This is a genomic window from Serratia sp. B501 (genome assembly GCF_051172315.1).
In the GTDB taxonomy this organism is placed as follows: domain Bacteria; phylum Pseudomonadota; class Gammaproteobacteria; order Enterobacterales; family Enterobacteriaceae; genus Serratia; species Serratia ureilytica.
In genome coordinates this window covers 1-57671 of the sequence record NZ_JBPIZB010000012.1, presented here as the reverse complement: position 1 = coordinate 57671, position 57671 = coordinate 1, and the positions used below count along the sequence as shown (strand labels likewise).

General features: G+C 61.0%; 51 protein-coding genes (1 of these 51 running past the window's edge). 31 read left to right on the top strand and 20 right to left on the bottom strand.

Going from position 1 to position 57671, the window contains the following annotated elements; all coding sequences use genetic code 11:
- On the bottom strand, positions 1 to 1183 hold the 5' portion of the coding sequence (locus ACSBQV_RS23620) for a cation:proton antiporter (RefSeq protein WP_004936687.1). It extends 626 nt beyond the left edge of the window; 1183 of the gene's 1809 nt are visible here — the first part of the coding sequence; it begins with the start codon at positions 1181 to 1183; the stop codon falls past the left edge of the window.
- A gap of 229 nt (positions 1184 to 1412) precedes the next feature.
- Here ACSBQV_RS23620 and pgi point away from each other — a divergent pair, with 229 nt between their 5' ends.
- Positions 1413 to 3059, top strand: a complete 1647-nt coding sequence (gene pgi, locus ACSBQV_RS23615; protein WP_099784418.1) for a glucose-6-phosphate isomerase — start codon at positions 1413 to 1415, stop codon at positions 3057 to 3059.
- A gap of 61 nt (positions 3060 to 3120) precedes the next feature.
- Here the strand turns inward: pgi and ACSBQV_RS23610 are convergent, their stop codons facing one another.
- A complete protein-coding gene (locus tag ACSBQV_RS23610) occupies positions 3121 to 4554 on the bottom strand; it encodes a capsule assembly Wzi family protein (RefSeq protein WP_099784416.1) in 1434 nt (477 codons plus the stop codon).
- Positions 4555 to 4779: 225 nt separating this feature from the next.
- Between ACSBQV_RS23610 and psiE the strand changes: the two genes are divergently transcribed.
- Positions 4780 to 5187, top strand: coding sequence for a phosphate-starvation-inducible protein PsiE (gene psiE, locus ACSBQV_RS23605; RefSeq protein ID WP_015379238.1), 408 nt, complete (start codon positions 4780 to 4782; stop codon positions 5185 to 5187).
- Between the two features lie 208 nt (positions 5188 to 5395).
- Here psiE and malG read toward each other — a convergent pair whose 3' ends face one another.
- Genes malG through malE form a run of 3 tightly spaced genes read right to left on the bottom strand, consistent with a single transcriptional unit; the run spans position 5396 to position 9126 of the window.
- Entirely contained in the window at positions 5396 to 6286 is an 891-nt protein-coding gene (gene malG, locus ACSBQV_RS23600) for a maltose ABC transporter permease MalG (RefSeq protein ID WP_033651207.1), read from the bottom strand.
- 11 nt (positions 6287 to 6297) lie between these two features.
- The gene (gene malF, locus ACSBQV_RS23595) at positions 6298 to 7875 is read right to left on the bottom strand and encodes a maltose ABC transporter permease MalF (protein WP_047573502.1); all 1578 of its coding nucleotides are present in this window, start codon (positions 7873 to 7875) and stop codon (positions 6298 to 6300) included.
- A 57-nt stretch (positions 7876 to 7932) separates the two neighbouring features.
- Positions 7933 to 9126: a maltose/maltodextrin ABC transporter substrate-binding protein MalE gene (gene malE / locus ACSBQV_RS23590; protein WP_046897185.1), complete on the bottom strand. Its 1194-nt coding sequence runs from the start codon at positions 9124 to 9126 to the stop codon at positions 7933 to 7935.
- 358 nt (positions 9127 to 9484) lie between these two features.
- Between malE and ACSBQV_RS23585 the strand changes: the two genes are divergently transcribed.
- The 4 genes from ACSBQV_RS23585 to malM all read left to right on the top strand — a co-directional run bounded on the left by ACSBQV_RS23585 (position 9485) and on the right by malM (position 13883).
- Positions 9485 to 10456 (top strand): alpha-amylase family glycosyl hydrolase, encoded by a 972-nt coding sequence (locus tag ACSBQV_RS23585; RefSeq protein ID WP_099784431.1) that lies wholly within the window; start codon positions 9485 to 9487, stop codon positions 10454 to 10456.
- The gene (gene malK, locus ACSBQV_RS23580; protein ID WP_016930284.1) at positions 10449 to 11558 is read left to right on the top strand and encodes a maltose/maltodextrin ABC transporter ATP-binding protein MalK; all 1110 of its coding nucleotides are present in this window, start codon (positions 10449 to 10451) and stop codon (positions 11556 to 11558) included. The genes ACSBQV_RS23585 and malK overlap by 8 nt, the downstream gene beginning before the upstream one ends.
- A 32-nt stretch (positions 11559 to 11590) precedes the next feature.
- Positions 11591 to 12880, top strand: a complete 1290-nt coding sequence (locus ACSBQV_RS23575) for a maltoporin (RefSeq protein ID WP_025304461.1) — start codon at positions 11591 to 11593, stop codon at positions 12878 to 12880.
- Between the two features lie 97 nt (positions 12881 to 12977).
- A complete protein-coding gene (gene malM, locus ACSBQV_RS23570) occupies positions 12978 to 13883 on the top strand; it encodes a maltose operon protein MalM (protein ID WP_069100417.1) in 906 nt (301 codons plus the stop codon).
- Positions 13884 to 13938: 55 nt separating this feature from the next.
- Here the strand turns inward: malM and ACSBQV_RS23565 are convergent, their stop codons facing one another.
- Genes ACSBQV_RS23565 through ACSBQV_RS23555 form a run of 3 tightly spaced genes read right to left on the bottom strand, consistent with a single transcriptional unit; the run spans position 13939 to position 17352 of the window.
- Positions 13939 to 14922 (bottom strand): nucleoside hydrolase, encoded by a 984-nt coding sequence (locus tag ACSBQV_RS23565; protein ID WP_033651212.1) that lies wholly within the window; start codon positions 14920 to 14922, stop codon positions 13939 to 13941.
- Positions 14923 to 14943: 21 nt separating this feature from the next.
- Entirely contained in the window at positions 14944 to 15945 is a 1002-nt protein-coding gene (locus ACSBQV_RS23560) for a LacI family DNA-binding transcriptional regulator (protein ID WP_047026580.1), read from the bottom strand.
- A 24-nt stretch (positions 15946 to 15969) separates the two neighbouring features.
- Positions 15970 to 17352, bottom strand: a complete 1383-nt coding sequence (locus ACSBQV_RS23555) for an MFS transporter (RefSeq protein ID WP_099789653.1) — start codon at positions 17350 to 17352, stop codon at positions 15970 to 15972.
- A 392-nt stretch (positions 17353 to 17744) separates the two neighbouring features.
- On the opposite strand from ACSBQV_RS23555, the gene ubiC reads away from it, so the two are divergent.
- A complete protein-coding gene (gene ubiC / locus ACSBQV_RS23550) occupies positions 17745 to 18260 on the top strand; it encodes a chorismate lyase (RefSeq protein WP_033651214.1) in 516 nt (171 codons plus the stop codon).
- Positions 18261 to 18277: 17 nt separating this feature from the next.
- The gene (gene ubiA, locus ACSBQV_RS23545) at positions 18278 to 19150 is read left to right on the top strand and encodes a 4-hydroxybenzoate octaprenyltransferase (protein ID WP_025304455.1); all 873 of its coding nucleotides are present in this window, start codon (positions 18278 to 18280) and stop codon (positions 19148 to 19150) included.
- 66 nt (positions 19151 to 19216) lie between these two features.
- Here the strand turns inward: ubiA and plsB are convergent, their stop codons facing one another.
- On the bottom strand, positions 19217 to 21682 hold the full coding sequence (gene plsB / locus ACSBQV_RS23540; RefSeq protein WP_046897191.1) for a glycerol-3-phosphate 1-O-acyltransferase PlsB: 2466 nt from the start codon (positions 21680 to 21682) through the stop codon (positions 19217 to 19219).
- Positions 21683 to 21830: 148 nt separating this feature from the next.
- On the opposite strand from plsB, the gene ACSBQV_RS23535 reads away from it, so the two are divergent.
- From ACSBQV_RS23535 to ACSBQV_RS23520, 4 genes are all read left to right on the top strand, one after another.
- On the top strand, positions 21831 to 22199 hold the full coding sequence (locus tag ACSBQV_RS23535; RefSeq protein WP_015379225.1) for a diacylglycerol kinase: 369 nt from the start codon (positions 21831 to 21833) through the stop codon (positions 22197 to 22199).
- 102 nt (positions 22200 to 22301) lie between these two features.
- Positions 22302 to 22910, top strand: coding sequence for a transcriptional repressor LexA (gene lexA / locus ACSBQV_RS23530; RefSeq protein ID WP_025160136.1), 609 nt, complete (start codon positions 22302 to 22304; stop codon positions 22908 to 22910).
- A 103-nt stretch (positions 22911 to 23013) separates the two neighbouring features.
- Positions 23014 to 24351, top strand: a complete 1338-nt coding sequence (gene dinF / locus ACSBQV_RS23525) for an MATE family efflux transporter DinF (protein ID WP_033644406.1) — start codon at positions 23014 to 23016, stop codon at positions 24349 to 24351.
- 315 nt (positions 24352 to 24666) lie between these two features.
- Positions 24667 to 24876, top strand: coding sequence for a CsbD family protein (locus ACSBQV_RS23520; protein WP_004936743.1), 210 nt, complete (start codon positions 24667 to 24669; stop codon positions 24874 to 24876).
- Between the two features lie 102 nt (positions 24877 to 24978).
- On the opposite strand, the gene zur is transcribed toward ACSBQV_RS23520, so the two are convergent.
- A complete protein-coding gene (gene zur, locus ACSBQV_RS23515; protein WP_015379223.1) occupies positions 24979 to 25491 on the bottom strand; it encodes a zinc uptake transcriptional repressor Zur in 513 nt (170 codons plus the stop codon).
- A gap of 245 nt (positions 25492 to 25736) precedes the next feature.
- Between zur and ACSBQV_RS23510 the strand changes: the two genes are divergently transcribed.
- Positions 25737 to 26309, top strand: coding sequence for a sugar O-acetyltransferase (locus ACSBQV_RS23510; protein ID WP_042785466.1), 573 nt, complete (start codon positions 25737 to 25739; stop codon positions 26307 to 26309).
- 4 nt (positions 26310 to 26313) lie between these two features.
- On the opposite strand, the gene ACSBQV_RS23505 is transcribed toward ACSBQV_RS23510, so the two are convergent.
- Complete coding sequence (locus ACSBQV_RS23505) at positions 26314 to 26859, bottom strand: RNA polymerase sigma factor (RefSeq protein ID WP_033644408.1); 546 nt, start codon at positions 26857 to 26859, stop codon at positions 26314 to 26316.
- 18 nt (positions 26860 to 26877) lie between these two features.
- A complete protein-coding gene (locus ACSBQV_RS23500; protein WP_099784406.1) occupies positions 26878 to 27411 on the bottom strand; it encodes a tetratricopeptide repeat protein in 534 nt (177 codons plus the stop codon).
- A 202-nt stretch (positions 27412 to 27613) separates the two neighbouring features.
- Here ACSBQV_RS23500 and dusA point away from each other — a divergent pair, with 202 nt between their 5' ends.
- Both dusA and pspG read left to right on the top strand, forming a co-directional pair.
- Entirely contained in the window at positions 27614 to 28624 is a 1011-nt protein-coding gene (dusA, locus tag ACSBQV_RS23495) for a tRNA dihydrouridine(20/20a) synthase DusA (protein ID WP_033644410.1), read from the top strand.
- Between the two features lie 157 nt (positions 28625 to 28781).
- Positions 28782 to 29000 (top strand): envelope stress response protein PspG, encoded by a 219-nt coding sequence (gene pspG / locus ACSBQV_RS23490; RefSeq protein ID WP_099784404.1) that lies wholly within the window; start codon positions 28782 to 28784, stop codon positions 28998 to 29000.
- A 299-nt stretch (positions 29001 to 29299) separates the two neighbouring features.
- Here pspG and ACSBQV_RS23485 read toward each other — a convergent pair whose 3' ends face one another.
- Entirely contained in the window at positions 29300 to 30283 is a 984-nt protein-coding gene (locus ACSBQV_RS23485; RefSeq protein WP_099784402.1) for a quinone oxidoreductase, read from the bottom strand.
- 167 nt (positions 30284 to 30450) lie between these two features.
- On the opposite strand from ACSBQV_RS23485, the gene dnaB reads away from it, so the two are divergent.
- Together dnaB and alr are read left to right on the top strand one after the other, a co-directional pair.
- Positions 30451 to 31875 carry a replicative DNA helicase gene (dnaB, locus tag ACSBQV_RS23480; protein ID WP_025160134.1) on the top strand — a complete coding sequence of 475 codons (1425 nt, stop codon included), beginning with the start codon at positions 30451 to 30453 and terminating at the stop codon, positions 31873 to 31875.
- Positions 31876 to 31892: 17 nt separating this feature from the next.
- Positions 31893 to 32972 carry an alanine racemase gene (gene alr, locus ACSBQV_RS23475; RefSeq protein WP_099784400.1) on the top strand — a complete coding sequence of 360 codons (1080 nt, stop codon included), beginning with the start codon at positions 31893 to 31895 and terminating at the stop codon, positions 32970 to 32972.
- Between the two features lie 44 nt (positions 32973 to 33016).
- Here alr and ACSBQV_RS23470 read toward each other — a convergent pair whose 3' ends face one another.
- Positions 33017 to 33784 carry a transporter substrate-binding domain-containing protein gene (locus ACSBQV_RS23470; RefSeq protein ID WP_033651220.1) on the bottom strand — a complete coding sequence of 256 codons (768 nt, stop codon included), beginning with the start codon at positions 33782 to 33784 and terminating at the stop codon, positions 33017 to 33019.
- 215 nt (positions 33785 to 33999) lie between these two features.
- Between ACSBQV_RS23470 and ACSBQV_RS23465 the strand changes: the two genes are divergently transcribed.
- The 5 genes from ACSBQV_RS23465 (at position 34000) to maa (ending at position 37350) form a co-directional block, all read left to right on the top strand.
- A complete protein-coding gene (locus ACSBQV_RS23465) occupies positions 34000 to 34473 on the top strand; it encodes an Lrp/AsnC family transcriptional regulator (protein WP_025304444.1) in 474 nt (157 codons plus the stop codon).
- Positions 34474 to 34552: 79 nt separating this feature from the next.
- Entirely contained in the window at positions 34553 to 35746 is a 1194-nt protein-coding gene (locus ACSBQV_RS23460) for an amino acid aminotransferase (protein WP_060660197.1), read from the top strand.
- A gap of 125 nt (positions 35747 to 35871) precedes the next feature.
- On the top strand, positions 35872 to 36288 hold the full coding sequence (locus ACSBQV_RS23455; protein WP_016930264.1) for a secondary thiamine-phosphate synthase enzyme YjbQ: 417 nt from the start codon (positions 35872 to 35874) through the stop codon (positions 36286 to 36288).
- A 4-nt stretch (positions 36289 to 36292) separates the two neighbouring features.
- Positions 36293 to 36646 carry an MmcQ/YjbR family DNA-binding protein gene (locus tag ACSBQV_RS23450; RefSeq protein ID WP_019453210.1) on the top strand — a complete coding sequence of 118 codons (354 nt, stop codon included), beginning with the start codon at positions 36293 to 36295 and terminating at the stop codon, positions 36644 to 36646.
- A 146-nt stretch (positions 36647 to 36792) separates the two neighbouring features.
- Entirely contained in the window at positions 36793 to 37350 is a 558-nt protein-coding gene (gene maa / locus ACSBQV_RS23445) for a maltose O-acetyltransferase (RefSeq protein ID WP_042785802.1), read from the top strand.
- 13 nt (positions 37351 to 37363) lie between these two features.
- Here the strand turns inward: maa and ACSBQV_RS23440 are convergent, their stop codons facing one another.
- The 3 genes from ACSBQV_RS23440 to uvrA form a co-directional block, all read right to left on the bottom strand.
- Positions 37364 to 38227, bottom strand: a complete 864-nt coding sequence (locus ACSBQV_RS23440) for a M48 family metallopeptidase (RefSeq protein ID WP_080301905.1) — start codon at positions 38225 to 38227, stop codon at positions 37364 to 37366.
- A 153-nt stretch (positions 38228 to 38380) separates the two neighbouring features.
- A complete protein-coding gene (locus ACSBQV_RS23435) occupies positions 38381 to 39187 on the bottom strand; it encodes a MipA/OmpV family protein (RefSeq protein WP_033651345.1) in 807 nt (268 codons plus the stop codon).
- Between the two features lie 328 nt (positions 39188 to 39515).
- Positions 39516 to 42344, bottom strand: coding sequence for an excinuclease ABC subunit UvrA (gene uvrA / locus ACSBQV_RS23430; protein WP_033644422.1), 2829 nt, complete (start codon positions 42342 to 42344; stop codon positions 39516 to 39518).
- A 277-nt stretch (positions 42345 to 42621) separates the two neighbouring features.
- On the opposite strand from uvrA, the gene ssb1 reads away from it, so the two are divergent.
- Positions 42622 to 43152, top strand: a complete 531-nt coding sequence (gene ssb1 / locus ACSBQV_RS23425) for a single-stranded DNA-binding protein SSB1 (RefSeq protein WP_004936793.1) — start codon at positions 42622 to 42624, stop codon at positions 43150 to 43152.
- Positions 43153 to 43214: 62 nt separating this feature from the next.
- On the opposite strand, the gene ACSBQV_RS23420 is transcribed toward ssb1, so the two are convergent.
- Together ACSBQV_RS23420 and bhsA are read right to left on the bottom strand one after the other, a co-directional pair.
- A complete protein-coding gene (locus ACSBQV_RS23420) occupies positions 43215 to 43964 on the bottom strand; it encodes a 3-oxoacyl-ACP reductase family protein (protein WP_099784396.1) in 750 nt (249 codons plus the stop codon).
- 149 nt (positions 43965 to 44113) lie between these two features.
- Positions 44114 to 44374 carry a multiple stress resistance protein BhsA gene (bhsA, locus tag ACSBQV_RS23415; RefSeq protein WP_042785456.1) on the bottom strand — a complete coding sequence of 87 codons (261 nt, stop codon included), beginning with the start codon at positions 44372 to 44374 and terminating at the stop codon, positions 44114 to 44116.
- Between the two features lie 195 nt (positions 44375 to 44569).
- Between bhsA and ACSBQV_RS23410 the strand changes: the two genes are divergently transcribed.
- The 5 genes from ACSBQV_RS23410 to ACSBQV_RS23390 all read left to right on the top strand — a co-directional run bounded on the left by ACSBQV_RS23410 (position 44570) and on the right by ACSBQV_RS23390 (position 49675).
- The gene (locus ACSBQV_RS23410; protein ID WP_099784394.1) at positions 44570 to 45013 is read left to right on the top strand and encodes a lipocalin-like domain-containing protein; all 444 of its coding nucleotides are present in this window, start codon (positions 44570 to 44572) and stop codon (positions 45011 to 45013) included.
- Complete coding sequence (locus ACSBQV_RS23405; RefSeq protein ID WP_033644433.1) at positions 45010 to 45678, top strand: glutathione S-transferase family protein; 669 nt, start codon at positions 45010 to 45012, stop codon at positions 45676 to 45678. The genes ACSBQV_RS23410 and ACSBQV_RS23405 overlap by 4 nt, the downstream gene beginning before the upstream one ends.
- Before the next feature lie 47 nt (positions 45679 to 45725).
- Positions 45726 to 46133, top strand: coding sequence for a VOC family protein (locus ACSBQV_RS23400; protein WP_015379207.1), 408 nt, complete (start codon positions 45726 to 45728; stop codon positions 46131 to 46133).
- Between the two features lie 333 nt (positions 46134 to 46466).
- Positions 46467 to 47828 (top strand): NCS2 family permease, encoded by a 1362-nt coding sequence (locus ACSBQV_RS23395; protein ID WP_033644434.1) that lies wholly within the window; start codon positions 46467 to 46469, stop codon positions 47826 to 47828.
- Positions 47829 to 48025: 197 nt separating this feature from the next.
- A complete protein-coding gene (locus ACSBQV_RS23390) occupies positions 48026 to 49675 on the top strand; it encodes a Na+/H+ antiporter (RefSeq protein WP_004936822.1) in 1650 nt (549 codons plus the stop codon).
- Positions 49676 to 49751: 76 nt separating this feature from the next.
- On the opposite strand, the gene ACSBQV_RS23385 is transcribed toward ACSBQV_RS23390, so the two are convergent.
- Positions 49752 to 50639, bottom strand: a complete 888-nt coding sequence (locus ACSBQV_RS23385) for a LysR family transcriptional regulator (protein WP_033651228.1) — start codon at positions 50637 to 50639, stop codon at positions 49752 to 49754.
- 139 nt (positions 50640 to 50778) lie between these two features.
- Here ACSBQV_RS23385 and ACSBQV_RS23380 point away from each other — a divergent pair, with 139 nt between their 5' ends.
- The 3 genes from ACSBQV_RS23380 to ACSBQV_RS23370 form a co-directional block, all read left to right on the top strand.
- Positions 50779 to 51201, top strand: a complete 423-nt coding sequence (locus ACSBQV_RS23380) for a CidA/LrgA family protein (RefSeq protein WP_004936830.1) — start codon at positions 50779 to 50781, stop codon at positions 51199 to 51201.
- On the top strand, positions 51194 to 51883 hold the full coding sequence (locus ACSBQV_RS23375; RefSeq protein ID WP_004936833.1) for an LrgB family protein: 690 nt from the start codon (positions 51194 to 51196) through the stop codon (positions 51881 to 51883). Before ACSBQV_RS23380 ends, ACSBQV_RS23375 begins: the two co-directional genes overlap by 8 nt.
- Before the next feature lie 610 nt (positions 51884 to 52493).
- Positions 52494 to 57671 (top strand): amino acid adenylation domain-containing protein (locus tag ACSBQV_RS23370; RefSeq protein ID WP_434991547.1); only part of this gene is annotated, 5178 nt, incomplete at its 3' end.

Sequence of the window (57671 nt, the reverse complement as noted above, 5' to 3'; positions counted from 1 at the left end):
GCACCCGCAGCCAGCGCGCCATCATGCCGCTGGTCAGGCTTTGCAACACCACGGTGCCGATGATGATGGCGAACACCACGGTCACCAGCCGGTCGGCGCCCTGATAGCCGCTGCGCTGCAGCGTCAGCGCGAACAGCGAGCTGACCGCCGCGGCGACGATGCCGCGCGGGGCGATCCAGCACAACAGCAACCGATCGCGCCAGTGCAGGGAAGAGCGCCAGGTCGACACCGCGATGCACAGCGGCCGGGCGATGAACTGCACCGCCAGCAGCAGCAGCAGCAGCGGCCAGCCCATGTTCCACAGCGCCTGGATGTCGAGCCGCGCCGCCAGAATGATGAACAGCGCCGAGATCAGGATCGCCGACAGCTCCTCTTTGAACGCCAGAATATCGCTGGTATCCACGTCGCGCATGTTGGCCAGCCAGATGCCCATGACCGTGACGGTCAGCAAACCGGATTCGTCGGCGATGGCGTTGGAAACGCCGAAGGCGGTCAGCATGATCGCCAGCACCGCCAGGTTCTGCAGGTAGCGCGGCAGCCAGACGCGGCGCAGCGCCAGGCCGAGCAGGTAGCCGAACAGCGCGCCGGCGATCAGGCCGACGGCGGCGGTCACGCCCAGCGTCCAAAACAGGTGGGTATAGGATTCCGCATTCTGCTTCAGCACGATGAACTCGAACACCAGCAGGGTGAAGATGGCGCCGACCGGATCGATGACGATCCCTTCCCAGCGCAGCACCTGGTTGATATTGGCGTTCGGCCGCACGACGCGCATCAGCGGGGCGATCACCGTCGGCCCGGTCACCACCGTCACCGCGCCGATCAACGCCGCCAGCTCCGGCGGGAAATCCAGCAGCCACCAGCTGGCGAGGCTGATGACCAGAAAGGTGACCAGCATGCCGACGGTGACCAGATTGCGCACCACGCCGCCTAGGCCGCGAATTTCCTCGAAACGCAGCGTCAGCGCCCCTTCGAACAGGATGATCGCCACCGACAGCGACACCAGCGGAAACAGCAGATCGCCAAACAGCAGATCCGGCTGCACCAGATGCACCGTCGGGCCGAGCACGATGCCGAACAGCAGCAGCGGCAAGATGGCCGGCAGGCGCAGCAGCCAGGCCAGCCACTGCGCCAGCAGCGACGCCAGGCCGATAAGCACCAACATGAGTGGGGCGGATAATTCCATAAGCGAGATCCCTTTCAAATGACGAAATAAGCGACGATGACACAGCCTGATGACAATTCGGCAACCCCGATAACAGGCCGTTAGCCAAAAGTATAGAGTGAAAGCTGAAACGAGGCGGCAATGCGTTGACAGTTAGCGCCTATCGCAAGAAAAGCGATCATAATCACAGTCGAACAGGCTACAATCGGACAAACGCGTCATTTTTATTCTCAAGCCTAAGAGTGTTGCTATGAAAAATATCAATCCTAGTCAAACCGCTGCTTGGCAAGCCCTGCAGCAACATTATGCACAGATGAAAGACGTACGGATCGCCGACCTGTTCGCCGAGGACAGCGATCGTTTCTCCAGGTTCTCCGCGACCTTCAACGATCAAATGTTGGTGGACTATTCCAAGAACCGCATCACGCAGGAAACCCTGGAGAAGCTGCAGGCGTTGGCGAAAGAAACCGATCTGCAAGGCGCCATCAAATCGATGTTCGCCGGTGAGAAGATCAACCGCACCGAAGATCGCGCGGTGCTGCACATTGCCCTGCGCAACTGCAGCAACAGCCCGATCCTGGTCGACGGCAAAGACGTGATGCCGGAAGTGAACGCGGTGCTGGCCAAGATCAAACAGTTCTGCGCGCGCGTCATCGGCGGCGAGTGGAAAGGCTACACCGGCAAGCCGATCACCGACGTGGTGAACATCGGCATCGGCGGTTCGGATCTCGGCCCTTACATGGTGACCGAAGCGCTGCGTCCTTATAAAAACCACCTGAACATGCACTTCGTCTCCAACGTTGACGGCACCCACATCGCCGAAACGCTGCAGCCGCTGAACCCGGAAACCACGCTGTTCCTGGTGGCGTCCAAAACCTTCACCACTCAGGAAACCATGACCAACGCCCACAGCGCGCGCGACTGGTTCCTGAGCAGCGCCGTCGATCAACAACACGTGGCCAAGCACTTCGCTGCGTTGTCCACCAACGGCAAAGCGGTGGCCGAGTTCGGCATCGATACCGACAACATGTTCGAATTCTGGGACTGGGTCGGCGGCCGTTACTCGCTGTGGTCGGCGATCGGTCTGTCGATCGCGTTGTCCATCGGTTACGACAACTTCGAGCAGCTGCTGAGCGGCGCGCACGCCATGGATAAGCACTTTGCCGAAACGCCGGCGGAGAAAAACCTGCCGGTGCTGCTGGCGCTGATCGGTATTTGGTACAACAACTTCTTCGGCGCCGAAACCGAAGCCATTCTGCCGTACGATCAGTACATGCACCGTTTTGCCGCTTACTTCCAGCAGGGCAACATGGAATCCAACGGCAAGTATGTCGATCGCAACGGCAATCCGGTGGATTACCAGACCGGCCCGATCATCTGGGGCGAGCCGGGCACTAACGGTCAGCACGCGTTCTACCAACTGATCCACCAGGGCACCAAGCTGGTGCCGTGCGATTTCATCGCGCCGGCCATCAGCCATAACCCACTGGGCGATCACCACGCCAAACTGCTGTCCAACTTCTTCGCCCAGACCGAAGCGCTGGCGTTCGGCAAGTCGCTGGAGACGGTGGAAGCCGAGTTCGCGGCGCAGGGTAAAACCCCTGAGCAGGTCAAACACGTGGCGCCGTTCAAAGTGTTTGAAGGCAACCGTCCGACCAACTCGATCCTGCTGCGTGAAATCACCCCGTTCAGCCTGGGCAGCCTGATTGCGTTGTACGAGCACAAGATCTTCACCCAGGGCGCAATCCTGAACATCTTCACCTTCGATCAGTGGGGCGTGGAGTTGGGCAAACAGCTGGCCAACCGCATCCTGCCGGAACTGGCGGGCAGCGAGAAAATCAGCAGCCACGACAGCTCGACCAATGCGCTGATCAACCGCTTCAAGGAATGGCGCTAATCGCCTGATCTGAGCCAATAAAAAAACCCGCCGCGGCGGGTTTTTTTACGTCTGCGAAAAGTTACAGGTTGATCGGCACTTCGAAGCTGACGCCGGCGCCCACGTCATCGGCGGTGCTGTGATCGCTGTCGGTGTACCACAGGCTGGTGTCGAACTTAACCTGTGACGGGAAGGTGTAACCCCAGCCGAGCTGAATGCCTTTCAGCGTATCGGAACGCGGGAATGCCCGGTTGATGGTTTGGTTGTTCGGATTCACCTTGGCGTATACCAAGCGGGTACTCCAACGCTGGCTGTCGTCCAGCACCAGCTCGACGCGACCGGACAGCATCTGGCCGTCGCCGCCCATCGCATGGCCCAGTGGGTAACCTTGCTGGTAGTAACCGCCCCGATAGACGTAGTGGTTGTACATCACGTTGTTGGCGTTGCCGTTAGAACGGGTATCAGAACCTTCGATATGCCAGTTGATGGTGGTCGGGCCCCATTCCGGATGGCCTTCAAGCCCCAACATATAGGCATTATGCGAAGGCAACATGCCAGCTTCATCTTCGCCGGTGATTTGGCCATAAAGGCTGACCGGCATGCCGACTAGCGGCTGCAGCTTGAGTTTGAAGTCAAAACCGCCCAACTGGTTGCCCGGATCGTTTTTCGGATCGCCGGTATTGTCGTTGCCGGTTACGCCATCCCAGAAGGAACGCCAGGAGTGCGGACGGCCATCACCGCCCCACATCATGACGCGTGAAGCGCCCAACTCCAGGAAGTCGGTCGGCATCATGGTCAGGCGACCGCCGAACAGTTTGGTATCCGGCACGGCAGCGTACTGCGACAGCTGACCGGCGGACAACTGGTATTGCCAGCGGCCGATCCACGACAGCCACGGCGTTTCAAACGGCGATTGGTCGGCGCGCTGCAGCATAAAGCCGGCGACCGGGCGCGCGGCGTCGGAGCGGATCAGGCTGCCGTCGTAACCCGGGCCCCACCACTGGGAGACCTCGCCGAAGGAGAGCCATTGGTTCCAGATTTTCACCGCGCCGTAGGAGCCGTTCATATTGAATTTGGAGCCGTCGCTGACGCGCTGGTCGCCTTCCACCGAGCCCTGCAGACGCACGTCCCAGAACTCGCCGTTGGCGCCGGCGCCGATGGTCAGGCGATCGTCGGCGTACTCGTTTTGGCCGAAGCCCTGCGGGGTGCCGGGTTTATCGGTCGAGGCGTAACCGCTGACGCGGATGTTGGCTTTCAGGGCGTCAACGCGGCGTTGCACGCGGTCGATGACGTTTTTCTCGGTATTGGTGACCGGTTTGGCCTGCGCAATAACGGAACTGATCTCTTCCTGACTCAGCGGCCAGGTGGACAGGCTGACGTTGATGACGCCGCGGTCAGACAACCAGGCGAGATCGTTACGCAGATCGTTGTCAGGGGCTACCAGGCCGGCGGCGTGGCCGGACAATGCACAGGTAAACAGGCCCGCAGCGACCAGTCCGTTAAGTTTAGCGCGCATAAAGAATTCCCTTGTTAATTCGAGGTTATTGGTTTTATGTAAAGATCTCTGTGACCCATGATAGTTGACATTTCGATTTGCTACAAATCTATAATTCAGAAACATCTTATTATAACTTTATGAATTAAATGGGGTTTAAAGTGCTTTCGCGAAGGGCGTAATTTTTAGGACAATGCCTATATTGGCAAGCTTGAATCATATAAGCGGTATTCAGAGAGAGGTTTTATGGCAAAAACGTCGCGTTCGATAATGATAGCGAAAGGGCTGCAGCGAGTGCTGAACGTGGGCCTTCTGCTGCTGGCGGCAATTCTGGTGGTGTTTCTGGTCAAGGAAACCATCCATCTGGCGAAGGTGTTATTTATCAACAGCGAAGAGTCGTCCTCTTACCTGTTGATTGAAGGCATCGTGATTTATTTTCTGTACTTTGAATTTATCGCCTTGATCGTCAAGTATTTTGAGTCGGGTTATCATTTCCCGCTACGCTATTTTATTTATATCGGCATTACCGCGATTATTCGTTTGATTATCGTGGATCACAAAAATCCCATCGACACCCTGATCTACGCGGCGGCGATATTGGTGCTGGTGGTGACGCTCTATCTGGCCAACACCGATCGGCTGAAACGGGAGTAGCGATAAAAATGGCGGCCAAAGGCCGCCAAAGACACAGGATATAATTACCCGTCGTCTTTCAAGCGACAGCGTTGTTGACTGCACTCGCTAACCCCAGTTACTTACTGAAGTAAGCGCCTGGGCTTAGCGAGCTGGTCGCCTGGCTGTAACTTGAAATCCATAGGGTAAAAGATAAGGAAAAACATCAAACGCACTGCAGTGGCACAAATTACCCCTTCACGCCGCCGGCCGTCAGGCCGCCCACCAACCAGCGCTGCGCCAGCAGGAACACGGCGGTAATCGGTATCGCCGACAGCACCGCGGCGGCGGCGAAATCGCCCCACAGGTAGTTCTGCGGGTTGAGATATTGCTGCATGCCCACCGCCAGCGTGTAACTGTTCACATCGCGCAGCAGCAGCGACGCCACCGGCACCTCGGTGATGGCGGCGATAAACGACAGAATGAACACCACCGCCAGAATCGGCACCGACAGCGGCAGGAGCACCAGCCGGAACGCCTGCCACGGCGTGGCGCCGTCCAGCGCCGCCGCCTCTTCCAGCGAATTGTCGATGGTTTCGAAATAGCCCTTGATGGTCCAGACATGCAGCGCGATGCCGCCCATATAGGCGAAGATCACGCCGCCGTGGGTGTTCAGGCCGATAAACGGAATGTACTGGCCCAGGCGATCGAACAAGGCGTACAGCGCCACCAGCGACAGCACCGCTGGAAACATCTGGAAGATCAGCATGCTTTTCAGCAGCGTGCTCTTGCCGCGAAAACGCATGCGGGCGAAGGCGTAGGCGCAGGTGGTGGACAGCGTCACGATGCCGATGGCGGTGATCGCCGCGATCTTGACTGAGTTCCACAGCCACAGCAGCACCGGGAACGGCGGCGGCGTCACGCTGCCGTCGGCGTGGGTGACGCTGAAGCCGAGCGCCAGCCGCCAGTGATCCCAGGAGAGGGTTTCCGGTATCAGGCTGCCGGTGGCGAAGTTGCCGGCGCGCAGCGAGATGGCCACCACCATCAGCAGCGGGAACATGATCAGGGCGATAAAGCACAGCATCAAAATGTGGGTCATCCACAGGCGCAGGCGCTGGGATTTGGGTTGAACCATGGCCATCGTTATTCTCCCTAATCGAAGTTCATCTTGCTGGCTTTCAAATTCAGGATCGCCAGCGCGCCCACCAACAGGAAGATCAGCGTGGCGATGGCGGCCGCCAGCCCGAAGTCTTGCCCGCCGCCGCCTTCGAAGGCGATGCGGTAGGTGTAGCTGACCAGCAGATCGGTATAGCCGGCCGGCGTGGTGGTGCCGATCATGTCCGGGCCGCCGTTGGTCAGCAGCTGGATCAGCACGAAGTTGTTAAAGTTGAAGGCGAAGCTGGCGATCATCAGCGGCGTCAGCGGCTTGATCAGCAGCGGGAAGGTGATGCGGAAGAAGTTTTGCCACGGGTTGGCGCCGTCCATCGCCGAGGCCTCGTACAGATCGTCCGGGATGGCCTTCAGCAGCCCCATGCACAGGATCATCATGTACGGGTAGCCGAGCCAGGTGTTGACGATCAGGATCATGCTCTTGGCGGTGAGCGGATCGCTGAACCAGGCCGGTTTGATGCCGAACAGGTGGCTGAGCATCATGTTGATCTCGCCGAAGCTCTGGTTGAACAAGCCTTTGAAGATCAGGATCGAGATGAACGACGGTACCGCATAGGGCAGGATCAGCAGCACGCGGTAGATAGCCTTGCCTTTCAGCGCCTCCCACTGCACCACGCAGGCAAGCACCATGCCGACCGCCACGGTAAGGATCACCGTCATCACCGAGAACACGAGGGTCCAGATGAAGATCGACACGAACGGTTTTTTGATGCCCTCGTCCTGCAGCACCCGCAGGAAGTTTTTCCAGCCGGTGGTGACGGTATAGCCTGGGCTCAGGGTTTCCTGCGCCCAGCCGCCGTCGGCGTTGATCGCCTGATAGAAGCCGATGTCGCCGTTCGGCCGGTAGCGCACCTGAGTCTGGTTATTGGTCAGCGTGCTGCCGTCTTTGTCCAGCGCATACAGCGGACGGGTGCCGGAGAACTGGCGCAGGGAGCTCATGCGCAATTCATCGCCGTCCGGCAGCTGCGCCACCAGTTGGCTCAGCGCCTGCCGGTTCTGGGTGATCACCCGCAGCGTGGCGGGTTCGCCCTGCGGCGCGGCGCTCTGGGCCGTCAATTTCAGGGGGAGCGGCGGCGTCGCGTCGAGGCGGAAAGGCTCGGAAATCAGCGGCTGTTCACTGTCCGGCGAGGTCAGCTGCAGGCGCCACTGCTGGTTTTCCGCCGGGTAGAGGCCGAAGGTGAACGTTTTGCCGCTTTGGAACTGACGCTGCATCAATACCGATTGCGCGCGCTCAAACGTCAGCTGGTTGGTGCTGCTGTAGTTGGTAAAGGCGATGGCGATGGTGCAGATCAGCGGGAACAGGACGAACAATCCCATGCCGGCGACGCCGGGATACACATAGCGCCAGGCGTAGGCGCGGCGGTTGGCGAAGACGTAAAGCCCGGCGCTGACCAGGATCAGCGTCAGGATGGCGAACAGGTATTCACCCTGTGCATACATCAACACAATCAGGTAGCAGGTCACCAGGCTGAACAGGCCGACCACCAGCCATTTCAGCGCGTCGCTTTGCCACCACTTCGATTTTTTACGCGCGGGCGTCCCGGCGTGAGCGAATTGCATAGGGCGTTCCTTTCTGTGAAGCAACGGCGGGGCGCCACGGCGCCCCGCACGACGACATTACTTGGTGATACGGGTCTGCACATCGTCTAACGCGGCTTTCACCGTTTGGCGGCCGCTGACGGCGTTGAGCACCGCGCTGCGTTCGGCGTACCAGAAAGCGCTCATCTGCGGAATGTTCGGCATGATCTCCCCGTTTTGCGAGTTCTGCATGGTGGCGGCGATCTTCGGATCTTTGGCCAGCGTTTCCTGGTAGGACTTCAGCGCCACCGCGCCCAGCGGTTTGTCTTTGTTGACGTCCGCCAGCCCTTCGTTGGTCAGCAGATAGTTCTCGAGGAACTCGGTCGCCAGTTCTTTATTCGGGCTGGCGGCGTTGATGCCGGCGGTCAGCACGCCGACGAACGGTTTGGACGGTTTGCCTTTGAAGGTCGGCAGCAGCGTCACGCCGTAGTTGATTTTGCTCTGCTCGATGTTGTTCCAGGCCCACGGGCCGTTGATGGTCATCGCGGTCTGGCCTTTGTTGAACGCGGCTTCGGCGATCGAGTAATCGGTATCGGCGTTGATGTGTTTGTTTTTCACCAGATCGACGATGAACTGCAGGCCGGCCTGCGAACCGGCGTTGGCGACGCCGACATCCTTGATGTTGTATTTGCCGTTCTCATACTTGAAGGCATAACCGCCGTCGGCGGCGATGATAGGCCAGGTGAAGTAGGGTTCCTGCAGGTTCCACATGATGGCGCTCTTGCCGGCGGCGCGCAGCTGTTTGTCCAGCGCCGGGATCTCTTCCCAGGTCTTCGGCGGCTGTTTGACCAGGTCTTTATTGTAAATCAGCGACAGCGCTTCGACGGCGATCGGGTAGCCGATCAGCTTGCCGTCATAGCGCACGGCGTCCCAGGTGAACGGGAACAGCTTGTCCTGGAAGGCTTTGGACGGGTGGACTTCGGCCAGCAGGCCGGACTGCGCATAGCCGCCGAAGCGATCGTGGGCCCAGAGGATGATGTCCGGGCCGTCGCCGGTGGCGGCCACCTGCGGGTATTTCTCTTCCAGCTTGTCCGGGTGCTCGACGGTGACTTTGATGCCGGTGTCTTTTTCGAATTTCTTGCCGACTTCGGCCAGGCCGTTATAGCCCTTGTCGCCGTTGATCCAGATAACCAGTTTGCCTTCCTCTATCTTGGCGAAGGCGGAAGAAGAGAGCACCAGAGTGGCCAGTGCCGAGAGCGCCAGCGTACGGGCGAGGGTAATGCTGCGAGTCATAATCCAGTCCTTCTTTTTGTGGGCACATAAATCAAGGAGAGACGTTTCGCGATCATAGTGGGTCACAACGCGACATATTCTCATCCTCCCCCCCTCTACGCCCCTGAGATGAGGAGTGTGATCCAGTTAACGTTGCGCTCTATTCTGTGGCGTCAGGCACAAAATAGGGGGGCGATTTTTGCCGGCTTGATCACAGATTTGCCTTAAGCGCGGAACTTCTCATCGCCGCGGTCGTTCTCTCATCCTCCCGTCTCCTCCCCCATGAAAAATCCTGTTACGGATGATTACCCTTTCCGGCGACTCCCGCACTATCGGCCCATCGATTTTCAACGCCACGCGCAGCAGGGATACCGGATTTATGTCGTCAATGCCTATCGCCACTCAGCCCACCCTGTACCGGATCCATCCGGCCAGTTTCCGTGACGGAAACGGGGACGGCGTGGGCGACGCGCACGGCATGCTGGCGGCGCTGCCGTATCTGAAAACGCTATCGATCGACGGTCTGTTGCTGCCGCAGACGCTGGCGCCGGAGGCCGAAACGGCGGTGACGGGCGAAGGGCTGACGCTGTGGTACGCCGACGAAGCCCATCGCGTTCGTCATGCCGCCGCCGCGCAGCGGTTCGCCCACGGCGCGCTGGCGCTCGACGTGATGCCGTTCAGCGCGGAAAAGCTGGTGGCGGTGCTGCACGCCCGCCGCGCCACGTTGGCGGACAGCCTGTGGAGCACCGGCGACGCCGATCAGCCTCGGGTGGTCAGCCGCTGGGGGCAGGGCGACCTGCGTTCCGCCGCCGCCTTTTTGACGCTGCTGGCGATGTTGCCGGCGCCGATCTGCCTGTACCAGGGCGAGGAGCTGGGGCTGCCGCACGCCGCCGGCCTGCAGGATCCGCGCGGCGCGCAAACGCCGATGCCGTGGCATGAAGCGCCCGAACAGGTCACCGCCGGCGAAGTCAGCTGGTATCAGCAGGTGGCGATCGAACACCGCGCGTTGGCCATCAGTCGCCAACAGCACGACAGCCACTCCACCTTGCGTTACTGCCAGACGCTGCTGGCCCTGCGCCGTTCGCCGCTTTTCCAGCGCGGCGAACTGAGCGCGGTCAGCCAGCGCGATGGCGTGGTGCGCTTACTTATTACCCATCAGGATCAATGCCTTGAAGCGCTGATAAACCTGCAGCCTTATACTCAGGCGGCCGCGCCGTCTGAGGCGACCTTGCCGTTGGCATGGCAGCACGGCGCGCAGCAAGAGGGTCATCAATGGGTTTTGGCGGGCTTTGCCTCCGCCATTTTCACACGACATGTTAACTGCGAAAGCAGGGGAGTAACGCATGGCTAGCGTGACACTGCGCAGCGTTTATAAGGCCTTCGGTGAGGCCGTGATTTCCAAAGACGTCAATCTGACCATCGAAGACGGCGAGTTTGTGGTGTTTGTCGGGCCGTCGGGCTGCGGCAAATCGACGCTGCTGCGCATGATCGCCGGGCTGGAGGACATCACCTCCGGCGACCTGCTGATCGGCGAGAAACGCATGAATGAAGTGCCGCCTTCCGAGCGCGGCATCGGCATGGTGTTCCAGTCTTACGCGCTGTATCCGCACCTGTCGGTGGCGGACAACATGTCGTTCGGCCTGAAGCTGGCCGGCGCCAAGAAAGCGGAAATCAATCAACGGGTGAACCAGGTCTCCGAGGTGCTGCAGTTGGCGCACCTGCTCGATCGGCGGCCGAAGGCGCTGTCCGGCGGGCAGCGTCAGCGCGTGGCGATCGGCCGCACGCTGGTGGCCGAGCCGGACGTGTTCCTGCTCGACGAGCCGCTGTCCAACCTCGACGCCGCGCTGCGGGTGCAGATGCGCATCGAGATCTCCCGTCTGCACAAGCGCCTGCAGCGCACCATGATTTACGTCACCCACGATCAGGTCGAAGCGATGACGCTGGCCGACAAGATCGTGGTGCTCGATGCCGGTCGCGTGGCGCAGGTCGGCAAGCCGCTGGAGCTGTATCACTACCCGGCCAACCGCTTCGTCGCCGGGTTTATCGGCTCACCGAAGATGAACTTCCTGCCGGTCAAGGTCACCGCGGCGGAGCCGCGACAGGTGCAGGTCGAACTGCCCAACCGTCAGCTGGTCTGGCTGCCGGTGGAAGGCGCGGGCGTCCAACCGGGCGCCAACCTGTCACTGGGCATTCGCCCTGAACATCTGCTGCCCGGCGAAGCCTCTGAAGTGCGGCTTACCGGCGACGTGCAGGTGGTGGAGCAGCTCGGCAACGAGACGCAAATCCATATCCAAATCCCGGCCATCCGTCAAAACCTGGTGTACCGCCAGAATGACGTGGTGCTGGTAGAAGAAGGTGCCACATTCGCCATCGGCCTGCCGCCTCACCGCTGCCACCTGTTCCGTGAAGACGGTACGGCATGTAAACGGCTGCACCAGGAGCCGGGCGTTTAAAGCATCAAAGTCGGTATAACAGGAGAATAATGATGACTACTCTGCGCAAACTTCCTCTGGCACTGGCTGTCGCCGCCGGTGTTCTCTCTACTCAGGCGCTGGCCGTGGATTTCCACGGTTACGCCCGTTCCGGCATCGGCTGGACCGGCAGCGGCGGTGAGCAACAGTGCTTCAAGGCCACCGGCGCCGCGAGCAAATACCGTCTCGGCAACGAGTGCGAAACCTACGCCGAGCTGAAACTCGGGCAGGAAGTGTGGAAAGAAGGCGACAAGAGCTTCTATTTCGACACTAACCTGGCCTATTCGGTTTCGCAGCGTTCTGACTGGGAAGACGTGACCCCGGGCTTCCGCGAAGTGAACGTGCAGGGGAAAAACCTGATCGAGTGGCTGCCGGGCTCCACGCTGTGGGCCGGTAAGCGTTTCTATCAGCGTCATGACGTTCATATGATCGACTTCTACTACTGGGATATCTCCGGCCCGGGCGCCGGTCTGGAAAACATCGATCTGGGCTTCGGCAAGCTGTCCGCCGCCGTGACCCGCAACTCGGAATCCGGCGGCTCTTACGGCTACCTGGATAACGAATGGAAACAGCGTCCGACCGTCAACGATACCTTCGACGTGCGCTTGGCCGGGCTGGAGCTGAACCCGGGCGGCACCCTGGAGCTGGGCGTGGACTACGGCCGAGCCAATGCGCAGGATAACTACCGCCTGGCCGACGGCGCCAGCAAAGACGGCTGGATGTTCACCGCCGAACACACGCAAAGCATCCTGAACGGTTACAACAAATTCGTGCTGCAGTACGCCACCGACTCGATGACCTCGCAGAACAACGGCCGCAACGAAGGCGCCACCATCGATAACAACGGCAAGATGATCCGCGTGCTGGATCACGGCGCCATCGACTTCAACGATCAGTGGGCGCTGATGTACGTCGCCATGTTCCAGGACATCGACCGCGACAACAACAACGGCACCACCTGGTACACCGTGGGCGTGCGTCCGATGTACAAATGGACGCCGATCATGAGCACCCTGCTGGAAGCCGGCTACGACAACGTCAAATCTCAGCGCACCGGCGATCGCAACGGCCAGTATAAAGTGACCCTGGCGCAGCAATGGCAGGCGGGCAACAGCATTTGGTCGCGTCCGGCCATCCGCCTGTTCGCCACCTACGCCAAGTGGGACGAGAAGTGGGGCTACGCCACCGGCGATGACACCGGGTATAACGCCGGCACCGCTTACAACGACACCAGCATGCATACCTTCAGCCGCGGCAAGGATGACGAAGTCACCTTCGGCGCCCAGATGGAAATTTGGTGGTAACGACAGGACGGGGAGGGCCGCCGGCTCTCCCCCAACCGCATTCGCCGCGGCCCGATCTCTTGCCTGATCCGCCGCGGTGCTGAAAGAGGATATAACGATGAAAAAGAATCTGCTGTCACTCTGCCTGTCGCTGGCGCTGACCGTCGGCGCGCCTTTGGCGGCCAACGCCGATACGCCGGCCAACGTTTCCGTCGCCCCGGCCATCAGCGCCGCCACGCTGCAAAGCCTGCCGTGGCAGCCGCTGCAACCGCCGGTGTCGCAAGAAGTGAAGCTCGACGCCGTTAGCCCGCAGCTCAATCAGGGCGACATTCAGGGGGCGATCGCCGCCTATACGCTGCCGGCCGATCGCGGTTCGCTGGAAGTGACGCTGAGCAGCCTCGCCAAGAACAATTCGCTGTACGCGCCGAGCGTGCTGGTGCTGGACGAGCATCTGCGCCCGGCGGCGTATTACCCGAGCAGCTATTTCCCGTATCAGCCGCCGGGAGCAATGTCCTCCGATCGCCTCGAAGGCACGTTGAAACTGACGCCGGCGCTCGGTCAAAAACAGATTTACCTGCTGGTGTACACCACCCGTCAGGATTTGGCGAAAACCACGCAGCTGACTAACCCGGCCAAGGCCTACGCGCAGGGCGTGGGTAACGCGGTGCCGGATATCCCGGATCCGATCGCCGGCCACGCGACGACCGGCACGCTGAAGCTCAAGGTGACCGCGGAACAGGGCACCGGCAACGTGATGATCGGCATGCTGCAACCTGCGCCGACCGTGGCGCCGGTGGTGGTGGGATCAACCGCACCGGCCGCCGTGGCGGCGCCTGCACCGACGCCGGAGAAACCGGCGGAGCCGATGCTCAACGATACCGAAAGCTACTTCAATAACGGCATCAAGCAGGCGGTGAAGGCGGGCGATATCGACAAGGCGCTGAAACTGATGAATGAGGCCGAGAAACTGGGCTCGACCACTGCGCGTAAAACGTTTATCAGCAGCGTAAAAGGCAAGGGGTAACACCCGACGCTGCCGATGCTGGCTCGATGATTGGTGCGCTTTGGCGCACCTTTTTTCATCCGCGGGCCAGCGTTGCGCCGATCAACGCCAGCAGACGGGCGTTATCGACCTGCTGCATGATGCGCACCGGCTTGCCCTGCGGCGGCGGCATGCCGACCGTCAGGCGCAGGCTGTCCGGCCGCCAACGGCGTGAGCTGCCGCGCGTCAGCGCCCCTTCCAGCGCCACATCCACATGGAACATCTCGGTCGTGACCAGCTGCGGTGCCAGCAGCCAGGCGATCACCAGCGCATCATGGATCCAGCAGCCCGGCAGGCGCCGTGTATGGCGCGAATAGTCGATCCACGGCTGCGTGGTGGCGCGCAAATAGCGGCACAGCGGCGTATCCGGCTGCGTCAGTGCGGCCAGATCCGCCTGGGTCAGCATGGTCTGGGTGGTGACGTCCAGCGGCGCCAGCGTGATAGCGGCGCCGCTGTTCAGCACCAGCCGCGCGGCTTCCGGATCCAGGCCGAAATTGGTGTCCTTGATGTATCCCTCGACGTTGAATACGCCGCCCATGATCACGATCTCTTTCACCGCCTGCGCCATCTGCGGGTACAGCTGCATGGCGTGCGCAACGTTGGTCAGCGGGCCGATCGCCGCCAGCGTTATCTCGCCGGGATGGCGGCAGATCAGCTCGCCGATGGCGATGGCGGCGTCCGGTGCGGGCGCGTGGGCGAGTGAGGGCGCGGGCAAGTCGCGCCACAGCGCCGCCAGCTTCGGATCGGCGATCGGCCTGTCCAGATGCGCGCGCCATGGTTCCGGCGGCTCGCTCAGGGCGCGCGCCGCGCCGAGGGCGACCGGCACCTGGTAGCCGCTTTGCGCCAGCAGCTCGCTGGCGACGGCGAAGCCCACTTCGCGCGGGGTGTTGCCGGCCACGATGCTGATCAGTTCCAGCTGCAGCTGCGGTTTGGCCGCCAGCGCCAGGGCCAGCGCCAGGCCGTCGTCGACGTTGGCGCCGGGAACGCCGTTGCCGGGATCGCAATCAATGATCAAACGCATAGAAGGTGTCCTGAAAAACCGCTAACAGCCGCAGGAACGGCGGATGCGCAGTTGAAAAGCGAATTCATGCAGCTCGGCGGGCGCGGCGCCGGCGGCCAGCATGGCGATGGCCCGCTTGGCCATGGCGTCGATAGGCTGCTCGACCGCGCTGAGCGGCGGCACGCTGAATTCGGATTGCTGCGTGCCGTTAAAACAGATCAGCGCCAGATCGTCCGGCGCGCGCAACCCATGCTCCGCCAGCGCCGACAGGCAGCCGAGCGCCTGCTGCTCGTTGGAGGTGAAAACGGCGCGCGGGCGCGGGCCTTGCACCAGGCGCTGGGTGGCCTGGTAGCCGCCCTGGCGGGTGTAAGGCGCCTCGAAAATCCACTCGTCGCGCGGCGCAATGCCCGCCTCCAGCAGCGCATCGCGCCAGCCGTTCAGGCGATCCTGCGCGTTGAGCATGGTTAGTGGACCGATAAAAATGCCGATGTCGCGATAGCCGTGCTGCAGCAGATGGCGGGTCGCCTGGCAGGCGGCGTCGCGCTCGTCGACGCGGATGGCGCAGACGCCGGCCTGGCTGTCGATAGTGTCTATCATCACGCAGGGCGTGCCGGAGGCGCGGATCAGCTCGAACCACGGATGGCGATCGACGCTGGTGTACAGCAGGCCGTCGACCTGGCGACGCAGCAGGTTATTGATCAGCTCATACTCGCGCTGCCGGTCATCGCCGGCGTCGCCCAGCAGCAGCACGCGGCCGCGGCTGAAGGCCTCCTGCTGCAGCGCCCGCGCCAGCGTGGCGAAGAACGGGTTGGAAATATCCGGCACCACCAGCCCGTAGGTTTGCGTGCTGCCGGAGGCCAATGCCCGCGCGATGTCGTTCGGCCGGTAGCCGGTCTGCTCGATCGCCGCCAGCACGCGCAGCCGGGTGGCTTCCGCCACCGGGCGCGGGCCGTTGTTGATCACATAGCTGACCACGGCGACGGAGGTGCCCGCTACGCGGGCCACGTCGGCGCGGGTAACGCGTCGCGCGGAGTGATTATCCAAATTGAGGTCCTGTTCGCCTTCTCGCTACGCGGCATCCTGCGGCAGGTTGAGATCGCGGCCGCGGGTTTCGGGAGCAAAGAAGGTGGTGATTAAGCCGATGGCCGCCATTACAACAAAATAGCAGGCGACAGGCCACCAGTGACCGTAACCGGACAGCAGCGCGGTGGCGATCAGCGGCGCGGTGCCGCCCGAGAGGATCGAGCCGAGCTCTTTGGCGAACGCCATCTTGGAGTAGCGATTCTTCACGCCGAACAGTTCGACGCCGTAGGCCGCCTGAACGCCGAAGATCCCCAGCGACGCGATGCACATGCCGACCACGATCACCGAGATGACGATAGCCGGTTCACGGCTGTCGAGCAGCCAGAACGCCGGGAAGGCGTACAGCACCAGCAGCAGGCAGAACCACCGGTAGGTGATGCGGCGGCCGAAACGATCGGACAGCCAGCCGGCCAGCGGGATCACCAGAAAACCGCACAGCGAGGCGATCAACACCGCCAGCGCCGGCACCGATTTATCGACCATCAGCACCTTGGCGACATAGCCGACGATAAAGCCCTGGCACAGGTAGGAGGGGCCGTTTTCGCCGATGCGCAGGCCGAGCATCACCCAGAACGCCTTAGTGCGTTGCAGGTAGCTGCGCGTATCCGGCGCGGCCTGGGCGGCGTCCAGCATGCGCTGGTGGTTTTGCTGCAGCTCGCGTTCGAATACCGGCGTTTCCCGCACGTGACGGCGCAGGTACAGCGCCACCCCGGCGATCAGAATGCTGGCGAGGAACGGAATGCGCCAGCCCCAGCTCATCAGATCTTCCTTGTCCAGCTGCAGCACCAGCAGCCATACCAGCGACGCCAGCAGGGTGCCGCTGTTGGAGCCGATGGCGATGATCGACGCCACCAGCCCGCGCCGCTTGGCCGGCGCGTATTCCGCCAGCATCACCGCGCCGCCGGACAGCTCCGCCCCGGCGCCGAACCCCTGCGCGAAGCGCAGGATCACCAGGCAGGCGGGCGCCCAGACGCCGATTTGCGCATAGGACGGGATCAGGCCGATCAGCGTGGTGGAGAGGCCCATCAGCGCCACGGTGGTGATCAGCACCACGCGGCGGCCTTTGCGGTCGCCGATCCAGCCGAACACCAGCGCGCCGATCGGCCGCGCGACGAAGCCGACGGAGTAGGTGGCGAAACTGGCCAGCAGCGCCACCAGCGGCGTGGCTTCCGGGAAGAACACGTCGCCGAACACCATGCCGGCCGCCAGGCCGTACAGCGCGAAGTCGACGTATTCCATGGCGGTGCCGAGCCAGCAGGAGAAGGTGGCGCGCCAAAATTGGCTGCGCCCCTCTTTGGTCGCCAGGCGTTCATCGGCCGCCAGCGCGGCGTCGGCGGTCTGTGAAGGGGCAAGCGTTGTTTCGCTCATGGCAGTGCTATCCTCTTTTGTTCTGCGCCTGGAGGGGCGCGGTTAAAGATGGTTTCCCTGGTGCCGGCAACAAAGGTGTGCCGACAAATCATGTCGGACGCATGGCGATTCAACGCTGCTGTATCAGGGTATCTACGCGCGTAGATAACACAACGCGAGGAAGCTGAAACTTTGCGGGCGATCACAGAATCGTCAGCGCGCCGGGAAATGAAGATAGAGAATACGGATGGCAAAAAGATGACAGAACCCCGGTTTTTCCGGCCGATAGGCCTGCCGTTTTCGCCACGAATCAGCCTGCCGCTTTCGCATTTCTGCGCTACAATGGGGGCCTGTTAACAGTTTGTATCGTCTGGCGCGCCGTACCGGCTGCGGTTCAGGCGAGGAGTAAAGCAATGTCTGGCATCAGGGATTCCATCCTGCCGCCGCTGGAGTGGTTATCCGAACAGGATCCTCCGGCGCCCGCCGCCGTCAGCGACTGGCTGATGGAGTTAGGCTCCATGACCCGCCGATTTGAACGCCATTGCGCCCAGGTGCGCGTTGAGCCGCAGCGCGAATGCTTCGTCACGCGCGAGGCGCTGGGCGACGAGGCTAACCACCTGCCCGACAGCCCGCGCTACTGGCTGCGCGAAGTGGTGCTGCTGGGCGACGACCAGCCCTGGCTGCTGGGGCGCACGGTGATCCCGGAACATACGCTGACCGGCCCCGATCAGGCGTTGGTGGATCTGGGGACGCTGCCGCTCGGGCGCTATCTGTTCAGCAGCGGCGATCTGACCCGCGACTATATCCATATCGGCCGGCAGGACGCGCTGTGGGCGCGTCGTTCACGGCTGCGGCTGGCGGGCAAGCCGCTGCTGCTGACCGAACTGTTTTTACCGGCTTCGCCGCTGTATTCAGCGGTTCCCGCATAAGAGAGGAGAGCAAGACGTTGGAGGGAAGCGTGACTCAAAGTAAATGGCGGGCTTACAGCCATTTGATGCGCATTGATAAACCGATCGGCACGCTGTTGCTGTTGTGGCCGACGCTGTGGGCGCTGTGGCTGGCCGGGAAAGGCGTGCCGCCGCTGTCGATTCTGGTGGTGTTCGTGCTCGGCGTGTTCCTGATGCGCGCCGCCGGCTGCGTGGTGAATGATTACGCCGATCGCGCGGTGGACGGCTACGTAAAGCGCACCGCCGGGCGGCCGATGCCGAGCGGCCGGGTGAGCGCGAAAGAGGCCAAGGTGCTGTTCGTGGTGCTGGTGCTGATCTCGTTCTGCCTGGTGTTGACGCTGAATGCGATGACCATCTGGCTGTCGCTGGCGGCGCTGGCGCTGGCCTGGGTGTATCCTTTTATGAAGCGGGTGACCAACCTGCCGCAGTTCGTGCTGGGCGCCGCGTTCGGCTGGGGCATTCCGATGGGCTATGCGGCGGTCAGCGAATCGCTGCCGCTCAGCTGCTGGCTGCTGCTGCTGGCGAACATCTGCTGGACGGTGGCCTACGACACGCTATATGCGATGGTCGATCGCGACGATGATCTGAAAATAGGCATCAAGTCCACCGCTATCCTGTTCGGGCGTTATGACAAGCTGATCGTCGGGCTGTTGCAGTTCGCGACGCTGTTGCTGCTGGTATGGGTCGGTTATCTGGCGCAGCTCGGCGGCGCGTTTTACTGGTCGCTGTTGCTGGCGGGCGCGCTGTTCATTCACCAGCAGAAGCAGATCGCCGGGCGCGAGCGCGAGGCCTGTTTCAAGGCCTTCCTGCAGAACAATTATGTCGGGCTGGTGGTGTTTATCGGCATCGCGCTCAGCTATCTGCCGGCGTAACGGTTTCCTGCAGCAAGAAAAAAGGCACCCCTCGGGGTGCCTTTTGTGTTTCCGCGCCGGGCGAAATCACTCGTCTTTCTCTTCTTGCGCATCGGTTTGCGGCAGAGCGTTGGTCTCTTCCGGCATGTTGACGCTTTCGATAGTCAGCTTGATTTCCGGCGTGATCAGATCGCTCAGCATGTTGTACACCTCGAGGGTGTGCTCGCGGATCGCATCGCCGCTGTCGTTGATGTAGCCTTCTTCGCGCAGCGTCGCCACCAGGGTGGAGAACACCGCCTTGTCGAAGAATTCCGGCGCGTTGATGCCGTGCAGCACCGACAGACGCTGCGCCATGATGCGGCTCTCTTTCTCCAGCGCGCCGCGGTTGATGCTCGGGTTGGCGCTGAGGATCGACATAGTGATGGCGTAGCGTTGCAGGGTTTCGCGCACCCCGGCGGCCAGCAGCTGCAGCGGACGAATGCGCGCCGGGTTCAGCACCAGCTCGTCGCCTTTGTCGCAGATCAGCTGTTGGCGGATCAGCTCGTCGATCATCGGCCGCAGCACGTCCGGCAGCTGCTCCTTGTCGTTATGCAGGAACAGCTCGGCTTTCAGCATCGGGTAAATCATGCCAATCTGGCGCAGCAGTTCGGCGCGCGATACCCGGCGATGATGCATGACGATGCTGGCGATCAGCGACGGCAACACCAGCAGGTGGTGGATGTTGTTGCGGTAATAGGTCATCAGCACCGCCTGCTCGCGCGGCAGAATGATGATGTCGCCGATGTTGTCCTTTTCCACCTCGAACTTGTTCATGTTCAGCGCGTGATCCAGCAGCTCGTCCGGCGTCTGCGACGGTACGGTGACGTCATGCGCGTAAGGCGCGTTGCGCATCAGCTGCAGGTAGCACTCGAGCTGCTCGAGCAATTGTTCGCGGGTCAGCGAACGCTGGCGCGAGGCCAGCAGCGCGGTGGAACACAGGTTCATGGCGTTGGCCGCGGCGGCATTGTTGATGCGCACCATGATCTGGCCGGCGAGATCGTTGACCGTCGGCGTCAACCAGCTTGGGCGCTGAGCCTCGATCGGATCGATCGACTCGCGCCACTGCGGCACGTGCTGGTTGAGGTAAGCGGTCAACGGCAGCGGTTCGCCGAAGTTGACGTAACCCTGGCCCAGATTGCGCAGTTTGCGCAGGCCGCGCAGCATCTGCAGCAGGCTCTCTTTTTCCTTGGTGGCGCCGCGCAGCTCTTTGGCGTAGGTGCCCACTTCCATCACATGCTCGTAGCCGATGTAGATCGGCACCAGCGTGATCGGACGGGCGCCGCCGCGCAGCATCGCCTGAATGGTCATCGACAGGGTGCCGGTCTTCGGCTCCAGCAGACGCCCGGTGCGGGAACGGCCGCCTTCCACGAAGTATTCCACCGAGTAACCGCGGGTGAACAGCTCGCCGAGGTATTCGCGGAACACCGTCGAGTAAAGCTTGTTGCCCTTGAAGGTGCGGCGGATGAAGAACGCGCCCAGACGACGGAAGATCGGGCCGGCCGGCCAGAAGTTGAGGTTGATGCCCGCAGCGATGTGCGGCGGCACCAGGCCCTGGTGATACAGCACGTAGGACAGCAGCAGATAGTCCATGTGGCTGCGGTGGCAGGGCACGTAGACGATCTCGTGGCCGTCCTGCGCCAGCTGGCGCACGCGCTCGGCGTTGGTGACGTTGATGCCCTGATACAGCCGGTTCCAGGTCCAGCTCAGCACGCGATCGGACAGACGCACGGTTTCGTAGGAGAAGTCGGCGGCGATCTCTTCCATCAACGCGATGGCGTTCTGCTGGGCCTTCTCGTGCGAGATCTTCTTGCTGCGCGCTTCGTCCTCGACCGCTTTTTCGATCGCTTTGGACGCCAACAGCTTGTTGAACAGATCCTGACGGGCCGGCAGGCTTGGGCCTACTGCGGCCAGGCGTTGACGCGAGAAGTGCATGCGCGCCACGCGCGCCAGTTTCTGCGCGATGGTTTTATCCGTGCCGTGTTCGGTGGCCATGCGGCGCAGCGAAACGGTGTTGGAGAAGCGCACGAAGCTGTCGCGGCCGAGCCACAGCACGGCGAAGAATTTTTGCACGCCGTTCAACAGACGCAGGTGCGGCGTGCCGTGGCCTTCGCGGCCCGGCGAGCGGCCGAACATGACCGAAACCGGCAGCATCTGAATGTCGAGATCCGGATTGCTGCGATGCAGATCCAGGTAGTCGTGGAACAGCTTTACCGACTCTTCTTTCGGGGTGTAGTAGCGGAACACGCGCGGGCCGTCGTGAATGAACACGTAGCTCGGCAGCACGGTGCCGTCGATCTCCAGCGCGTTGAGCGGATCGGGCAGATCCTGCGCCAGGCACTGGGTGCGCAGCGTCAGCAAATCCGCCTTGGAATTGTAAGGTAAAACATACAAAATCGGCCGTGAGGGATCCAACCCTAGCTCGGTAACCGGATCTGAAGGGATGACCTTACTTCTTACCAACAATTTAAGTGGTAAATTCAATATTTTATAATAAATTTTACGCCAACCTGACATAACAACGTGAAGCCTCTTGTTAGCAATGCGCCGCAAGCATACCAGAAACCGGGTAGCAGATCTGTGGTGTTCGAAAACCGAGAGCCGTCAGCGCGGACTGTTCTAGACTCTTTTTATTATGACCGACCTCTGAGAAAGGCACGAAAACATGGCAAACCAAGCAACCGGATTGACCCGCATCATCAAGGCCGCCGGCTATTCTTATAAAGGGCTTTCCGCCGCCTGGCAACACGAGGCGGCGTTCCGCCAGGAACTGGTGGTGACCCTCCTGGCTATCATACTGGCTGTCTGGCTGGACGTGGGTGCGATAGCGCGCATTTTATTGATCGGATCGGTGGCGCTGGTGATGATCGTCGAGATCCTGAACAGCGCGATCGAGGCGGTGGTGGATCGCATCGGCAGCGAACACCATGAGCTGTCCGGGCGGGCCAAGGACATGGGATCGGCGGCGGTGTCGCTGGCGATCGTACTCGCGCTGTTCGTTTGGGGCACGGTCTTGTGGCAGCATTTTGGCTGACGCAAAGCGCCTACTGACTGATTTTTATTTATTCTTCGGTTCCCAATCCGCGCTTACCTGTATATACTCACAGCAAGACTGTATAAACAAACAGGGGGCGGAATGAAAGCACTAACTACCAGACAGCAAGAGGTCTACGATCTGATTCGCGATCATATTTCGCAAACGGGCATGCCGCCGACGCGTGCCGAGATCGCGATGCGTCTGGGGTTCCGTTCGCCTAACGCCGCCGAAGAGCACCTGAAGGCGCTGGCACGCAAAGGCGTGATCGAAATCGTCTCCGGCGCGTCGCGCGGTATCCGCCTGCTGATGGAAGAAGAAGAAGGGCTGCCGCTGATCGGCCGCGTCGCCGCCGGCGAGCCGCTGCTGGCGCAGCAGCACATCGAAGGGCACTACCAGGTGGATCCATCCCTGTTCAAACCGAGCGCCGATTTCCTGTTGCGGGTGAACGGCATGTCGATGCGCGACATCGGCATTCTGGACGGCGATCTGCTGGCGGTGCACAAAACGCAAGACGTGCGCAACGGCCAGGTCGTGGTCGCGCGCATCGAAGACGAAGTGACGGTCAAACGCTTGAAAAAGCACGGCAACGTGGTTGAACTGCTGCCGGAGAACAACGAATTCCAACCGATCGTGGTCGATCTGCGCCAGCAGAATTTCACGATCGAAGGGCTGGCGGTCGGCGTGATCCGCAACGGCGACTGGATTTAATCGCCGCGCCATCACCGTCGCTCCCTGTATCAATCGCCCCTGTTTTGGGGCGTTTTTGTTTCTGACTTCGCCCTTCGTCACTCTGTCACAGGAACATCCCATCATGCGCCTGATTTCCGCCTTCACCAGCGACACCGATAAAGCCCTGTGGCGCCTCGCCCTGCCGATGATTTTCTCCAATATCACCGTGCCGCTGCTCGGGCTGGTGGACACCGCGGTGATCGGCCACCTCGACAGCCCGATCTATTTGGGTGGCGTGGCGATCGGCGCGGTGGCGACCAGCTTCCTGTTCATGCTGCTGCTGTTCCTGCGCATGAGCACCACCGGCCTCGCGGCGCAGGCGCTGGGAGCGAAGAACCCGCAGGCGCTGGCGCGCGCCTTTATGCAACCGCTGCTGCTGGCGTTGTTGGCCGGGGGGGCGATCGTCCTGTTGCGCTACCCGCTTATTGAACTGGCGCTGCGGATCGTCGGCGGCGATGGCGAGGTGCTGGAGCAGGCGCGGCGTTTTCTTGAGATCCGCTGGTTGAGCGCGCCGGCGGCGCTGGCCAACCTGGTGCTGCTGGGCTGGCTGCTCGGCGTGCAGTACGTGCGTGCGCCGGTGATCCTGCTGATCGTCGGCAACCTGCTGAACATCGTGCTGGATATTTGGCTGGTGATGGGCCTGGGTTGGAACGTGCGAGGGGCGGCGGCGGCCACCGCCATCGCCGAATATGCCACGCTATTGCTCGGCCTGTGGCTGGCGTGGCGGGTGATGCGTCTGCGCGGTATTACCCTGGCGATGTTGCGTCAGGCCTGGCGTGGCGATCTGCGTCGCCTGCTGGCGCTCAATCGCGACATCATGTTGCGTTCATTGCTGCTGCAGCTGTGCTTTGCGTCGCTGACCATTTTCGGCGCTCGCCTGGGGAGCGATGTGGTGGCGGTTAACGCGGTGTTGATGAACCTGCTGACGTTTACCGCCTATGCGCTCGACGGCTTCGCTTATGCGGTGGAGGCCCATTCCGGCCACGCCTACGGCGCTCGGGACGGCAGCCAACTGCGTAAGGTGTGGCACGCGGCCTGCAGGCAGGCGGGGCTGGTCGCGTTGGCCTTCGGCCTGGCGTATGCCGTTACCGGCCAGCAGATCGTGGCGGCGTTGACCTCTCTACCGGAGCTGCGCGCGTTGGCCGCCCACTATTTACCGTGGCAGGTCATTTTGCCGCTGGTCGGGGTGTGGTGCTATTTGCTGGATGGCATGTTTATCGGCGCCACGCGGGGCGCTGAGATGCGTAACAGCATGGCGGTGGCCGCGGCAGGGTACGGTCTGACGCTGTTCAGCGTGCCGCTGCTTGGCAACCACGGGCTCTGGCTGGCGCTGGCGGTGTTTCTGACGTTGCGTGGCGTGGCATTGGGCTGGATTTGGCACCGTCACCAGGTGCGCGGCAGCTGGTTTACTGCACATTAAACCGGACGTTTTGTTGGGTTAATGGTTAGTTTTTCTTATGATTTTGGTCATGTTTGCTTACATGTTTTCAGCCTTGGTCTGTTCGCGTTAGTTCGTTGTTTGTTAGCGTTTTTTGTTTTTATTTTGTTTGTTAATGGTTTTTTATTCTGTGTTTTGGCTTTTTTATTTCCATGTTTAACTAGAATGAATCATGTGGCTGGTAAATGAAGGGGAGCGGTGTTTCTTAAGGTGAAGGAAGCATCGGCCAGAAAAATTTCTGGTTAACCCCGGCCGGCAACAGGGATCACTGATTCACCACAGGTTAACGGAGAGACTATGAATAAAGATCAAGCCGACGGTAACTGGAAGCAGCTGAAAGGCAAAGTGAAAGAGAAATGGGGCAAGCTGACCGATGACGATCTGACGGTCATCGAAGGGAAACGCGAACAGCTGGTCGGCAAAATTCAGGAGCGCTACGGTTACCAGAAAGAGGCGGCCGAAAAAGAGGTGAAGGCCTGGGAAGATCACACCAAACACCGCTGGTAACACGCAGGGCCGCCACTGACGGCGGCCGGCAACAGCGCAGGCCGGCGTCGCTCCATCCTCTGGCGCCACGGCCGCAGGTACAGGGAAGTACCTGACTTCGTCTTACTTCTTCTTGATGGCGATGCTGTGATCGTGTTCGGCGCAGTCATGCTTGCTGTCACAAGCTTCAACTTCAACGCAACCGGCGCACAGACCGTGCGCTTCCACCACGCTGTGCCGCAGTGCAAATCCGGCTTCCTGCGCCAGTTTCTGCAGCGTTTCCTCCACGCCTTCGGTGGTGCGTTCGGTCACCTGGCCGCAGCGGTCGCAGATAAACAGCGCGGACGTATGCATCGGCTGTTCGAAATGGTGGCATAGCACGTAGCTGTTAGCCGACTCCACTCTATGGATAAACCCTTGCTCCAGCAGAAAATCCAGCGCGCGGTATACCGTCGGCGGCTTGGCCTGCGGTTCGGCGACGCGCAGCAGATCGAGCAGGTCATATGCGCTGATTGCACCGGGTTGCTGAGTCATCAGACGCAGCACTTCCAGCCGTTGCGGCGTCAATCGCACATTGCGTTGCTGGCAGAGGCGTTCAGCCTGCGCCAGCAGCTTTTCCTGGGTGGTTGAGTTCATCGCAAATATCCCGGTACGTAAAAAAGCCGATTTTACCATGATTACGGCGAATCGCCGAGAGTTGCCCCCTTTTCCCCTGATGATAGCGCAGGGAAAGGCGCGCCGATCGCGCTAAAAGAGAGATGCGTCACAACTTTTCCCCGCCGTCGGGCGGCAAATCAACGTTGCCGGTTTTAGCGCTGGAGAGCGGAGGACGAGAGCGGTATAACGCCTTTCACCCGCGTGATGAGCAGGAGCCCTGTGTGATGACGGAAAGAGAGAAGCTGTTAAGCGGCCTGGAGTACAACAGCCGCGATGAAGAACTGATCGGGATGTACCATCGGGCGAGGGCGTTGATCAAAAGCTTGGGGGCGCTGGACTCGCATCAGGCGGACGAGAAAAACCGCCTGCTCGGCGAGCTGTTCGGCGCCTGGGGGGAGGCGAGTTGGATTGAAACGCCATTCTGGTGCGACTACGGGCAGCATGTCCGCATCGGTAAAAACTGTTTTATCAACGTCAACGCGGTGTTCCTCGACTGCAATACCATCACCATCGGCGACAACACGCTGATCGGCCCCAACGTGCAAATCTATACGCCGAGCCACCCGCTGAAGGCCGCAGAGCGCTTCACCGGCGATCCGGATTTCCCTTTCCGCACCTCGGCGCAGCCGGTGTCCATTGGCAACAACGTCTGGATCGGCGGCAACGTAGTGATCCTGCCGGGAGTGACCATCGGCGACGGCACCACCATCGGCGCGGGCAGCATCGTCACCGGCGACATCCCGGCCAACGTGCTGGCGCTGGGGCAGCCATGCCGGGTTATCCGCTCGTTGGAATAGGGCGTTATCGACGAGCAGGAGGCAAGGGGGCGGGATGGCGCTCTTTGCGGTGCGGGCCGTCGTTTGCCAACGGGCGGTCATCGGCCAATGCCAGGCGTGCGGCCGCCAAACGGCTCATGACGGTGCCGATCGGCACTGCCAGCACTTTTGCGGCCTCCCGGTAAGACAGCCCTTCGACATACACCAGAAACAGCGCGTTGCGCTGGGCCGTCGGCAGCCGGCTGACGCGCCGCATCACTTCATGGAGCCAGACCGGCTGTTCGCCGTTGTCCGCATCGCCCAGCTCTTCCGCCGCCATGCAGCCTTGCCCCTGGCGAAGATGTTGGGCGCGAACTTCATTGAGCCAAATGGAGTGCAAGATGGAAAACAGCCAGCGATCCAGGTGTGAACCGGGGGTGAATTGCGCGGCGCGCTCCAGCGCACGCAGGCAGGTGGCCTGCACCAGATCGTCGGCGACATCCCGCCGGTGCGAAAGCACCAGCGCATAGCGCCACAGGCGGGAGAGATAGTGGCCGAGTTCATCGCGTATCGCATCGCCGCTGATAGTCACCTCCGCAGGCGCGTCGGATCACGATTCCGGGTGGCGGTCGATGGCCGCCGCCAAATCGCGGTACTCCTCGCACCCGGTGCCGCACAGCGACTGGATCACCTGCAGCTGTTGGCGAGCCAGATCGGGCCGGCCTTTCAGCATATAGGCTTCCCCCAGGTACTCGCGCACTTTGGGGTATTTCGGATCGAGGGCTACTGATTTTAAATAATAGCCGATCCCTTCATCGGTGCGGCCAAGTTTGCGCGTGGCGTAGCCGCGATAGTTCAGCGCAACGGCAGTGTTGGGATTTTTCAACGTATTGAGCATATCGAGCGCTTCCTGATAGCGGCCGCTTTTCGCCAGTGCATAGGCGTAGTTAGTGCGGTCGGCGTCGTCGACCTTGCCGCTTTTATCTACCATGCAAGTCTGAGTTTTGCTGTCGTAGACCTGGCCTTTCGGACAGGTTGGCGGGGTTTGACCGCTGCCGTCGCCGCCCATCGCCAGCGTCGCGCCGGACAACAGCAGGCAGCCGGCAATGGCCGATGCCAGCAGGCGTTTAATGAAGCTGTTCATGGTTATGTCCTCAAGGCAGAGGCGCCGTGCGCGCCCGTAATGAGATAACACCTGAACGAGCAGGTTTATTCGCCTTGTCTCCGCTTATTTTTGCCGGCGGCAAGTGGGTTTTCCCAACGGCGCCGATTGTCGTTATAATAGCCGTTTGCGGCCGCGCGCCGTTCGTTGAACCCAGACAGACTCAGGTAGCCAGTAACTCAGCATGACGAAAGACAACCACGCCCCAACCTACGCCGCCAATCGTTTCTCCATCGCGCCGATGCTCGACTGGACCGATCGTCATTGCCGTTACTTCCACCGCCTGCTGACCAAGGAAACGCTGCTGTACACCGAGATGGTGACCACCGGCGCGATCATCCACGGCAAGGGCGACTATCTGGCCTACAGCGAAGAAGAGCATCCGGTGGCGCTGCAGCTGGGCGGCAGCGATCCGGCCGCGCTGGCGCATTGCGCCAAGCTGGCGGAGCAGCGCGGTTACGATGAGATTAACCTCAACGTCGGCTGCCCGTCCGATCGGGTGCAAAACGGCATGTTCGGCGCCTGTCTGATGGGCCAGGCGGCGCTGGTCGCCGATTGCATCAAGGCGATGCGCGACGTGGTGTCGATCCCGGTGACGGTGAAGACCCGCATCGGCATCGACGATCAGGACAGCTACGCCTTCCTGTGTGACTTTATCGAGACCGTCGCCGGGCGCGGCGAGTGCGACATGTTCACCATCCACGCGCGCAAGGCCTGGCTCTCCGGCCTCAGCCCGAAAGAAAACCGCGAAGTGCCGCCGCTGGACTATCCGCGCGTCTATCAGTTGAAGCGGGATTTCCCGGCGTTGACCATCGCCATTAACGGCGGGGTGAAAACGCTGGAAGAGGCGCGGCAGCACCTGCAGCACTTGGACGGCGTGATGATGGGGCGCGAGGCGTATCAGAATCCGGGTATCCTGGCGCGGGTCGACAGCGAACTGTTCGGCGCGCAGACTGCGGTGCCGGACAGCGTGGCGATCGTCGAAGCGCTGTATCCGTATATCGAGCGCGAGCTGTCTAACGGCACCTATCTTGGCCACATTACTCGCCATATTCTCGGTCTGTTCCAGGGCGTGCCGGGCGCGCGCCAGTGGCGTCGCCATCTGAGCGAGAACGCCCACAAGCCGGGCGCCGATGCGCGGGTGGTGGAGCAGGCGCTGGCGCTGGTGCGTCAGCCGCGCGTCGAAATGGCGTAATCCACAAAAAATTTGACCAACAGTTAGTGTTTTTCGCCAGGTGTTCGGTGGGTTACCGGATGCCTGTCCTCTATTTTCAATGGGTTAGCCCATCCGCCGTTCTGGCACGCTTCTTGTAATCCACTCTGCAGATACGTTGTATTGCAAAGGAGCAATCATGTTGGAAATCTTCTTTCTCATTGGTTTTGTGGTGATGCTGACGGTGACCGGCATCTCGCTGCTGGGGATCTTCGCTGCGCTGTTGGTGGCGGCGGCATTCATGCTGTTGGGCGGGCTGTTCGCAGTGGTCATTAAGCTGCTGCCGTGGCTGATTTTGGCGGTGGTTGGGGTATGGATTTACCGTTCAATGCAGAAACCCCAGATCCGGCGTTACTGATTTTTTGCTGAATAATCAGACAGTCACACTGAAACTTGCACAATTTCCCGCACCGCGAATGCGGCAGCGATCACAGCTTGGCAGTTTTCCCCGGCGATGTGGCACATAAAGCGTGTTTTTTGCCGGACGGGGCTGTTAGGATGTGGGTCGATGCAGTGATGCGACCGATTTCATCACCGTGAGAGACACCTAAAATTCGTGTTGCTAAAGCAACCCCTGTCTCTGGCGGACTCTGCTCTACCCCTACAAAACGCAGTAACAGAAAGGGCTCCGCAAGGAGCCCTTTTCTTTGGCCGCGATCAGGGGATCAGCAGGCTGGAACCGCTGGTGCTGCGGCTTTCCAGCACCTGGTGCGCACGCTGGGCGTCGGCCAGCGCGAATTTCTGCTCGTCTCTCACCTCCACCCGAATGGCGCCGCTGCCGATCAGCGAGAACAGCTCGTTGCTGGCGTACTGCAGCTCGGCGCGGTTGGTGATGTAGCCGTTGAGGGAAGGGCGGGTGACGTACAGCGAGCCCTTCTGATTCAGCAGCGCCAGATCGACGCCGGTCACCGGGCCGGACGCGTTGCCGAAGCTGACCATCAGGCCGCGCCGCTTCAGGCTGTTGAGCGAGGCCTGCCAGGTGCTTTGCCCCACCGAATCGTATACCACGCCGACCTTCTCGCCGTGCGTCAGCTCGGCCACCCGCTGGGCGATATCCTCTTTATGGTAGTTGATGGTGGCCCAGGCGCCGGCCTGCTTCGCCAGCGCCGCCTTCTCGTCGGAGCCGACGCTGCCGATCAGGCGCGCGCCCAGCGCTTTGGCCCACTGACAGGCGATCAGCCCGACGCCGCCGGCGGCGGCATGGAACAAAAATACTTCACCCGGCTGCACTTCGTGGGTCTGGCGCAGCAGATAGTGCACCGTCAGCCCTTTCAGGAAAGAAGCAGCGCCTTGCTCAAAGCTCAGGTTGTGCGGCAGCAGCGCCACTTTCTCTTCCGGCACGTTGTGGATCTCGCTGTAGGCGCCGAGCGACGACTGCGCATACACCACCCGGTCGCCCGGTTTGATCGCGCTGACCCCGGCGCCGACCTTGACCACCACGCCGGCCGCTTCGGTGCCGAGGCCGCTCGGCAGGCTGGCCGGCGCGTACAGCCCGCTGCGCACATAGGTGTCGATGTAGTTGATGCCGATCGCCTTATTCTCGATCTGCACTTCGCCGGCAGCCGGATCGAGGGGTATAAAATCAACGTATTGTAAGACTTCCGGTCCGCCGACGGCGGAGAATTGAATGCGCTTGGCCATAGGATTACCTCGTTGGAGTGTCTGATTTCACCCTATTCTTTTTAGTATCGGAGATCCAGTTCGCCCGTGCGGGGTTCAATACCTTTTTTGCATCGGTTATGACGCAAAAATCACGTATACTCTCGCGTCAGGATCCTTCATTCGCAACCGGATAAAGACTACGTTTCATGGCAGGAAAAAAACCAACCAACAAAACAAACGCGGACGAAACCAGAGAGCGTTCCAGAGATCGTCAGATGGAAGGGCTGAAGATGCCGCCGCACTCGCTGGAGGCCGAGCAGTCGGTGTTGGGCGGTTTGATGCTGGATAACGAGCGTTGGGACAACGTGGCGGAACGCGTGGTCGCCAACGACTTCTTCAGCCGCCCGCATCGCCTGATCTTTACCGAGATGCAGCGTCTGCTGGAGATGAGCAAGCCTATCGACCTCATCACCCTGTCCGAATCGCTTGAACAGAAGGGCGAACTGGACTCGGTGGGGGGCTTCGCCTACCTGGCCGAGCTGTCGAAAAACACCCCGAGCGCCGCCAACATCGGCGCCTACGCCGACATCGTGCGCGAGCGCGCGGTGGTGCGCGAAATGATCTCGGTGGCTAACGAAATCGCCGACGCCGGCTACGATCCGCAGGGGCGCAGCAGCGAAGACCTGCTCGATCTGGCGGAATCCCGCGTATTCCAAATCGCCGAGAACCGCGCCAGCAAAGACGAGGGCCCGAAGGGCATCGAACGCATCCTGGAAGACACCGTCTCGCGCATCGAACAGCTGTATCAGCAGCCGCATGACGGCGTGACCGGGGTCGATACCGGCTATCAGGACCTCAACAAGAAAACCGCGGGCATGCAAAAGTCCGATCTGATCATCGTCGCCGCCCGTCCATCGATGGGGAAAACCACCTTCGCCATGAACCTGTGCGAAAACGCCGCGATGACCCAGGAGAAACCGGTGCTGATCTTCAGCCTGGAGATGCCCGGCGAGCAGATCATGATGCGTATGCTGGCGTCGCTGTCGCGCGTGGATCAGACGCGCATCCGTACCGGCCAGCTCGACGACGAGGACTGGGCGCGCATTTCCAGCACCATGGGCATCCTGCTGGAGAAGCGCAACATGTACATCGACGACTCCTCCGGCCTGACGCCGACCGAAGTGCGCTCGCGCGCGCGGCGCATTTTCCGCGAGCACGACGGGCTTAGCCTGATCATGATCGACTACCTGCAGCTGATGCGCGTGCCGGCCTTGTCCGACAACCGTACGCTGGAGATCGCCGAGATTTCGCGCTCGCTGAAGGCGCTGGCGAAAGAGCTGCAGGTGCCGGTGGTGGCGCTGTCGCAGCTGAACCGAAGCCTGGAGCAGCGCGCCGACAAACGCCCGGTCAACTCCGACCTGCGTGAATCCGGCTCCATCGAGCAGGACGCCGACCTGATTATGTTCATCTATCGTGATGAGGTGTATCACGAGAACAGCGATCTGAAAGGGATCGCGGAAATTATTATCGGTAAGCAGCGTAACGGCCCAATCGGCACCGTGCGCCTTACCTTTAACGGCCAGTGGTCGCGTTTCGATAACTACGCGGGGCCACAATACGATGACGAATAATCAGCTAAGGAACTGAAATGAAAGCGGCAACCGCTGTAATCGACCGCCGCGCTCTGCGACATAATCTGCAACAGGTGCGCCGCCAGGCGCCGCAAAGCCGCCTGATTGCCGTTGTGAAAGCAAACGCTTATGGACATGGCCTGCTGGAAACAGCACACACCCTGCAAGACGCCGACTGCTACGGCGTAGCGCGCATCGGCGAGGCGCTGATGCTGCGCTCCGGCGGCATCGTCAAGCCGATCCTGCTGCTGGAAGGCTTCTTCAGCGCCGAAGACCTGCCGGTGCTGGTGGCGAACAACATCGAAACCGCGGTGCACAGCATCGAACAGCTCGAGGCGCTGGAACAGGCCGAGCTGGCGCGCCCGGTGCCAGTGTGGATGAAGCTCGATACCGGCATGCATCGGCTGGGGGTGCGTCCCGAACAGGCGGAGGCGTTTTATCAGCGTCTGTGCGCCTGCCGCAACGTGGCGCAGCCGGTCAATATCATGAGCCACTTCAGCCGCGCCGACGAGCCGGGCTCCGACGCCACGCTGAAACAGATCGCCTGCTTCGAGCAGTTCGCGCGCGGCAAACCGGGCCAGCGCTCGGTCGCCGCCTCCGGCGGCACGCTGCTGTGGCCGGACGCCCACAACGAGTGGGTGCGCCCCGGCATCATTCTGTACGGCGTGTCGCCGCTGGATAACGGCAGCGGCGCCGAGCATGGTCTGCAGCCGGCGATGACGCTGAAATCCAGCCTGATCGCGGTGCGCGAGCACAAGGCTGGTGAAGCGGTGGGCTATGGCGGCACCTGGATCAGCCCGCGCGATACTCGCCTTGGCGTGGTGGCGATGGGGTACGGCGACGGCTACCCGCGCAGCGCGCCGACCGGCACGCCGATCCTGATCAACGGCCGCGAAGTGCCGATCGTCGGCCGGGTGTCGATGGACATGATTTCGGTCGATCTCGGGCCGGACGCCGCCGATAAGGTGGGGGATGAAGCGGTGCTGTGGGGGCCGGCGTTGCCGGTCGAGCGCATCGCCGCCTGTACCGGCATCAGCGCTTATGAACTGATCACCAAGCTCACGCAGCGCGTGGCGATGGAATACATCGGCGACTGATACGCCGCAGGGGCCGACGCGCGTCGGCCCCGTTTCTCAGCGGGTTACTTCTTTACCGCCAACCACTTGTCGATAACCTTCTGATACTCGCCGGTCGCCTTGGCCAGGTGCAGCCACTGATCCACATACAGTTTCCAGCTCAGATCGTCGCGCGGCAGCATGTAGGCCTTTTCGCCGTACTGCATCGGTTTGGTCGGATTCACCGCGCACAGCTTCGGATAGCGCTTCTGCTGGTACAGCGCCTCGGAGGCGTCGGTGATCATCACGTCCGCCTTGCGATCCACCAGCTGCTGGAAAATGCTCATGTTGTCGTGCGTCAGCGTCAGCTTGGCTTTTGGCAGATAGGCGTGCACGAAGGCTTCGTTGGTGCCGCCCGCCGGTTCCAGCAGACGCACCGACGGTTTGTTGATCTGTTCTATCGTGCGGTATTTCTTCACGTCGGTGCAGCGCACCAGCGGAATTTTGCCGTCGGTATCCAGCTTGTCGGCGAAGAACACCTGTTTTTGTCGCTCCAGCGTGACGGAAATGCCGCCCATGGCGATGTCGCACTTGCCGGAGGCGAAGTCCGGCGTCAGGGTTTTCCAGCTGGTTTTCACCCACTTCACCTTGGCGCCGAGGCTCTTCGCCAGCGATTCCGCCATGTCGATATCGATGCCTTCATAGCTGCCATCTTCCTTGAGGAAGGTGTAGGGCTTGTAGTCGCCGGTGGTGCAGACCTCCAGGGTCTTTTGCTGCAGCACTTTGTCCAGGTGTGATTGCGCGCCGGCGCTGCCGGCGGCGAGCAGCAGCGCGAGAGGGAGTAACTTTTTCATCTGGCGTCCTTTTTATACATTCGTGGTTTTATGCGTTACTTCGCCGTTAATTGTCGTTTGCCTGCATGAGTTAGCCGTTTTTTATGCCGCTTACCGGCGAAAACGCCGGGCGTTGCTGCTGTACGCGATTTAAGCGCCAGGGTGTGACGTCGGCAACGGTAAAAAAACTGGTAGGCTGTAACGTCAACATTTATTAACACAGTTTACAGGTGGCTATGTACAACATTGACGATTTTGATATGAAAATCCTGACGCTGTTACAGGCCAACGGCCGTTTGACCAATCAGGAGCTGAGCGAACTGGTGGGGCTTTCCGCTTCCCAGTGTTCACGGCGGCGCATCAGCCTGGAGCAGGCGCAGCTGATCCGCGGCTACCACGCGCGGCTGGCGCCGGAGGCGGTCGGCCTGGGGCTGGTGGGGCTGATTGAAGTCAGCCTGATCACGCACGCTCAGGAGCAGATCGACAGCTTTCATCAGATGCTGGAGGACGTGGACGCGATCCTGGACGCTTACAAGACCACCGGCGACGCCGATTACCTGCTGAAAGTGGCGGTGGCGGACCTGCCGGCGCTGAGCGAGTTCATCAGCCAGACGCTGTCGCCGCACAAAAGCGTGGCGCATATCAAAACGGCGGTGGTGCTCAATCGCATCAAGGAAAACGGTTTGTTGCCGGTGACGCGAGAAAGCTGAAACCGAATGCGCTTTTCCGTCTATATTAGGAACGTAACGCTGTGCCCAAACCACAATAAATAAACCAGGAGAAAAAAACGTGTTCCAGAACGTTGACGCCTATGCCGGCGATCCCATTCTGTCGCTGATGGAAAAATTCAAACAAGACCCGCGCGCGCACAAGGTGAACCTGAGCATTGGCCTGTACTACGATGCGCAGGGCGTCATTCCGCAGATGCGTGCGGTCGCCGCGGCGCAAGCGCAGTTGAACAGCGTCGAGCACGGCGCCTCGGTATACCTGCCGATGGAAGGGCTGCAATCCTACCGCACCGCCATCCAGCATTTGCTGTTCGGCGAGCAGCACCCGATGCTGCAGCAGGGGCGCATCGCCACCATTCAGACCGTCGGCGGTTCCGGCGCGCTGAAAGTGGGCGCCGACTTCCTGAAAAGCTACTTCCCGAATTCGCAGGTGTGGGTCAGCGATCCCACCTGGGAAAACCACGTCGCCATCTTCAGCGGCGCCGGTTTCAAGGTGAATGCCTATCCGTATTTTGACGGCGAAAGCTTGGGCGTGAAGTTCGACGCCATGCTGGCTGCGCTGAAACAGCTGCCGAAGCACAGCATCGCGCTGCTGCATCCGTGCTGTCACAACCCGACCGGCTCAGACCTGACTCCCGCCCAGTGGGACGAAGTGATCAAGGTGATCGCCGATCGTGAGATCATTCCGTTCCTCGACATCGCCTATCAGGGCTTCGGCGGCGGTATGGAGCAGGACGTCTACGCTATTCGCGCCATTGCGGCGGCCGGCTTGCCGTGCCTGGTGAGCAACTCGTTCTCGAAGATCTTCTCGCTGTACGGCGAGCGCGTCGGCGGCCTGTCGGTGGTGTGTGAAAGCGAAGAAGCGGCCGGGCGCGTGCTGGGCCAGCTGAAGGCGACCGTGCGCCGCAACTACTCGAGCCCGCCGAACTTCGGCGCGCAGCTGGTGGCCAAAGTGCTGAACGACGCTGAGCTGAAAACCCAGTGGCTCAATGAAGTGGAAAGCATGCGCACCCGCATTCTCGAAATGCGCCACGCGTTGGTGGACACCCTGAAGAGCGCGCTGCCGCAGCGCAACTTCGATTACCTGCTGGCGCAGCGCGGCATGTTCAGCTACACCGGCTTCAGCGCGGCGCAGGTCGATCGCCTGCGCGAAGAGTTCGGCGTTTACCTGATCCACAGCGGCCGCATGTGCGTGGCCGGCCTGAACCACGACAACGTGCGTCAGGTGGCCGAGGCGTTTGCCGCGGTGCAGTAACGCCTGTTAGTCTGAACGGACGTTCATCGGGAGCGATAGCGATATCGCTCCTTTTTTATTGCCGGCGCGCCGCCGAAGTTGCCGCAAACCGGAGAGAGAATATACTGATTGAGGGGCGCTCACTCATGTGGCATCAGCAAACGCTAATCCTCAGCGCAAAAGCGCGTGGCTTTCATCTGGTTACCGACGAGATCACCAACCAGTTAACCCACTTACACCGCCTGCAAACCGGCCTGCTGCATCTGTTGCTGCAGCATACCTCGGCCTCGCTGACGCTCAACGAGAACTGCGATCCCACGGTGCGAGCCGATATGGAGCAGCATTTCCTGCGTCAGGTGCCGGAAAACGCCCCCTATCAACATGACTACGAAGGGCCGGACGACATGCCGGCGCACATCAAATCCTCGCTGCTGGGCGCTTCCTTGACGCTGCCCGTCAGGCACGGGCGGCTGATGTTGGGCACATGGCAGGGCATCTGGCTGGGGGAGCACCGCATCCACGGCGGAGCACGCCGTATTGTGGCCACATTACAGGGGGAATAACCCAATGAATAACAGCGCATTGCTGGAGTACTGCATGGCGAAGCCGGGCGCGGAGCAAAGCGACCAGAACCAGTGGCAGGCCAGCCAGATAAAGGTGGGCGACGTGATGTTCGCCATGGTGTGCGAAGTGGAAGGGCGGCCGGCGCTGGCGGTCAAGTCCAGCCCGGAGCTGGCGGAAAGCCTGCGCGAACACCACCCTGAGATCGTCGCCTGCGACGGCCTGAACAAGGCGCACTGGAATACGGTATTTCTCGACGGCAACCTGCCGAACTCGCAGTTTTATACGTTGATCGACAGCTCCTATCAGCTGGTGGTGGAAGGCCTGCCCGAACACGTGCGCCAGGAACTGCGCGCCTGATTGCCGGGCGGCGCCGCCGCCCGTTTTCTCCTGCTTTCTCGCGTTAAACCGTGATCGCGGCTTTAAATTGGGAACGTTCCCTTTTTATTGCCGGGCTAAAGCGGCTACGCTTGGGCATTCAAGAAACGCGGATGAAGGAGGCCGACATGGCCATGAGCGAAGAAAAGCGCAAGATGATCGCCGGGGAACTGTACGACGCTGGCGATGAACTGCTGCGCAGCGAGCGTCGGCGCGCGCGCCAGATAACGCATCGCTACAACCACTCATCGCCGGAAGAGGGCGAGCTGCGCAAACAGTGGCTGGACGAGCTGCTGGGCGGCTATCAAGGTGGCGCCATCGAGCCGACGTTCCGCTGCGACTACGGCTATAACATCTATCTCGGCAAGAACTTCTACGCCAATTTCGACTGCGTGATCCTCGACGTGTGCGAGGTGCACATCGGCGACAACTGCCTGCTGGCGCCGGGCGTGCATATCTACACCGCCACCCATCCGCTGGACGCCGAGACCCGCGCCGGCGGCGCGGAGTTCGGCAAGCCGGTCAAGATTGGCGACAACGTGTGGATCGGCGGGCGCGCGGTGATCAATCCGGGGGTGACCATCGGCGATAATGCAGTCGTGGCCTCCGGCGCGGTGGTGACCAAAGACGTGCCGGCCAACTGCGTGGTGGGCGGCAACCCGGCGCGCGTGCTGAAAACGCTGTAAGCCCTCGGGCGGATTAAAACATGCTGCCATGGCGCTCGAAGCCGTGCATCTCGATGTCTTTGAGCGCCTTGAAGCGTTTGACCATCACCGCATGGTCTGACAGCAGATTGCTGATGCGAACAAACAGCTCCTTGTTCTCTTCTTCGCACTGCTCCAGCCAGGCCTGCGGATTCACGCCGTGCTGCATCCAGGGGCCGACGGCCAGCAGCCGCACCGTGTTGGCGTAGTTCGGGCACACCGCGAGCGCCACGCGATCGGCGGAATACTCCTGCGCGCGAGTGGTCGCCAGGCCGGGCAGCACCAGCGACTGCGGCACAACGCCGATCGCCAGACGCCACAGCGACACGTGCCGCAGCTTGTGATGGGCCAATTCATGGGCCAGCACGAACTCCACGATCTCCGGCGCGGTGGGCATCAGCATGGCGATTTCAGCATGGATCACCACGTAGCGCTGGCGGCGGTTGCATTCCAGCGCGAAGGCGTTGACCACGCCGTTGCCGTTGGTCAGATAAAGCTTGGGCAGCGTCTTGAGTTCCAGCCGACGGCCGATATCCTGATACAGCGCGAACAGTTCCGGAAATTGCGCCGGCCCGATGCGCAAGGCGTTGGATTTCGCCTGTGCGGCGAGATAGAAACGGTAAATATAGAAAGCGATCGGGATCAGCGGTAATAACGCGAGCAGGCTGAGGGTATCCAATGTTTCCTTGGCGTCGTCTCCCAACCCAAGTGCAGTTCCATCCGTATTTACCACGACGGCGGCGATGCCAAATAAAAAACCGAACAAGGTAATTATCGCCGATAGCCAGATCATCGGCATTTCCCAGCGGTGGCGAAATGCGGTGAAATTACGACATTCCGTCGCATGATGTTGACACATAAAATATCCTTAATAAGGGAAAGCCACGCCTGACATTGTCAGGTAAATAATGAATGTTTAATTATCCATCCGTTTACCTGACACTCAGCTAAACTGTAGTTCGTTTTTTAATCATGGCGTTTATCCCTTCCTGCACAGACTTAGGCAAAAACGTCAAAAACTGTAGCTGGCGCTGGTGAAGGCCATGCCCGAGGTGGTTTTCTCAACGATGGGGCTGTCGGCCGCGTCGCCCAGCAGGCGCGTTACGCCGACGCCGGCCTGGAAGGCCACGTTCGGTCGCCATTGGTAGTTGAGTGCGGCGGTGAGCGTCGCGTCCTTGAAGCCGCTGCCCGGCCGATACGCGCTGAAGGCGCTGTGCTGCGCCTGCTGCGACGTCACGCCGAAATAGCCGCGCTGATAGCCGCTGTTGGCCCAGGTGGTGGAGAGATTGCCGATAAGCGTCAGCTGTTCGCTGAGCGGATATTGCCCGGTCAGTCCGCTTTCCACATAGGCGGTGTGGCCCAGTTCTTCCCCGCCGTAGCTGCGTTTGCGCGTCGCCTGCATCCCTTTGACATAGGCGCGGAAGGGGTCGAGTTGGTAGCTCAGCTCAGCGCCGGCTTCCAGCGCGCCGCCCAGTTTGCCCATGCCTTTGAGCCGGGTGTTGCGCCCGCGCAAGGTTTTGATTTCCTCGTCACGGCCGGCGTCATAGTTGAGCAATAACGCGATGCCGACGGGCCCGGCGATGGGGAATTGCCAGCGCGCCCCTTCGCTGCCCGCGCTGAATTCTCCCCAACTGGCGTTTTGATAGCCGGCATTCACCTGATACAGCGGTTCAATGCTGTAAAAAGACGAGCCTTCATAGGCGGGAGCGACGGCGAGGCCGCCGGCGAGCGTTAAAGACGCTTCGCCGTCCTGCGCCTGACCGGCGAGGGGAAAAAGAAAGAGCAGGGCGGCGGCAGAGGTACCCAGTTTATTATCCACTTTAAACACCTTTATATCATCCCATTGAATAAACGGCCCGCAGGCCCGCGTTTAAATGACGGCTTATTGATAAACGCCATGTTTATATTGATTAATCGACAGGCGACGGCGCGCCATTGGCGTTATTTCACCGCAATAGTGAAACGCATGGGGAATAAACAAAAGCCAAACAAATGGCATGATGGGGCGAGTTTATTATTGGCTGGGTTCAAAGCGCCTGTTTTTAAAGGAATGATGCAGAGAAGGGTATTTAATGTTTCTCGCAGAGGGATAGGTTGATTGCTCAACGAGGTGGAATAGGGCGCCTCGTTGAGCGTATCATCCGCCGTTATTTTTCCAACAGCGGTTTCAGGAAGCGCGCGGTGTGCGATTTTTCACACTCGGCGACCGTTTCCGGCGTGCCGGCGACCAGGATCTCGCCGCCGCCGCTGCCGCCTTCCGGCCCCAGATCGACGATCCAGTCGGCGGTTTTGATCACGTCCAGGTTATGCTCGATGACCACGATGGTATTGCCCTGATCGCGCAGCTGATGCAGTACCGCCAACAGCTGTTGAATATCGGCGAAGTGCAGACCGGTGGTCGGCTCGTCGAGAATATACAGCGTCTGGCCGGTGCCGCGTTTCGACAGCTCGCGCGCCAGCTTGACGCGCTGCGCCTCACCGCCGGAGAGCGTGGTGGCCGACTGGCCGAGACGGATGTAGGACAGGCCGACATCCATCAGGGTTTGCAGCTTGCGCGCCAGCGCCGGCACCGCGTCGAAGAAATCGCGCGCTTCTTCGATGGTCATCTCCAGCACTTCGTGGATGCTCTTGCCTTTGTACTTCACTTCCAGCGTTTCGCGGTTATAGCGTTTGCCTTTGCACTGGTCGCACGGGACGTAGATGTCCGGCAGGAAGTGCATCTCGACTTTGATCACCCCGTCGCCCTGGCAGGCTTCACAGCGCCCGCCCTTGACGTTGAAGCTGAAGCGACCCGGCGTATAGCCGCGGCTGCGCGACTCCGGCACGCCGGCGAACAGCTCGCGCACCGGGGTGAAGATGCCGGTGTAAGTGGCCGGGTTGGAGCGCGGCGTGCGGCCGATCGGGCTCTGATCGATATCGATCACCTTGTCGAAATGTTCCAGGCCGGTCACTTCGCGGAACGGCGCAGGCTCGGCGATGGTGGCGCCGTTAAGCTGGCGCTGGGCGATCGGGAACAGCGTATCGTTGATCAGCGTCGACTTGCCGGAGCCGGACACGCCGGTGATGCAGGTAAACAGACCGACCGGCAGCGTCAGCGTCACGTCCTTCAGGTTGTTGCCGCGCGCGCCGCTCAGCTTCAGCACCTTGGTCGGATCGGCCTGCACGCGCTGCGCCGGGATGGCGATCTCGCGTTTGCCGCTGAGGAACTGGCCGGTCAGCGATTCCGGCTGCGCCATGATGTCATCGACGGTGCCTTCCGCCACCACCTGGCCGCCGTGCACGCCGGCGCCGGGGCCGATGTCGATCACGTGGTCGGCGGCGCGGATGGCGTCTTCGTCATGCTCCACCACAATCACCGTGTTGCCGAGGTTGCGCAGGTGGATCAGCGTTTCCAGCAGGCGCTCGTTGTCGCGCTGGTGCAGGCCGATCGACGGCTCATCCAGCACGTACATCACGCCCACCAAACCGGCGCCGATCTGGCTGGCCAAGCGGATACGCTGCGCTTCGCCGCCGGAGAGCGTTTCCGCCGAACGGGACAGCGACAGGTAGTTCAGGCCGACGTTCACCAGGAACTTCAGGCGATCGCCGATCTCTTTCAGCACTTTCTCGGCGATCTTGGCGCGCTGGCCGCTGAGCTTCATGTTCTGGAAGAACGTCATCGCATGGCCGATGCTCAGATCGGAGATCTCCGGCAGCGTGGTGTCTTCGACGAACACATTGCGCGCTTCTTCACGCAGGCGGGTGCCGTGGCACGAGGCGCAAGGGCGGTTGCTGATGAACTTCGCCAGCTCTTCGCGCACCGCGCTGGATTCGGTCTCTTTATAGCGGCGCTCCATGTTGTGCAACACGCCTTCGAACGGGTGGCGGCGCACGGTGGTGTCACCGCGATCGTTGATGTATTTGAATTCGATCGACTCTTTGCCGGAGCCGCTCAGCACCGCCTTCTGCACGTTGGCGCTCAAGGTGTTGAATGGCGCTTCGACGTCGAACTCATAGTGCTCCGCCAGCGAGCGCAGCATCTGGAAGTAATAGAAGTTGCGGCGATCCCAGCCGCGGATCGCGCCGCCGGCCAGCGACAGCTCGGGGTTTTGTACCACGCGATCCGGATCGAAGAACTGTTGCACGCCCAGGCCGTCGCAGGTCGGGCAGGCGCCGGCCGGGTTGTTGAAGGAAAACAGGCGCGGTTCCAGTTCGCGCATGCTGTAGCCGCAGATCGGGCAGGCGAAGTTGGCGGAGAACAGCAGCTCGTCCGCTTTTTCGTCGTCCATGTCCGCCACCACCGCGGTGCCGCCCGAGAGCTCCAGCGCGGTTTCGAACGATTCGGCCAGGCGCTGCGCCATGTCGTCGCGCACCTTGAAACGGTCGACCACCACTTCGATGGTGTGTTTTTTCTGCAGCTCCAGCTTCGGCGGATCGGACAGATCGCACACTTCACCGTCGATGCGCGCGCGGATATAGCCCTGAGCGGCCAGGTTTTCCAGCGTTTTGGTGTGTTCGCCCTTGCGATCTTTCACCACTGGCGCCAGCAGCATCAGGCGCTTGCCTTCCGGCTGGCTCAGCACGTTGTCCACCATCTGGCTGACGGTTTGCGCCGCCAGCGGCACATGGTGATCCGGGCAGCGCGGCTCGCCGACGCGGGCGAACAGCAGGCGCAGGTAGTCGTGGATCTCGGTGATGGTGCCGACCGTGGATCGCGGGTTGTGCGAGGTGGATTTCTGCTCGATGGAGATCGCCGGCGACAGACCTTCAATATGGTCGACGTCCGGTTTTTCCATCAGCGACAGGAACTGGCGCGCATAGGCGGAGAGTGATTCGACATAGCGCCGCTGCCCTTCGGCATACAGCGTATCGAAAGCCAGCGAAGACTTGCCGGAACCGGACAGGCCGGTGACGACGATCAGTTTGTCACGCGGGATGATCAGGTTGATGTTTTTCAGATTATGGGTTCGAGCACCACGAACTTCGATATTGTCCATTTACACTTCCCGTCTTGATGATACACCGCGCCTGTCGCGATTTTTGCGGGGGATTTTGTGATGGATCTCGCAAAAAACCGGCACAGCCAGGTCGAAACGCATAATTATGACACAAAAAAACCTGAATGGATATCCAGTATGCGAATGCAATAAGGTCGATCGGAAAGACAATTCTGGAATGCAATTCGCACTTATCAACACGGGTGTGGTTTCGTACTCAGCGTGGTAAACTGACGCGTTTATACTGTGTAGAAATCAATCATCGGGAGAAGTGCTCATGGCCAGCAGAGGCGTAAACAAAGTAATTCTGGTCGGGAATCTGGGTCAGGATCCAGAAGTCCGTTACATGCCGAACGGCGGCGCAGTGGCCAACATTACCCTGGCGACCTCCGAAAGCTGGCGTGACAAAGCGACCGGCGAACAGAAAGAGAAGACCGAGTGGCACCGCGTCGTGCTGTTCGGCAAACTGGCTGAAGTGGCTGGCGAATACCTGCGCAAAGGCTCTCAGGTCTACATCGAAGGCTCCCTGCAGACCCGTAAATGGCAGGATCAGAGCGGCCAGGATCGTTACACCACCGAGATCGTGGTTAACGTCGGCGGCACCATGCAGATGCTGGGCGGCCGTCAGGGCGGCGGCGCACCGGCCGGTCAATCTGCCGGCGGCCAGGGCGGTTGGGGCCAGCCTCAGCAGCCACAGGGCGGCAACCAGTTCAGCGGCGGCCAGCAGCAGTCTCGTCCGGCGCAGAACAGCGCTCCGGCGACCAGCAACGAACCGCCAATGGATTTCGACGACGATATTCCGTTCTGATCTCCGGCCGTTTGCAGCCAATAAAAAAGCCCCGCAAGGGGCTTTTTGCATTTTAGGGACGGTTACGCCGAGAAGCCGCCGTCGATGCTCAGGCTGGCGCCGGTGATGTAACCCGCCTGCGGGCCGGCCAGGTAAGCGACAAAACCGGCGATCTCTTCATCTTTACCGTAGCGGCCGATCGCCATCAGCTGCTTGAGCCGATCGGCGAACTCGCCGGCGTCCGGGTTCATTTCGGTGTCCACCGGGCCGGGCTGCACGTTGTTGACGGTGATGCCGCGCGGGCCGAGATCGCGCGCCATGCCTTTGGTCAGGCCGACCAGCGCCGATTTGCTCATCGCATACACCGCCGCGCCGCCGAACGGCACGCGTTCGGCGTTGGTGCTGCCGATGTGGATGATACGGCCGCCGTCATTCATGTGGCGCGCCGCCTCCTGGCTGGCGACGAATACGCTGCGCACGTTGACCGCCAGCATGCGATCCAGGTCGTCCAGCGCCAGTTCCTCGGTGCCGCCCAGCGTAAATACCCCGGCGTTGTTCACCAGAATATCCAGGTTGCCGAAGTGGCTCACCGCCTGGCGAACCGCCTGCTGCAGCGCCGCTGCATCGGCGCTGTCGGCCTTGATGGCGAGGGCTTTGCCGCCGGCGGCGGTCACGGCGCTCGCCACCGCTTCTGCGCGATCGGCCGAGGCGGCGTAGGTAAAGGCGACGGCGGCGCCTTCGTTCGCCAACCGTTTCACGATGGCGGCGCCGATGCCGCGGGAGCCGCCCTGAACGAATGCGACTTTGCCTTGCAGAGGTTGTGCTGTCGTCATGCTATTTCTCCAAAATGGGTGAGGGTATTGCGCTGTCATTAGTATGGGTGAAATGAATGGCGATCACTGTCCACAAAGAGCTCTGGCCGCCTGAAACGAGAAAAGCCCCTTGCGGGGCTTCTTTCTTCCGTCGATTGGCTGTCCGACGATCAGTTAAAGATTTCTGCGGTGCCGTACAGTTTGTTTTGGCCGCCGGCGGCGACGATGCGGTAGGAACTGGCGCCCGACGCGGCGGCTTTGCTGGCCAGTTCGCTTTCCAGCGCGCTCAGGTTGGCGGCGCCGCTCACGGTGACTACGCCGATTTTCTGCGCGTCTGCGGCTGGCTGGCTGGTTGGCAGGTCAGCGGCGAAGGTAGCGAAAGAAGCAGTAGCCAGCAGTGCAGCGGTAGCAAAAATTTTGACGTTTTTCATGATGTGTTCCTCAGAGTATTTATTAGGTGAGAGCACGTTGTCTCTCGATGTGTTAAATACTAGTGCACCGGGTGTGAATAAAAAATCGGAGAGTTTTGAGTATCTCTGTCAAATAAATTGACGGTTTTTCAGCCGTTGGCGTGCGGCAAAAATTGCCACTACCCTTTACAGACGATCCTTAACCGGAGAAGCGTCATGACGGTAAACGCGTTTATCGGCAGCTGGGCGTTGGTGTCGTCGGCGTTCAAAAACCAGAACGGCGAGCTGAATTACCCGCTGGGCGAGCAGGTGTTGGGGCGCATCCACTATGAGGCCAACGGCACGATGGCGGCGCAGCTATACAGCGCCGTGCGGCCGCGTTTCGTCGCCGACGATTTGGCGCAGGGATCCGAGCGGGAGATCCATGCCGCCTTCATCAATATGATTTGCTATTTCGGCCGTTATCAGGTGGAAGAAAGCGAGCAACGGGTGGTGCATCAGGTTGAAGGCTGCTCGTTCCCCAATTGGATAGGCAGCCGTCAGGTGCGCTTTTACGCCTTTAACGCCGATCGGCTGATGTTGCGCACGGCGCCGCTGCAGCTCGGCAACGGCGTGCAGATCGGCGAACTGGTGTGGCAGCGGACAGGAGCGTCATCATGATCATTGTTCATCATCTCAATCACTCGCGGTCGCAGCGCATTCTGTGGTTTTTGGAAGAGCTGGGCGTGCCCTATCAGGTGCAACGCTACGAGCGCGATCCGCACACTCTGCTGGCGCCGCCGGCGCTGAAAAAGATCCACCCGCTGGGCAAATCGCCGGTGATCGTCGATGGCGATCTGACGCTGGCGGAATCCGGCGCCATTATCGAATACTTGCAGGAAGCCTACGACGCACAGGGCATGTTTATGCCGACGGACTTCCACGCGCGCCAGCAATACCGCTACTGGTTGCACTACGCTGAGGGATCGCTGATGCCGCTGTTGGTGATGAAGCTGGTGTTCAGCCGTCTCGGCCAGCCGCCGATCCCCTGGCTGCTGCGGCCGGTGGCGGGCGCGATCGGCAAGGGCGTACAGCGCGAATACCTCGACAAACAGATCGCGCCGCACTGCGAGTATCTCGAACAGCACCTGAACAAGGGCAGCTGGTTCGTCGGCAACGATTTCAGCGCGGCTGACATACAGATGAGCTTCCCGCTCGAGGCGATGGCGGCGCGCGGCGCGTTGGACAATTGCCCGAAACTGCGCGGCTTCCTGCAGCGCATCCACGCCCGGCCCGCTTACCAGCGGGCGCTGGAACAGGGCGGCCCTTACGACCTGCTGAGTTAAGTGGATGGGCTATACTCGATGGGGTCATTCTTCATCGGAGGTAGCCCATGGCTACGCAAATCTTCGTAAATCTGCCCGTACGCGATCTGCCTGCCTCAATGGCGTTTTTCACCCAGCTCGGCTTCAGCTTCAACCCGCAATTTACCGACGATACCGCCGCCTGCATGGTGGTCAGCGACACGATTTACGTGATGCTGCTGACCCACGACAAATTCAGGATGTTTACCCCGAACCCGATCGGCGACGCCAAACAGGCCACCGAAGTGTTGGTGTGCCTGTCGCAACCCAGCCGGGCGGCGGTGGACGAACTGGTGCGCAAGGCGATCGCCGGCGGCGGCAATACCTATCATCCGCCGCGGGACTATGGCGTGATGTACGGCCACGGATTTCAGGACCTGGACGGCCATATCTGGGAATTGATGTATATGGATCCCGCAGCGGTGCAGGCGCAATAAGATCGCCGTGAAGCAGGTCGGCAGGGGCGCCGGATCGCCCCGTCTTTTCGCGCAGAAGCCCTTCCCGCCGCTTTCTGCATAAATTGCCGCGATCTTTAGTTGATTAGACGCTAGGGAAGGCAGGATAATCGTTTGCCTTGAATAAACCACCATAAATCACCCGTACCGCGCGCTGCGAGTTAAACGTTTGCCTTGGTGCGCATCGCCGTTGGCGGTGCGACGGAAGGGCAAGGAAGCGGAACGTGACGTAAACGATTACGTGGCGATCAGGCGCGGGCGAGATTACAGGCCTGCTGCGACGGGCCGATTCATGAAACACAGGGGAAGTAACCTATGTCGAACTCTCAAGCGAACCACGCCGCAAAACCAACCGGCGGGCTTGATGGCTATTTTAAAATTTCCGCGCGCGGCAGCAGCGTGCGTCAGGAGGTGGTGGCGGGGCTGACCACCTTCCTGGCGATGGTGTACTCGGTGATCGTGGTGCCGAGCATGCTGGGCAAAGCGGGCTTCCCGCCGGCGGCGGTGTTCGTTTCCACCTGTCTGGTGGCCGGTCTGGGCTCGCTGCTGATGGGGCTGTGGGCTAACCTGCCGATGGCCATCGGCTGTGCGATCTCGTTGACCGCCTTTACCGCTTTCAGCCTGGTGCTCGGCCAACATATCAGCATTCCGGTGGCGCTGGGCGCGGTGTTCCTGATGGGCGTGCTGTTCACCGTCATCTCGGTCACCGGCATCCGCGCCTGGATCCTGCGCAACCTGCCGATGGGCGTGGCGCACGGCACCGGCATCGGCATCGGGCTGTTCCTGCTGCTGATCGCCGCCAACGGCGTCGGCCTGGTGGTGAAGAACCCGCTGGATGGCTTGCCGGTGGCGCTCGGCGCGTTCACCTCTTTCCCGGTCGTCATGACGCTGGTCGGCCTGGCGGTGATCTTCGGCCTGGAGAAACTGCGCGTGCCCGGCGGCATTCTGCTGGTGATCATCGCCATTTCCATCATCGGCCTGATCTTCGACCCGGCGGTGAAATATCAGGGGCTGTTCGCCATGCCGAGCCTAGCGGACGCTGACGGCAAATCGTTGATCTTCAGCCTGGATATCATGGGCGCATTGCAGCCGGTGGTGTTGCCGAGCGTGCTGGCGCTGGTGATGACCGCGGTGTTCGACGCCACCGGCACCATCCGCGCGGTAGCCGGGCAGGCCAACCTGCTGGACAAAGACGGCCAGATCATCAATGGCGGCAAGGCGCTGACCTCAGATTCCCTGAGCAGCATCTTCTCCGGGCTGGTGGGCGCCGCGCCCGCCGCGGTCTACATCGAGTCCGCCGCCGGCACCGCCGCGGGCGGCAAGACCGGCCTGACCGCCACCGTGGTCGGCGTTCTGTTCCTGCTGATCCTGTTCCTGTCGCCGCTGGCCTATCTGGTGCCGGTCTACGCCACCGCGCCGGCGCTGATGTACGTCGGCCTGTTGATGCTGAGCAACGTCACCAAGCTGGACTTCAACGACTTCGTCGACGCGATGGCCGGCCTGCTGTGCGCCGTGTTCATCGTGCTGACCTGCAACATCGTCACCGGCATCATGCTGGGCTTCAGCTCGCTGGTCATCGGCCGCATCTTCTCCGGCGAATGGCGCAAGCTGAACATCGGCACCGTGCTGATCGCCGTGGCGCTGGTGGCGTTCTACGCCGGCGGCTGGGCGATTTAAGCCTCTTGGGTTTCCCTCGCCCATCGGGCGGGGGAGCCTGTGACGGCAATTCCCTTCTTAAGATAAGTCTTCTTCTGCTCTGCACCGCGTTTTGAAAGGCACAACAAGCTTTAACGGCTGTAAAAAAAGTGATCTACTATCGGGACCAACGCAGGCCCTGAGCCGATGTCGTCTGAATCGTAGAGTCTAAGGAAAGCATGGAAATCTTTTTTACAATCCTCATTTTGATCCTGGTGGTCTCCCTGTCCGGGGTGGTGACGCGCATGTTGCCGTTCCAGGTGCCGCTGCCGCTGATGCAAATCGCCATCGGGGCCCTGTTGGCCTGGCCGCATTTCGGGCTGCACGTCGATTTTGATCCCGAACTGTTCCTGGTGCTGTTCATCCCGCCGTTGCTGTTCGCCGACGGCTGGAAAACGCCGACGCGCGAGTTCCTGCATCACGGGCGTGAAATTCTCGGCCTGGCGCTGGTGCTGGTGCTGATCACCGTGGTCGGCGTCGGTTATCTGATCTACGCCATGGTGCCGGGCATTCCGCTGGTGGCGGCCTTCGCGCTGGCGGCGGTGCTGTCGCCGACCGATGCCGTGGCGCTGTCCGGCATCGTCGGCAAAGGGCGGATTCCCAAGCCGATCATGGGCGTGCTCGAGGGCGAGGCACTGATGAATGACGCGTCTGGCCTGGTGTCGCTCAAGTTCGCCATCGCGGTGGCGATGGGCACGATGGTGTTCACCGTGGGCGGCGCGACCCTTGAATTCCTCAAAGTGGCGATCGGCGGCCTGTTGGCCGGCGTGGCGGTCACCTGGACTTACAGTAAATCGCTGCGGGTGATGAGCCGCTGGAGCGGCGACGATCCGGCGACCCAGATCGTGTTCCTGCTGCTGCTGCCGTTCGCGTCCTACCTGATCGCCGAACATATCGGCGTTTCCGGCATCCTGGCGGCGGTGGCGGCGGGGATGACCATCAGCCAATCCGGCGTGATCCGCAACGCGCCGCTGGCGATGCGCCTGCGCGCCAACAGCGTGTGGGCGATGCTGGAATTCGTGTTCAACGGCATGGTGTTCATCATGCTGGGCCTGCAGCTGCCGGGCATTCTTGAAACCTCCATCCTGCAGGCGGAGCTGGATCCGACCATCCAGACCTGGTATCTGTTCGCCGACGTGGCCACCATCTACGCCGCGCTGCTGGTGCTGCGTTTCACCTGGCTGTGGGTGATGAAGAAGGCCAGCAACCGCTTTATGAAAAAGCGTCCGCTGCAGTTCGGCGATTACAGCACGCGTGAGCTGTGGGTGGCGTCGTTCGCCGGGGTGCGCGGGGCGATTACCCTGGCCGGCGTGCTGTCGATACCGCTGTTGCTGAGCGACGGCACCGCCTTCCCGGCGCGCTATCAGCTGGTGTTTATCGCCGCCGGGGTGATCCTGCTGTCGTTGATTGTCGGCGTGCTGGCGTTGCCGCTGCTGTTGCGCGGCGTGCAGGTGACCGACAAGAGCGCCAGCAAGCAGGAAGAGCGCATGGCGATCGCCATGGCGGCCGAGGTGGCGATCGAGAGCGTGAATAAAATGGAAGAGCGCCTGGTCGCCGATACCGAAGAGAACCTCGATCCGCAGGTGTTGAAAGAGGTCAGCTCGAGGGTGACGGGCATGCTGCGGCGGCGTATCGCGTCGAAAGACGATATCGAGAATGCGCTGGCGATGGAAAACCTCGAGCGGCGTTTCCGCCTGACGGCGCTGCGCGCCGAGCGCGGCGAGCTGTACCACCTGCGCGCCACGCAGAAAATCAGCAACGAGACGCTGCAAAAACTGCTGCACGATCTCGATTTGCTCGAAGCGCTGTTGATCGAGCGCGAGGGGTAAACGCAGAGGGAGGAATAAACGTTTTTCCTCGTTATCCCCATCCTGAAGGGCCGCCTGTGCGGCCCTTGTTTTTTGGCTACTTGACCGGCGGCCAGTAGTCGCGGCAGCAGGCGATCCAGGCCTGCGCGCTGTGCGATAAATAGCTGCCCTGGCGCCAGATCAGGCCGATTTTCCATTCCATGCGCGGTTCCAGCGGCAGCCAGACCAGGTTTTCCTTATCCAGCCAGCGGCAAACCGGCTCCGGCAGCATGGCGATGCCCACGCCGGCCTGCACCATCGAGGCGAGGAAGTCCCATTGGCCGCTGCGCACCGCGATTTGCGGTTCAAAACCGGCCAGGCGAAACGCCTTCATCAGCATCTTGTACAGCGCAAAGTCTTCGTTATAAATCAGGATCGGGCTGTCGGCCAATTCGGCGATATTGATGCTGGTGCGGTTGAGCCACTGCGGCGTGCGCGGCGCCACCACGCACATCGGGTGGCCCAGCAGCGGCAGAAAGGTCAGCGGCTGCTCCGAGTCGAAGGGCAACACCGTCATCGCCAGATCCAGTTCGCCGGACATCACCGCCTGTTCGACCGACAGCCCGCCCAGCTCGGAAATCTTCAATTCGATGCCGGGGTAGGTCTGACGAAAGCGGCGGATCAGATCGGCGATCTGCCTGCCGACCATCGGCGGAATGCCCAGCCGCAACACGCCCTTTTTCACCGAGCTGATGTCTTCCAGCTCCGCCTCCAACTGGCGGAATTCGTCGAGGATCGTCAGGCCGCGCTGATACACCGCCTGGCCGCTGTCGGTCAGGCGCAGCTTGCGGCCTTCGCGGATCAGCAGCGTGCATTCCAGCTCCTCCTCCAGATGCCGCAGCATTTTGCTGATGGTGGGCTGGGTGACGAACAGTTTTTCCGCCGCGCGGGTGAAGCTTTGCTGGCGCACCACTTCAACGAAGTAGCGCAGGGTGCGGACATCCACGTTAGGGTTCTCCTTGGGGACGCTACCGGCGGGAAACTATTCCCGGACGGCATGATGTCGATAATTTTAATTCATTTCAGGCGTGGTTTCCCGGCTGCGTATACTGTAGGCCGTCAATTATTGTTTGAGGTCATCTTTCATGTCTCTGGCGTTACGCCGCGTTGCCCCCTCCCTGCTGACCCGTTTGCAGGTGCCGATTCAGGTGGCGTTGTATGCGGCGCTGTTCCTGATCGCCGATCGCCTGGTGCAACAATTCCACCTGCCGCTCCCCGCCAATATCGTCGGCATGCTGATGCTGCTGGCGCTGATCCTGCTGCGCATTCTGCCGCTCAGCTGGGTCAAGGCCGGCTCCCGCTGGCTGCTGGCGGAAATGCTGCTGTTTTTCGTGCCGGCGGTGGTGGCGGTGGTCAACTATGCCCAGCTGCTGATGGTCGAGGGCTGGAAGATCTTTCTGGTGATCGCAGTCAGCACCATGCTGACGCTGGGCGCCACCGGGCTGGTGGTGGACAGGGTGTATCGGCTGGAGATTTGGCTGCAGCGGCGGAAGCAGCGCCATGAATGATTTTATCCTTAGCCTGGCCTGTTTTCTGGCGACGCTGGCGCTGTATTTCGCCAACAAGAAACTCTATCGCCGCCGCCGCACGTTGCTGCTGATGCCGCTGGTGCTGACGCCGATGATTCTGGTGCTGCTGCTGGTGGTCACCCATATCTCCTATCAGGACTACATCGGTGAAACCCACTGGCTGCTGTGGCTGCTGGGGCCGGCGACCATCGCCTTCGCGGTGCCGGTGTACGAGAACCTGCATATCATCCGTCGCCACTGGCTGTCGCTGACCGCCGGGGTAACGACCGCGGTGCTGGTGGCGGTGTACAGCTCGGTGTGGCTGGCGCGCCTGTTGACGCTGCCGGAAGAGGTGCAGCGCAGCCTGGCGGTGCGGTCGATCACCACGCCGTTCGCGCTGGAGGCCGCCAAACAGATGGGCGGGCAGCCGGATCTGGTGGCGCTGTTCGTGGTGATCACCGGGGTGTTCGGCATGGCGGTGGGGGATATTTTGTTTTTGCGGCTGGCGGTGCGCAGCCGTCTGGCGAAGGGCGCCGGATTTGGCGCCTCGTCGCACGGCGCCGGCACTGCCCGCGCCTATGAGCTGGGTCCGCAGGAGGGCGTGGTGTCGAGTTTGGTGATGATGCTGGCCGGCATCATCACGGTCGTGGCCGCGCCATTGATCGGCCGGCTGATGTGGTAAGACCTCTTGGGGCGGGCTCTGCCGCCCCATTGACATTGTCTGCGGTTGGGAACGGTGCCGTTGATTTGCGCACGAAAAAACGCAAAATTTTTTCAGCATAATTTTTCCCATTGTTATAACAAAAAGCGATAGAGCCGCCGCCGATAAAACCGGGCATAAATTTCGATGACAATGAATTAATTAAATTATTAATTATTTTTTTTCAAACAATAAAGTATAACTTATTGATATGGAGAGGCTCTTATCGTAAGAATTGCTGCATATTAATCTCGATGAATAATACAAAAAAATATTAATTATTCTCTAATCATCTCAGGTTAATACAAGTTCAATACCCTCGTCATCCCTGAGTAATATCGGGGAAATAAAATGGTCATTTATTCCCTTTCGCACGTTTCGCCAAAAAAAATATCCTCTCCTATACTTCACAGCTCAGCAAATTGAGGCGCAGGGGGGACCTCTGGATTAGCCATTCTATCCTTTCTTAGTTGGGGGAGACCCAGCTTTTCTACGGTTTTTTTATTCTGACTTGAACTGTCGGGCGGCCAGTCTTTGCCTAAATCCTGACGGTCTATTTCATTAACGTAATGAAAACGTGCTAGAGAATATTATGAACAAACAAACTGATGTGAAGAGTGGGGAATTCCGTGCAGGGTCTCAGGCCGCAACGGAGAAAGTTGAGCTGCATGAAATAACAACCGCCCAGCGTGAACTCTGGCTGGGGGAAAACATCTCCAAAGATTTGTCGTTCAATATCTGGGGCTACGGACAGGTCGACGGGCCGCTCAACGTTAAACTGCTGCGGCAAGCCATCGACGCCATCGTCGAAGAAACGCCGGCTCTGCAAGCGCATTTTGTGGAAAAAGACGGTGAGCTTTATCAATACCGCGCGCCACGTACACATGAGCCGCTGTTCACGCTCGATCTCAGCAAGGAGCCCGATCCACTGCAGGCGGCCAGACGTTGGATGGTGGCGGATTCGGCGCTGCCGCGCCGCGCTACGGGAGAAGAACCTTTTAGTTTTTATGTCATTACGCTCGCACCGCAGCGCTACATCCTCTATCGCCGTTTCCACCATATGATCACCGACGGCCGCAGCGCTGAGGAAGTGATGCGGCGCATCGCGGCTTACTATAACGCGCTGGCGTCCGGCGGCGTCATCCCTGAATTCGCCAACTGCAATTTCTCTCTGCTGTATGAAAACGACATCAAGTACCGCGACTCTTCGCGCTTTTCTTCCGATCAGGCGTTTTGGCGGGAATACACCGCCGCCGCGCCGCAGAGCTTGTCACGCAGGGCCGTATTGACGCCGGACGCTGCGATGCACCACAACACGCAGCTGCTGGAAAAAGACGCCCTGGATCGGCTGCAGCGGCAGGCCGACAATATCGGCGTACACCGTGCGCATATATTGGCCGCCGCCGTAGCATTATGTTTCTACAGCTTAACCGGCAGCGAATATCTTAATTTCAGCATGCCGGTGACCGGGACAAGGGAACGAAACAGTATTGGTATGACCTCTAACGTTGTCCCTTTGATTATTAAGGTTGAACCTCAACTAAGTCTGGCTGAATTTATCCAGAAAGTGGCGGCTGAAATAGCGAAAGTGGTTCGCCATCAATTATATCGCGGGGAGGATATTCGGCGTGATAATGGCGCGACGGATTCCGCCTGGTTTGGCCCTTCAATTAACATCGTTTCTTTCGACCACGGCGATCCTTTCTGGGGATGCCGCACCCGTTGGTATTACGGTGGCAATATTCCGTCCGGCGATCTACAGATTATGCTGTATGAAGACCAGCAGGCGAATGAACTGGACGTCACTTTTTCTGACGCCGCCTATGCAAATTCATTAGACGATCTGGATGTTTTGCAGCGTCGTTTCCAGTTCATTTTACGCGCGCTGAACGCTTCAACGACGGGAACGATCGAGGCGTTGGATCGGCAAGTGGCGACGTTGGCGGATGCCGGGGCCGGCGGCAGCTTTTACGCCAACCGGCGGCAACCGCCTGCCGGCGGCATCATCCGTTGGGATCGCCCGGCTCAGGCGCTGCAGCGCCTGGTGAGCTCGCTGAGCCATGGCGCGGGATGCGCGGCGAAGATACTGTTGGCGGAGCGCGTGCTGGGCGTGACGACGCTGCTGGCGGTGAGCGATGAACGCCAGGCCGAACCCGGCACCCTGCTGCGCATTGAGACCGACGGCTGGGAGATCGCCGCGCATCCCGGCGTGGTGCGCGTCGGGCCGTTCTTGCGCGCCGACGGCTCGATTCAGCCGGGTGATGCGCTGGCGCAGGCCTGCGGCCTGTCTGTCGGCTCGGTCTTGCCGACGCTTAGCGATGCCGAAGCTTCGCTGTTAGGCGCGGCGTATGGCGCCAGCGCCGACAGCGCCGCTTTCTGGCAACCGCGTCTGACACGCTTTTATCCGGCGCCGTTCCCGCCAGGGCCTGACCGCCGGGCGGACCTTCCCGCACGCTGGCAGGCCACGGCCTGGCAGCGCCTGGAAAAGATTGCCGGCGAGCAGGTGCTGGCGGCAGCAACCCTCTATCTGGCGCGCATGTGTAATGAAACCGATTTTCAGCTGGGTTGGATTACGTCGAACGATCGGGATTGGGGACGTTGGGCTCACCTGAGCGCGCGCGTGCTGCCGCTGCAGGTCTCAGTTGATCACTCCTACAATTTCCAGCAGGCATTGGCCGCGCTGGAACAAGAATACGGCCGGTTGCGCGCTCATGCTGATTATCATCCCGCGTTGCTGACGGGCGATGCGGATCTGCGGGCGCCCCAAGCTTGGCCGACGGCGGTATCGATCGTCAGCCGGCGTTCAGAGACAGGGTTGCAGCCTGAAGACGAGGGCTTGGCTGCCATCATGGCTTCCGGCTCGCGCGCGGTATTGCAAATCTGCAAGGCTGACGGCGCCTTCCGTTGGGTATACGACGCCGCCTCAGTGGCTGACGAACAGATGTTGCGTGCGACGCAACATCTGCTGATGCTGCTCAACGACGCGGTGAGAGCGGGCTCTCATCGTCGCACCATCGGCGAACTCAATCTGGTTTCCGAGGAAGAACGCACGCAGTTGCTGCAGGGCCTCAATCACACCGTTGCTTCGCACTCGCCGGCGGCGTGTCTGCATCGGCTGTTCGAAGCGCAGGTCAAACGCACGCCAGATGCGACGGCGATGACATACGGCGACGACAGCCTGACTTACGCTGAATTGAATACCTGGGCGAACCGATGGGCCCATCGGCTGGTAGAGCTTGGCGTACAACCGGACAGTCTGGTGGCGCTGTGCGCCGGACGCGGTCTGCCGATGCTGGCCGGGTTGCTGGGGATCCTCAAAGCCGGCGGCGCCTATGTGCCGTTGGATCCCGCCTATAGCGGAGAGCGGCTACAGTACATCCTGGCGGACTCCGCGCCGGTGCTGCTGTTGGCGGATGAACTCGGCAGGCAAGCGCTGGGCGGCTGCGAGGTGCCGGTATTGGCGCTGGAACAGCCGTTGACGGGGAAAAGCGACGATCTGCAGGACGTCGAGGTGCGGCCATCACACCTGGCGTATGTGATTTACACCTCCGGTTCGACCGGCAAACCGAAAGGGGTCATGGTGGAACATCGCCAGGTCGCGCGCTTGTTCAGCGCCACCAACGCCTGGTTTAACTTCAGCGCCGCCGACAAGTGGTGCCTGTTCCACTCATTCGCCTTCGACTTTTCGGTTTGGGAGATCTGGGGCGCCTGGTTGTATGGCGGCCAGCTGTTCATCGTACCGCAGGAGATCGCCCGTTCGGCGCCGGACTTTTATCATTTCGTCTGCCGCAGCGGCATCACGGTACTGAATCAGACGCCGAGCGCCTTCAAAGCCTTTATCCAGGCTCAGGCACACAGCGAAGCGCGCCATCAGCTGCGCGAGATCGTGTTCGGTGGTGAAATGCTGAAGCCTTCCGATCTCGCGCCGTGGTTTGCTCGTCCAGAGAACCGGCAGACGCGATTGGTCAACATGTATGGCATCACCGAAACCACGGTGCACGTGACGTACCGGCCGCTGTCGGCGCAGGATACGGCGATCGTCGCTAGCCCGATCGGCTGCCGTATTCCGGATTTGCGGCTGTATCTGCTGGGCGCCGATGGCGAACCGGTGCCGATGGGGGCGATCGGCGAACTGTACGTCGGCGGTGAAGGGGTGGCGCGAGGGTACCTGAACCGGCCCGAATTGACGGCGGAACGTTTTCTCGAAGACCCTTTCAACCGGGCGCCGGGTGCGCGCATGTATCGCACCGGCGATCTGGCGCGCTATCTGCCGGGGGGGGATATCGAATACCTGGGGCGCAACGACCAGCAGGTGAAAATCCGCGGCTTCCGCATCGAGTGCGGTGAGGTGGAAGCGCAGCTGAGCGCCGATCCGCGCGTGCGCAGCGTAACCGTGGACGCTATCGACGATGGCGACGGGAATAAGCGACTGGTGGCGTGGGTGGTTCCGGCGCCGGAGACGGAACGCGCTACGCTGGCGACCGAATTGCGCCGGCATCTGCAGGCGCGGTTGCCGGACTATATGGTGCCGGCGGCTTACGTTTGGCTGGAGGCGTTGCCGCTGACCGGCAACGGCAAATTGGACAAGCGCGCCCTGCCGGTGCCGCAGGTCGACGCCTGCGCGCGCGAGGCCTATGCGCCGCCGCAGGGCGAGGCAGAAAATCTGTTGGCGGCTATCTGGCATGAGCTGTTGGGCGTAGAACGGATTGGCCGTTACGACCACTTCTTCGAACTGGGCGGGCATTCGCTGATGGCGGTGCGCCTGGCGAACCGCGTGCAACAGGCCGGATGGCAGCTGCCGTTGCAGGCGCTGTTCGCCAGTCCGGTGTTGCACGTGTTGGCCCAGGCGCTGCAGGTTGCGCCGACGCAGGAATCGATCCCGATGCTGCCGGTGGCGCGCGATGGGGAATTGCCCCTGTCGTTTGCTCAGCAGCGTCTGTGGTTCCTGACCCAGTTGGAGGGGATGAGCGAAACCTACCATATCCCGCTGGCGTTGCGGCTGCGCGGTCGGTTGGACCGGCAGGCGTTGCAACAGGGGCTGGACGCGCTCTATGCGCGCCACGAATCGCTGCGCAGCCGGTTCATCACCCGGGAAGATCGGCCACAGGTAGAGATTTTGCCGGCAAACGGGTTACCGCTTGCGTTCCACGATCTGCGACGTCACCCCGCGCAGGCTGAAACGCTGTGTCGTCAGGCGGCCACTCAATCGTTCGATTTGACGCAGGGGCCGCTGGTGCGCGCCGCGCTGCTCCGCCTGGCGGATGAGGAGCATCTGTTCCTGCTCACCTGCCATCACATCGTCTCCGACGGCTGGTCGACCGGCATACTGCTGCGCGAATTGGGCGCGCTGTACGGCGCTTTCCGTCGCGGCGAGGCCGATCCGCTGCCGCCGCCGACCTTGCAATACCCGGATTACGCCGCCTGGCAGCGTCGCTACCTGACGCCGGAACGGCTGGCGGCGCAGGCGCAATACTGGCGTGAAACGCTGAGCGATGCGCCGGCGCTGCTGACGTTGCCGACCGACCGACCGCGTCCGACGGTACAGTCTTTCAGCGGCGCAGAAGTGCCGATCGCGATCGACGCCGAGCTGACGCAGGCGCTGCGTCAATTCAGCCGACAGCATGGCGGTACGCTGTTTATGACGGTGCTGGCGGCCTGGAGCCTGGTGCTGGCGCGCATGGCCGGACAGCAGGAGCTGGTGATCGGCACGCCGGAGGCCAACCGCGGCCGGCTGGAAACCGAATCGCTGGTCGGTTTCTTCGTCAGCACG

Coding starts and splice junctions, on each gene's coding strand:
- pgi (WP_099784418.1), top strand. CDS start 1,413: ATGAAAAATATCAATCCTAGTCAAACCGCTGCTTGGCAAGCCCTGCAG.
- ACSBQV_RS23610 (WP_099784416.1), bottom strand. CDS start 4,554: ATGCGCGCTAAACTTAACGGACTGGTCGCTGCGGGCCTGTTTACCTGT.
- psiE (WP_015379238.1), top strand. CDS start 4,780: ATGGCAAAAACGTCGCGTTCGATAATGATAGCGAAAGGGCTGCAGCGA.
- malG (WP_033651207.1), bottom strand. CDS start 6,286: ATGGCCATGGTTCAACCCAAATCCCAGCGCCTGCGCCTGTGGATGACC.
- malF (WP_047573502.1), bottom strand. CDS start 7,875: ATGCAATTCGCTCACGCCGGGACGCCCGCGCGTAAAAAATCGAAGTGG.
- malE (WP_046897185.1), bottom strand. CDS start 9,126: ATGACTCGCAGCATTACCCTCGCCCGTACGCTGGCGCTCTCGGCACTG.
- ACSBQV_RS23585 (WP_099784431.1), top strand. CDS start 9,485: ATGTCGTCAATGCCTATCGCCACTCAGCCCACCCTGTACCGGATCCAT.
- malK (WP_016930284.1), top strand. CDS start 10,449: ATGGCTAGCGTGACACTGCGCAGCGTTTATAAGGCCTTCGGTGAGGCC.
- ACSBQV_RS23575 (WP_025304461.1), top strand. CDS start 11,591: ATGACTACTCTGCGCAAACTTCCTCTGGCACTGGCTGTCGCCGCCGGT.
- malM (WP_069100417.1), top strand. CDS start 12,978: ATGAAAAAGAATCTGCTGTCACTCTGCCTGTCGCTGGCGCTGACCGTC.
- ACSBQV_RS23565 (WP_033651212.1), bottom strand. CDS start 14,922: ATGCGTTTGATCATTGATTGCGATCCCGGCAACGGCGTTCCCGGCGCC.
- ACSBQV_RS23555 (WP_099789653.1), bottom strand. CDS start 17,352: ATGAGCGAAACAACGCTTGCCCCTTCACAGACCGCCGACGCCGCGCTG.
- ubiC (WP_033651214.1), top strand. CDS start 17,745: ATGTCTGGCATCAGGGATTCCATCCTGCCGCCGCTGGAGTGGTTATCC.
- plsB (WP_046897191.1), bottom strand. CDS start 21,682: ATGTCAGGTTGGCGTAAAATTTATTATAAAATATTGAATTTACCACTT.
- ACSBQV_RS23535 (WP_015379225.1), top strand. CDS start 21,831: ATGGCAAACCAAGCAACCGGATTGACCCGCATCATCAAGGCCGCCGGC.
- lexA (WP_025160136.1), top strand. CDS start 22,302: ATGAAAGCACTAACTACCAGACAGCAAGAGGTCTACGATCTGATTCGC.
- dinF (WP_033644406.1), top strand. CDS start 23,014: ATGCGCCTGATTTCCGCCTTCACCAGCGACACCGATAAAGCCCTGTGG.
- ACSBQV_RS23520 (WP_004936743.1), top strand. CDS start 24,667: ATGAATAAAGATCAAGCCGACGGTAACTGGAAGCAGCTGAAAGGCAAA.
- zur (WP_015379223.1), bottom strand. CDS start 25,491: ATGAACTCAACCACCCAGGAAAAGCTGCTGGCGCAGGCTGAACGCCTC.
- ACSBQV_RS23510 (WP_042785466.1), top strand. CDS start 25,737: ATGACGGAAAGAGAGAAGCTGTTAAGCGGCCTGGAGTACAACAGCCGC.
- ACSBQV_RS23500 (WP_099784406.1), bottom strand. CDS start 27,411: ATGAACAGCTTCATTAAACGCCTGCTGGCATCGGCCATTGCCGGCTGC.
- dusA (WP_033644410.1), top strand. CDS start 27,614: ATGACGAAAGACAACCACGCCCCAACCTACGCCGCCAATCGTTTCTCC.
- pspG (WP_099784404.1), top strand. CDS start 28,782: ATGTTGGAAATCTTCTTTCTCATTGGTTTTGTGGTGATGCTGACGGTG.
- ACSBQV_RS23485 (WP_099784402.1), bottom strand. CDS start 30,283: ATGGCCAAGCGCATTCAATTCTCCGCCGTCGGCGGACCGGAAGTCTTA.
- dnaB (WP_025160134.1), top strand. CDS start 30,451: ATGGCAGGAAAAAAACCAACCAACAAAACAAACGCGGACGAAACCAGA.
- alr (WP_099784400.1), top strand. CDS start 31,893: ATGAAAGCGGCAACCGCTGTAATCGACCGCCGCGCTCTGCGACATAAT.
- ACSBQV_RS23470 (WP_033651220.1), bottom strand. CDS start 33,784: ATGAAAAAGTTACTCCCTCTCGCGCTGCTGCTCGCCGCCGGCAGCGCC.
- ACSBQV_RS23465 (WP_025304444.1), top strand. CDS start 34,000: ATGTACAACATTGACGATTTTGATATGAAAATCCTGACGCTGTTACAG.
- ACSBQV_RS23455 (WP_016930264.1), top strand. CDS start 35,872: ATGTGGCATCAGCAAACGCTAATCCTCAGCGCAAAAGCGCGTGGCTTT.
- ACSBQV_RS23450 (WP_019453210.1), top strand. CDS start 36,293: ATGAATAACAGCGCATTGCTGGAGTACTGCATGGCGAAGCCGGGCGCG.
- maa (WP_042785802.1), top strand. CDS start 36,793: ATGGCCATGAGCGAAGAAAAGCGCAAGATGATCGCCGGGGAACTGTAC.
- ACSBQV_RS23440 (WP_080301905.1), bottom strand. CDS start 38,227: ATGTGTCAACATCATGCGACGGAATGTCGTAATTTCACCGCATTTCGC.
- uvrA (WP_033644422.1), bottom strand. CDS start 42,344: ATGGACAATATCGAAGTTCGTGGTGCTCGAACCCATAATCTGAAAAAC.
- ssb1 (WP_004936793.1), top strand. CDS start 42,622: ATGGCCAGCAGAGGCGTAAACAAAGTAATTCTGGTCGGGAATCTGGGT.
- ACSBQV_RS23420 (WP_099784396.1), bottom strand. CDS start 43,964: ATGACGACAGCACAACCTCTGCAAGGCAAAGTCGCATTCGTTCAGGGC.
- bhsA (WP_042785456.1), bottom strand. CDS start 44,374: ATGAAAAACGTCAAAATTTTTGCTACCGCTGCACTGCTGGCTACTGCT.
- ACSBQV_RS23410 (WP_099784394.1), top strand. CDS start 44,570: ATGACGGTAAACGCGTTTATCGGCAGCTGGGCGTTGGTGTCGTCGGCG.
- ACSBQV_RS23405 (WP_033644433.1), top strand. CDS start 45,010: ATGATCATTGTTCATCATCTCAATCACTCGCGGTCGCAGCGCATTCTG.
- ACSBQV_RS23400 (WP_015379207.1), top strand. CDS start 45,726: ATGGCTACGCAAATCTTCGTAAATCTGCCCGTACGCGATCTGCCTGCC.
- ACSBQV_RS23395 (WP_033644434.1), top strand. CDS start 46,467: ATGTCGAACTCTCAAGCGAACCACGCCGCAAAACCAACCGGCGGGCTT.
- ACSBQV_RS23390 (WP_004936822.1), top strand. CDS start 48,026: ATGGAAATCTTTTTTACAATCCTCATTTTGATCCTGGTGGTCTCCCTG.
- ACSBQV_RS23380 (WP_004936830.1), top strand. CDS start 50,779: ATGTCTCTGGCGTTACGCCGCGTTGCCCCCTCCCTGCTGACCCGTTTG.
- ACSBQV_RS23375 (WP_004936833.1), top strand. CDS start 51,194: ATGAATGATTTTATCCTTAGCCTGGCCTGTTTTCTGGCGACGCTGGCG.